Below are 57,671 nucleotides of genomic sequence, written 5' to 3'. Positions count from 1 at the left end.
CTATATTTTGCACTAATTCTTTTGCTTTTTTTATGGTCATTGGAACTCTCGTTATCCATTTTAAATGTTGGATTAGTTGGAGATTTTCTTGACCATATAAAGCACTATCACAAACCATGATACTATCAAACTTTATTTGCTTTTTGAATTCTACTAAAACTTTTCCAAATACAGCTTTATCAGATTCATTTCCATCTCCTACTCTCACAAATAATGGAATATCTCCATCTTGGCTTGTTATTAAATCCAAGACACATTGTTTTAAGTCTGGTCTATGATCCCGAGAATAGTAACTGCTCACCGCAACAAAAAAGTCTTATTGAAAAGCACTACAAACAACATCAGTTGAGTCAACAAAAATATAAGCCCTGTGATTTAGCGTAAAATTTAAGCTAATTTGTTACGGCTATTTTAATGACTAACATTCCCAGAATCAAGTCCTTTAAAAACCTCAAATAAAAACAACAATATGAGAAAAAAAAAAGAATAGTAAGATAGTTTTTTGTTAGCGGAGATTATCCGCTAACCCTGTTTATTTTTGTACAGAGAGATAGGGCGATCAAGAAAAATCTATCCCCCATCGGCTCCGGAGCCTTTTACATCTCTAATCCTGGGGGACTCCGACCAGCTAATGAAAATAATTCGCATAATTGGACAATGGCATTTTGCCCCTGTAATCTCATGGTCTCTAAAAAACTGAACATTTGGGTGACTAACTCTGCACCCCAGTCGCTTCTTGCTCCCCCACTTACTTTGCGGTGAATGACAATGGGACGTAAAGCTCTCTCAGCATCATTATTATCTGGTTTGACTTCAGGATAAGTTAGAAAGGTGAACCACTCTTCCCAATGACGTTTGAGACGGTTAATCAATCTTTGTGCATCATAAGGCCATCCTTTTTTGGGAGTTGCTTTAAAAATCTTTTGCAGTGAGTTCTCGACTTCTGTTCTTTTGGAGCCTAAGTCTTCAAGGGTTAAATTTCGAGCATGATAATGACGATAATGGATACGGGCGGTTGCTAAAACTTGCTGTACATCGGCAGCAAATTCTCGATTCGCTTGAAAACGACTGGTTTTAAGGGACTCTAACTCTCGTTCTAAATGTGCCAGACATTTCTGTTTGGCCATCGCACTTTGTCTAAAGTAGGCACTATAGCAGTCACTGGTGAGGATGCCCTTAAAATCTGCTCCTAACAATTTCTCGACTTCTGCGGAGCTTCTAGTGGGAGCCAACATCAGCACACAGACCTCATTTGATGTGGCTACCCAAACCCAATACTTGATGCCATCGATGCAATAACTGGTTTCGTCAACACATCGGATTCCTGGCTGCTGGATGTACTTTAACCACTGTTGGGTCAAGGGTTCTAAACTTTCTTGAAACCATTTGTGCATTTTGGCAAGGCTCCCTTGAGAAATGGGAATGCCAAAGACATACTCTATAAAATGTTCCTGTTTACGCCATGTAAGATTACCCCCATAGCCAAGCCAGCCCACGATGCTACTTAATCGCGCCCCATAACGGAATCCTTCTTTAACTCCCAATGGAACAGGACTGTAATCTGACCATCCACAACTAGGACATTTATAGAATCCGCGACGATATTCCCTGATTTCTATGGGTTGGTCTACTACTTCAGCCACTTGCTGGACTTTTTCGGGAACTACTTCATCTCGTTCCACTGAACCCCCACAAACAGGACAGTTTTCTAGTTCTAAAGTGACTATCTTATCGGGCTGACCAAAACCATTACGGGTCTTCCCTGGGTGGTCATATTTTGGTCCGCGTTTAAATCCTTTTTTGCGTTTCTTTTTGTCAGAAGGCTTTTTTAGTTGGTCTGATGATGGGGGGACTGAACTGTTTTTTGAGTTACGGTTTTTTAGCTTATCTCTCTCTTCTTTCAATTTTTCAATTTCTTGCTGTTGTGTAGAGATTTGTTGTTGTTGCTGGTCAATCAGTCTTTGTTGAAGAGATAACTGTTGTTGTGCCTTGACTAGCCACTCAATCATGAAGACATTGTTCGCCAACTGTTCATCGGCGATAGCTCTAAGGTAATTTCCGAGAAAGCTTTTCCCATAGGGGGTAATCGCTTGGACTAAAGGCTTTCAAGAAATAAAAGGAACAAAGAGTTAGCGGATCTTGGTACACAACTTTAAAATTTCATAATTGGCTTGTCTGAAAAAACAGAAGAAATAGATTAAAATGAAGAGGTAAAAAGATTAGAGAGAGTAAATTGAAGCTAAAACAGACAAATCATCCCTTAACCCCGTCGATGGTCGATGATTTACGTTTAGCAGCCTCAAAAATGACGGGAGCAGAGCGTCGTTCATTTCAAGCTGAAATGTGTCTCAAGTATTGTGGAGGAAGTGCCAGACAAACCGAAATCGTGTTTGGTTGGGGGAGAAAAAATGTTCAACTTGGATTACATGAAAAACGAACTGGGATAGTGTGTTTAGGATTACAATCAGTCAATAGTGGATGTAAAAAATGGGAGGAAAGATACCCAATAGTTGCCCAATCATTGAAAGAAATAGCCGAAGCTCACGCACAACAAAACCCCACATTTAATAACCCCATTGCCTATACAAGATTAACGGCGGCTGAAGCCATTAAACAATTAAGAAATCTAGGATATAATGGAGAGGAGGTTCCTGCTGCTTCGACAATGGCAGATATTTTAAATCGTTTGGGCTATCGATTAAGAAAAGTGGTAAAAGCTAAACCTAAAAAAAATCTCGGAGACGGACGCTATCTTCGAGAATATAGAGAAAAAAGATAGAAAAAAAGACCCTTCTGTGAAACGTTTAAGTATGGATTGTAAAGCAACTGTGGAAATAGGAGAATATTCACGTGGCGGACAAACTAGAGGTTATAATCAAGCTCAAGATCATGATATGGGAACTAAAGAAAAATACGTTCCTTGTGGGATTGTAGATGAAGATACAGGGTAACTTTATGTAACTTTTGGAAGTTCTTATAAAACGAGTGATTTCATGGTAGATAACTTGGAGCAATGGTGGACAAGTCTGAGTATAACTGAAAAGCAGCAACTAGAGAACATCCAAATTAAAGTTGATAATGGACCAAAAAATAGTGGAATAAGAAGGCAATTTTTGAAGAGAATGGTAGAGTTTGCCGACCAAACTAAGAAATCTATTCAATTACTATATTTTCCTCCTTATCACAGTAAATATAATCCCATAGAAAGATGTTGGGGAATTTTAGAGAGGCATTGGAACGGAACACTTCTGAGAAATGCTCAAACGATGTTAGCTTGGGTAAAAACTATGACATGGAAAGGCTTAAATCCGATAGTTAAGTTAAGTAAAAAAGTTTATCAAAAAGGCATTTCTTTAACGAAAAAAGAGATGAAGGAAATTGAGAAACGTTTAGAACGTAATCCTCACTTACCTAAATGGGACATTTTGATTAGACCCAGTTAGTCTAAAAAGTTAATAAGAGTGTAAAATTAAGTGAATTTCCTTTTTAAAAATAGTCAAAGCTAATTTAAAAGTTAGCGTATTTCTTTCTTTTAGATAGGGAGGTTTTTGTTCGCGGAAAGTATCCGCGAACAACTTTTTATTTTTCCCTTTTCGCTTATTTGAGATGTTCTACAAACAGATTCTGAGAATGGGTGGGGAACTTTTTCTTGGAAATCACCTTAAATCAGGTAATAAAGTTAAAGCTAAAAGCTTCAGAAGTTACTGTTAAAGTCACATTACGCAAAGCTCTTAGCCATACGCAAAGTAACCCAAGACAACCAAGGCAAAAAAACTGCTGGCGTTGATGGGAAAAAGGCATTACGCCCCAACCAAAGATTAAAGTTAGCCAAAGAACTAGCTTTAAAAGGTTACAAAGCAAAGGCACTCAGACGGGTTTGGATTCCCAAACCTGGAAGAGAAGAAAAACGTGGTCTGGGAATTCCCACCATGAAAGATAGAGTAATGCAAGCCTTGGTTAAATCAGCCTTAGAGCCATATTGGGAAGCCCAATTTGAGGGAACATCTTACGGTTTTCGTCCAGGCAGAAGCGCACAAGACGCTATACAAAGGATATACACGGTAATCAATTCAAAAGCCAAATATGCTCTAGATGCCGATATATCCAAATGTTTTGATAAGATTAACCATGACCACCTACTGTCCAAATTAGATTGTCCTAATAACGTCAAAATAGTCATTAAACAATGGCTAAAATGCGGTGTTATGGACAAGGGTATATTTGAGGAAACCGATTCAGGAACTCCCCAAGGCGGTGTAATAAGCCCTTTATTGGCTAATATTGCACTACACGGATTGATTAATGATATAAGAAACCAATTTCCTGCAAATAAAAAGAGGAAAGATGGTAGCTACAAAACAGGATACCAACCTGCAATCATCCGTTATGCCGATGATTTCGTAGTTCTCCATGAGGACTACGACGTTATTCTAAAATGTAAAAATCTAATTGCACAATGGTTGAAACAAGTCGGACTGGAACTAAAACCAGAAAAGACTTCCATCAGACATACTCTAAAAAGTATTGAACACGACGGAAAAACCATGACCCTGGTTTCGATTTTCTTGGATTCAACATAAAGTCCTACCCCGTAGGGAAATACCACTCTGGGAAAACACCCCATCGTGAGATACTTGGATTCAAAACTATAATCAAACCAAGCAAAAAGAAAATACTAGCTCACCATGAGGCGATCAAAAAGGTCATAAATGCCAACAAGAATGCCCCACAAGCAGCATTAATTGCAAAATTAAACCCCATAATAAGAGGATGGTGTAATTATTACCGAACTGTATGCAGTAAGGAAACGTTCGACACCGAAGACCACATATTATGGAATATGCTGAGAGCCTGGACAGTCAGCAGGAAAAAGAATAGGACCCCACTGATTGAAGCCCTCAGAAAATATTTCTCATACGGAAGACGCGGAAAATGGACATTTCAAACAAATGGAATGGTCCTTTACTACCACGCCGAAACGGAAATAAAAAGACATCAATTGGTTAGGGCCGAAGTCTCACCATATGACGGAAACTGGACATACTGGAGCAAAAGACGGGGAATATACACTGGAACACCAATGAGAGTGTCAAAACTCTTAAAGAAACAAAAAGGTATCTGCCCTATCTGCAAGCAACACTTTACACCCGATGACTTGATAGAAGTTGACCACATAATCCCAAAATCGAAAGGTGGAAAGGACAGGTACGACAATCTACAAGCTCTACATCGTCACTGTCATGATGCTAAAAGCAAAAATGACTATCTCTATGATTGGTTAGATAATGGCTATGAATGGAAAGACGACGTTTTAACAGTACCCACGACAAGGGACTAATTGCCGAGAGCCGTGTGAGGTGAAAGTCTCACGCACGGTTCGGAATGGGAGTCGTGGTAGGTGACTACCACTTCGACCCCTAATAAGCTCGCAAACGCCATTGAGATGGGAACACAGTCTTTTAGACTGAACTTGTTCAAGGTAAATTTTGCGTTACAGTAAAAATATAAGCTAGTCGTTAGCAAAATTTTTCACGACTAACTTGAAAAAAGTATCAATCTTTGATTTATTATCACTCACCTATGACCAACGCAACTGTAACCAATAACCCTTTATTGATCGGAAAAGGATTACCGACCTTTGATAAAATTACTCCTGATCATATTATTCCTGCAATGACTGAATTATTGCAAGAATTGGAAACTAAATTAAATGATTTAGAAACCACTGTTAAACCTACCTGGGAAGGTTTAGTGGAACCTCTAACAAAAATAGAAGAAAAATTTAGTTGGAGTTGGGGTATTGTTGGACATTTAATGGGGGTTCAAAATAGTCCTGAACTTCGTGAAGCTTACGAAACTGCACAACCTAAAGTTATTCAATTTATTAATAAGTTAGGTCAAAGTAAGCCCATTTATGAAGCCTTTAAATCCCTTCAAGCAAGCGAGTCATGGAATAGTTTAGAAAATGCTCAAAAGCGGATTGTTGAAACAGCTATCAAAGAAGCAGAATTATCGGGGGTTGCTTTAACAGGAGAAACCCGTGATAAATTCAACAAAATTAAATTAGAATTAGCGGAATTATCTACCAAATTTTCTAACCATGTTTTAGATGCAACTAAAGCCTTTAAACTGAAACTAACTACAGAGAAAGAAGTAGAAGGTTTACCCGCAAGTTTACTCAGTTTAGCAGCACAAACTGCCCGTGCAGAAGGAGAAGATAACGTTACCCCAGAAACAGGACCTTGGCTAATTACTTTAGATTATCCTAGTTATGTTCCCTTTATGAAATATAGTAGCCAACGGGACTTAAGAGAGAAGGTTTATAAAGCATTTATCTCCCGTGCATCTAGTGGAGAATTAGACAATAAACCGTTAATTGAGCGTATTTTAGAACTGCGGAAACAACAAGCAGAAATTCTCGGTTATAACACCTATGCTGAGGTTAGTTTAGCTAGAAAAATGGCTCCTAATGTTGAAGCTGTAGAAGGGTTATTAGAAGAGTTAAGAACCGTAAGTTATGACGCTGCACTAAAAGACTTAGAAACATTAAAAGCCTTTGCCAAAACCGATGATTTACAGCCTTGGGACGTGAGTTATTGGGCAGAAAAACAACGAGAAACCTTATTTAACTTTACTGCTGAAGAACTACGCCCTTATTTTCCTTTACCCCAAGTATTAGATGGGTTATTTACTTTAGCAAAAAGAATCTTTGGGGTAACTATAACTGCTGCTGATGGACAAGCACCAATATGGCAAGAAGATGTAAGATATTTTCAGGTTAATAATGAAGCAGGAGAAGCGATCTCAAACTTCTATTTAGACCCCTATAGTCGCCCCGCAGAGAAGCGTGGAGGGGCTTGGATGAATGATTGTATTGGACGGGCAAAAATTAAGCTAGAAGAGCAATTTATAACCCGTTTACCTGTTGCTTATTTAATCTGTAATCAAACTCCTCCCGTGGATGGAAAACCAAGTTTAATGACCTTTGATGAAGTAACAACTTTATTTCATGAATTCGGTCATGGACTACAACATATGTTGACAAAAGTAGATTATCCTGGGGCTGCTGGAATTAATAATGTAGAGTGGGATGCGGTGGAATTACCCAGCCAGTTTATGGAGAATTGGTGTTATGATCGCATCACCTTATTTAACATGGCAAAGCATTATGAAACAGGAGAAACCTTACCAGAACATTACTACGATAAGTTAGTTTCTGCTCGTAATTATATGAGTGGCTCAGCCATGTTAAGACAACTACATTTTAGTTTTTTGGATCTGGAATTACACCATCGTTATCAACCAAATGGTAATGAAACTCATGCAGAAGTTCGTAACCGTATTGCTGAGAAAACAACGGTGATCAAACCGTTACCCGAAGACGCATTTTTGTGTGCCTTTGGGCATATTTTTGCCGGGGGTTATGCAGCAGGTTACTACAGTTACAAATGGGCAGAAGTATTAAGTGCTGATGCCTTTTCTGCCTTTGAAGAAGTGGGTTTAAACGATGAAAAAGCCGTTTCAAGCACAGGAAAACGATTCAGAGATACCGTGTTAGCATTAGGAGGTAGTTTAGACCCAATGGAAGTATTTAAAGCCTTTCGAGGAAGGGAACCACAAACAGAACCTTTATTAAGACATAGTGGTTTATTAGGCGCAATTTAGAATTTAGAGTTGACTTTTGGTTAAACTCTTTGCTTAGTTGCGGTTTGAGGAATTTTTACCTTTTATAGAGACGTTACCTAAAACGTCTCTATAGTAGATTAGAACCATGATTATTGTTTTATTTGACTCATTACTTCCTTGGTTTTTTCTAAAGCTTCTGTATTACCTTGTTTAGCAAAAAGTTGTGATGCTTTTTCTAAATCTTCCATTGCTTTTTCTGGATTTCCTAATTCTGAATAAGAAGCGGCACGGTTAAAGTAAAGTTGAGGAAGATTAGGATCAGTTTCTATTACCTTATTATAATCTTCAATAGCTCCTTGATTATCCCCCAATATAGAAAGTACAACCGCTCGATTCAAATAAGCTGGTATATAATCAGGATTTAAGCTAATGGTTTTATTATAATCTTTAACGGCTAGTTCTGGTTTTCCCTCTCTTTGATAAAGGAAACCCCTATTATAATAAGGGCGTGATAGTTCAGGATCTAACTTAATAGCTTGATTATAATTTTTCATCGCTTCTTCTGGTTGCTTTAAAAGAAAATAAGCATTACCTCTATTACTATAAGCGTCGGAGTTTTGAGGATTAGCTTCTATAGCTTGATTATAGTCTTCTAATGCTGCTTTTAAGTCACCTTTTTTGACTTTTTCTAATGCTTGTTGATATAATACTTCTGATTTTTTTATGTCACCTTCCGCCACATCTGAAGTTGAAGGAACGGCACAAGCTGTCATACTTATCAGAATAACTGCTAAGCTTAAACGGGACATGATGGATTTAATTTTCTTCATGACAAAGATGTTAATTTATTTAACGGGATATTGATAGAGATTATATTTTAGCTAAAGAGATTCCTCGTACCTCGGAATGACATGATTAACTTAATAATTTTAGCTAAAGAGATTCCTCGTACCTCGGAATGACATGATTAACTTAATAATTGTAGTTAAAGAGATTCCTTATTGCTCGGAATGACATTATACAAATACAAAAAATTAAGATATTTTTTCACCCATCCAAATACGAGGATCAATCATGGCAACAGCAATAAAAAAGCAAGCCATTCCTATTGGTCTAGTGGGGGGAACATGAGCTAAACCAAACAAGAAACCAGAAGCAATCAAGAGTACAACTGAGAACAGGGATGCACCGGCACGTTTTAAAGCGATCACTGCTGCTATAATTCCTATTAACCAACCACCCCCTCCTAACACAGAAATAAGGGAGAAGGTACTACCTCCAAAAATGGGATCAAACAACAATAAATTAAATTGTTTTTCGGCAAAGATTTGGATATTCTTGGATAAGTCTTTGGCACTACGAATAAGTACACCTCCAGCAATACCCATAATGGAATCAAGAGCGGTATAAAAGATGAGAAAAAAAGCAATACCGATCCGACTAATCATGACGGGTAATCCTTTGAGATTATTAACTAATAAAAGAACGGCGATTCCTAATAATCCAAACAAAGGAAGTTGTAATAAATGAAGGGTAATCCACCAATCGACTTTAGGGACAACGGACTGAAAAGGGGTTTTATTCATCATCCCAATGGGGTGAGTAATTTCCAACAGACCAAGAACAAAAGGAGTTCCTAAAATAATTAATCGTTGTATCAGAATAGATCGGTTTGATAAATGTACATCCTTCATTTTAGATTTCACTCACTGATCAGCCTCTCTAGTGCAGCTTAGCAAAAATAATCCACCAGTCACTTATGACCTTTAAAGCCCTTAAATTTCCAAACGAACGGCTTAGCAAAATGTTGATTAAAGTAATCAATAAAATTGAGAATTTTTTGGGATAGTTCTTCAGTTGAACGGACAGTAATTCTTTTGAGTAAACGCCTGACTAAGATCGAAAAGCAACACTCAATTTGATTAAGCCACGATGTATGTTTGGGAATATAAACAAAGCGAATTCGATGAGATTCATCTGATAAAAAATCTGCTCTGCTGTCCATAGATTGCAAAATCCCCTCCTTTCCTTTTCTCCCCAAATCAATAGTAATTCCACAGCTTTCTGCTACTAATTTGACTAAGCTTTCCGATTTATGAGTGTTGAGTTTATCTACAATAAAAATCCATTCTGCTTTTTCATCAATCTTAATCGTTCTCTGGATATGTTCAGAAAAATCTTGTTCTGTTCTTGTCGATCCAATAGAGGGACTAACAACTTTTCCTCTTGCCACATCCCAGTTCGCAATCAAGCTTAAAGTTCCGTGTCTTTCATATTCAAATTCGATTTTTTCTACTTGTTTAGGCTTGATTCTTTTGTTCGGAAATAATCTCTCAAGAGCTTGAATCCCTGTCATTTCATCTGTACTAATTAAATGAATTCCTTGTTCTAACAAAGTTTTAGCTTCTTGATGAAGTTCACAGATATATTTGACTTGCTTTTTAAATTTTAAGGGATCATCAATTTTGGCATTTAACCAGTAACGAACGAGATGTGGTTGTAATGTCGCTTCTTTTTAAAAAACGCCCCACACTACGGGGGGAAATCTTTTCGACAATTCCTCTTTTTATGGCTTCATCCGCCAACTCTGAAGGTGTCCAATGGCTCACTGGTCTGTCTGATTTTTCACATTCTTCACAAGCGATCGCTACAATCTGGACTACTTGTTCGACCGTAAAGGATTTTGTTGTTCCAGGTCTTGGGCGATCGCTTAAAATTCCTTTGATCAAGACCATTAATGCTTTCTCCGTTACCTGTTGTTCTTCGGCGGCACTCAGTTTTTCTCTCTCCTCAAACCATCGCGATCGCCACTGACGCACTTGTACTCGGTCTAATTCTAATCTTCGACTAATCGAACTATTGCTCTCTCCTGATGCTGCGGCTAAGATTAGCTTGGCTCGTCTAACAAGGCGATAGGGGTTTGTTGTCCCTCTCACTATTTGTTGGAGTACTGTTTTCTGTAGGTTGGAGAGGTTAATTGGCAATGCTTTTATCATGGACATCAACTTCGAGATTCTTCCGTTAGTTTCATTGAAACACATTGTCGTGGCTGGTCACGAAAGTTTCTGTAAAAATCTGGTGGATTACTTTCGCCAAGCTGCACTAGGAGTCCTCACGCACACAGTTTCAGCTTTAGCTACATGAATCGGCAGCAGAAACCCCGCATAAAACGCATACGGAAGAGTCAATAATAGTCTTGGAAAAATTCTCATTGTTTTATATTTAGGAGTGATCACAGAAGTACCAATTCTTATTATATGGGTTTTTATATCAATAGCGAAAATCAATATAATCTAAGCCTTAGTAAAGCGTTAAAGAATAATATTGAGCTAAATATCAATTAAGAATTCATTAAAACCAAATAACTGATTAACTTCTAGCTTAATTCTGTAACAATTTGCTTGTCAACTAAACTATTTTGTGTTAATAAATCCTCGACTGTTACCCTCAAAAATCGTTGTTCATCCACCCAAAATTGTAACTTAATTCTATCACTTCCAGGCATTCCTAAAGGCTCTAATTTAGCTAAAGTTCTCGCCCCATCTCGATCATTTAAAGGTTGCACATTACTTTGAGCATTTGCTAGGGAACGAGTTACTAATCTATCCCCATCAAAATACACTTCTGTTCCCCCAGTTTCTGACCCTAATTCCCCTATAATTAACTCAATACTGGGTTGATTTTCGATGGATGCACCTAACTTAATTTCTATAGGTTCATTCATGGGGTAAGATTGCCCTAATTTAATGATAGAATGCCAACTATGGCAGTTTTTACGACGGTTCCAGTATCTGATACCATAACTATGATATAAGAAGTCCTTGACCTCAAATCCTTGGGCTAATTTTAAGGCACCTTCTGCAATAGCAGAAAAAGGACGATCGCATTTAATCTTTGATTCATCAAAGTATTGTTTTACCCAAGTTTGTACAGCAGGAATTTGTACTGTTCCTCCTACTAATAAGATACCATCAATATCTCTTTTTTCGATACCATTGCGTCTTGCTTGTTGTAAAACCTGTGTCATCAAATCATCTAATTTATCAAAAAATTGTTCTTCTTTTAAGATACTTTCAAAACCGTCTCTATCTAACCCTAACTCGTAACTATCTAGGGTTTCATCGTTAAAGTAAACCTCGTTGGCTTTATTTTGGGAAGATAACTTGATTTTTAATTTTTCTGCTAATCTTAATGTTAAGGAAGAAATAGGAATATTTTGAGTCTTGGAAAAGTAATTAATCAACCAATTATCAATGTCTGAGCCTCCTAAGTTAGATCCTACTTTAGCTAAAACACGAGCAATTTTAGGCTTTTGACTTGTACTTTCACCAAATAAATTTTGACCCCATTTTAAAATAAATCCTTGATTTTTTTGTAAGTTTTCTGTTTCTAATTTCACCAAGGATAAATCAACAGTTCCCCCACCAAAATCTAAAACTAATAATAATTCTTCTCCTGTGGTTCCGTACCCTAAAGCTGCGGCAGTGGGTTCATCTAATAGTCTGATTTGTTCGATATTCCATCCTTGGCAAACATTACCTAACCAATGACGATAGGTTTCAAAACTATCCACGGGAACTGTCAAAACTAAGGAATTTATGTCATTTGCCGACTCACTTTTTAATTCTTGAATAACAGTATTTAAGAACCATTCTCCTACTTTTTCAAAAGTTACATTAGTTTCATCTAACTCTGGTAAAAATCCTTGAATATTTGTTCCAATACCTCGCTTAAACTGTTTGAAAAATCGTGGATCATTGGCTAAATCTAAACCACGATCTCGAACAGTTTGACCAACTAAAACATCTGTTTTACTGGCATTTTCAACATAGATTAGACTGGGAATTAAAGGGGGTTTATTGTTCACTTGCTGAGAACAACCTGGAAGTTTAATAATTTCCGGTTGTTGTGTCACTGGGTTGACACGAGTGATCACTGTATTGCTGGTACCAAAGTCAAGGGCGTAAGACACTTTCCGTTTAAAAGAGATTCAGTAAATAATTGCTAATTCTCTTAAAATAGCAAACACCCTCAGCCCATGACAAGGTATGGTTAAAAAAGTTATTAATTAACCTAAATTTTTTTCAAAACATTTTTTAAACAAGGACAGTTATCAAAGTGAAAAAGAGGCATAGACTCTTAATAAAGACGACTCAAAACATAGTCAACTATATCAGTTAGGGACTGAGAATAAGGAGAAGGTTTGAGACAAGCTAACTGTTTAAGGGCCAGTTGTCCATGATAAGCAGCTAATTCTTGCGATCGCTCAATACCTTGGCTTTCACTGATGATAGATAAAGCCTTGTCTATGTCCCCTTCTTCACTAAACTCCCGTTGGATTAAGGTTTCTAGATAAGGGGTTTCCTCCATAGCAAATAAAGCAGGGGCGGTAATGTTCCCACTGATTAAGTCTGAACCGGAGGGCTTGCCTAATACCTCTGTAGGTGAGGTAAAATCGAGGATATCATCCACAATTTGAAAGGCTAATCCTAAATATTTGCCATAGTTATACAGACTATCTATGACTTCAGCAGAAGCATCGCTTAAAATGGCAGCAGATTTAGAACTATTAGCCATTAAAGACGCTGTTTTGTAATAGCTTTTGTCTAAATAAGCCTCTAAAGTCAAACTGGTGTCAAAGCGATTAATCCCTTGAAAAATTTCTCCCTCAGCAAAATCACGAATGACTTCCGAGAGTAACTTAACCACTTGTAAGTTATCAAGATTCGCTAAATACCAAGAAGATTGAGCAAAGAGAAAGTCTCCTGCCAACACAGCGATACGATTATCAAACAAACTGTTAACCGTTGGTACATTGCGCCGTAAAGCTGCCTCATCCACCACATCGTCATGGACTAAACTGGCAGTGTGAATCATTTCGGTGATTTCTGCCAGTCTGCGATGACGAGAGGTAATCTCAAGGTCGAGCATGGTAGCCCGTGAAACTAATAAAACAATGGCCGGACGAATGCGTTTACCACCAGCATCAAACAAGTGTTCAGCCGCCGCTCCAAGGATAGGATGACGCGCCCCCACTAAGCGTTTGAGGTTGTCTGTCAACAGGTGTAAATCGTTTTCTACAGGGGTAAAGAAAGAGGTTGTTGAGATCATGCAGTTAGTTAAACCTGGTTTTTCAGTTACGAAAGTTTACATATTCTTGTATTTATTTTAAGCTAACCTTTCCAGACAATGAAACTTAATTGGCCATTTTCTCGAAAAAAACTGGTTAAACCCCCCTAGAATCCTCAAAAAAATTATCCATTTTGCAATTCTTATGTTAAGTTAGTAGTAAGGGTTTTGAGAATTTACCCCTCTGTTCTCGAAAGCTTATAGATAGGTTAACGTTCTGAAGCGAATTTGAACCAGAGGAAGTAGTTAGTCCAATGGGCTGACAGCTTAAGCAATTACCTTGAAGAGTTACCACTCTAAAAGAAGAACTGGGAATTAGCAGTCATCGACCTGCCACTGAGCAGAGTCAGGGCTTGTAATAGTTCCTTAAAGGTTAAAAATGGTAACAGCAAGTTCATCTGAGACTTTGGCTGTTACTTGTCAGATCAAGGCAGTAGAAGCCATAACTACTGTCAGTTTGGGTTACCAGATTAGAATCTTAACCCGTTGATGATAACACGATGTCCACCATTACCATAATAACTCGAAGACAAGAAGATGCCTGTGACCACACTTTTCCTAGCCGCTCTATATTTATTAATGATTTACGGATTGTTGACCCTCGCTAAACTCACTGGTAAGTGTTTATCACAACCTCCGCGTGATTTGGGATAAAACAATTGTTTGCATTCAAAGATGATAACAATTTAATAGTACAAAGATAAAGGATTGGTAGCTGTGTGAGGAGATTAAGAGCAAACAACCAATCCTTTTATCTATTCAAGCATTTCCACTTGTTCCCAAGCTACAGTGGGGGTGAAACCCATGGGCAATGACACTGACTCAACGGAGGGACAATAACCTAACCATTGTTTAGACAGTTGGGAAAACGTACTAGAGCAACCACTGACAGCAAAGCGAGTAGGCAAAGCAGGAGCAGTTTTGCTCAGGCCCATCAACTCTAATTCTTTTTTAGCCGCCTGTACAACATAACTAGCAGGATCAACCAGTTTTACAGTGGTTGGGATAATAGTTTTAATGACAGGTTCTAAATGGCGGTAATGGGTACAACCATAAACGAGGGTATCAATATTATGGGCCAATAAAGGGGTAAGATATTCTCGGGCAACTTCCTTCGTATGGACATCCCAGAGGCGATTTTGTTCGATTAGGGGGACAAAGGGAGGACATCCCACTTGCCAGACTTGAGCATTAGGGTTAATTTCTTGAATGGCTTGACGGTATGCCTGACTTTTAGCCGTTGCTGGGGTAGAAATCACCCCGATGCGTTGACCTTGTTTAACAGCCGCTTTGGCCCCGGGTAAAATAACCCCTAGAATGGGGAGATCGAACTCTTGACGAACCGCTTCGACGGCTAAAGCGGAACTGGTATTACAAGCCATGATGACCATTTTTACTCTTTGTTGGGTCATCCAGGCCAAAATTTCTCGAACAAACTCGAGGATTTCCCTAGCAGAGCGATCGCCGTAGGGAAGTCGTGCCGTATCAGCAAAATATAGGATGGATTCTTGGGGCAACTGTCGGTAAAGTTCCCGTAAAACAGTCAATCCTCCCACACCACTATCAAACACACCAATAGGACTGTTTTGAATCTCTCTCATGTCGTGATTAAGTCAATAAAGAAAAAGTTAACAATTGAAACACGGATATTTAGGTGAGTAACTATATTGTAGAGACAGAAACCGATTTAGAGTCTTTTTTGCCGTATATAATCTAAGATTCCCAAAGCGATCGCCCTAGCCATTTGACTGCGATAAGCCGGATCACGCAGTCTAGCGTTATCCACACTCCCCGTCACAAAGCCAACTTCCACCAGCGCAGAGGGCATTCTTGAGGTTCTCAGAACGTAGAAACGAGCCCTTTTCACCCCCCGATCCCTGGCTACTGTAACGTTTCGTAAAATACTGCGATGGATGGCATCGGCCAACTGTCGGTTTCCGGCATAAAAAGTTTCCATACCACTAACATTAGATCGGCCACCCCCCACCGCATTAGCGTGGATACTGACAAAAATATTAGCCCGGGCCCTGTTAGCCATAGCAGTACGACCTTGAAGACTAATAAAATAGTCGGCGTTGCGAGTCATCATCACCTCAACCCCTTGCTGTTTAAGAAGCTGACTCACCTCCAGAGAAATAGGGAGAATGACATCAACTTCCCTCAGTCCCCCTAAACCCACCGCTCCTGGGTCTTTGCCCCCATGGCCTGGATCAATCACAACCAGTACCCGTCCTCTAGGGGTTTGGCTGCCAGGGGGCAAGGATGGGGTTGGAGAGGGATTATTAGAGGGAGGAGGAACCGTGATCGGGGTGGGATTTCTGGGATCTCTGGGGTTTCTTGGTGGCGGGGTGGTAGCCCGCAAAGAAATTACCTCTAAGGATAAGGTTTGGTCATTGCGTTGACGTAAACCCCCCAAACGTACCCCCAAGGAAGGTCGCACTTGAATCACCACAGTATCCCGTATTCTCCTGNCTGACCTTCAATTGATAAATGGGGCTATCGCTACCCAGTTGAGGACCCCTGGACGGGTTCGGCCAGTTGAGCATTAGGAATACGAATTTCAAAGATACCCGTGCGGCGATAGATGGTTCCCTGCCCCCGAATTGGTCCATCAGCCCGAATCAACAGTTGATTATTGCTGGTTAATTCGATGGCAGAAATGGTGGGATTTTCATTTTTGGCTGGGCTAACCGTCACTTCAGGGGAAGGTTCAGGAGGGGTCAAATTTTCTACCTTAGGTATGCCCCCTTGGGGTAATAAAACCAGCCCACCCAAACGGGAATAATAAGCTTGCCATCCTGGACTGTCTTTAGCCACTCTTAGGGTGAGAATGCCCTGAGAGGGTTGGGGTTGTTCAAACTTAATATCACTAACCCCGTATTTATTGACAGCGAGGGTTCGGTCGATTAGGGCTTTAGGAAAAGATGTCCCAGGTAGGGTAAATTGAATGGTTTTAGCCTCTTCTTCCTGGCGATCCTCCACCCTAATATCTCGATTTTGCCCTTGTTTATCCAAACGAATGAATAAACCATTACGGGTAACTTGAAAATTATTCTCGTCTTGGAAAGAAGACGGAGAAGTATTAAGAGGCAGTTGGGGTGCCGGAGTCGGACGGTTGGGAGGGGGAGTTGGTCTCGTCGGGGGAGAATTCCTGATCGGTTGTGGATCGGGTAATTCTACAGTCCACTGAGTGGGAGACAAACCTCGAACCTTAACTTGAGCAGGATCGACAGTATATCCAGGGGCTAACTCGATCACTAGACGAGTTGTTTGGGAATTAAATTGACCCACACGAACACTTCTAATGTTTCCTCCAATGGTTTGATCCACTGTGGAACGGTTTAAGGTTATGCCTGGTAAGTCGAGAACGATACGAGTTGGGTTAGGTATCAACTGGGCCCGAGGTTGAACTCGGGAATCTGTGGTAAAAATTAGGCGATTTTGATTGTTTTCGTATCGCCAAAAGAGAAGTCTGCCGGCTTGTGCTGGCAGGGCAAATAAAAGCGTGCTGAGGATAGTTAATAGTAGCCAGTGAAATCTCACAATAATTGCTCCTATGGAGAATAACGGTTCTAACCCTGAATACAGAGTAATAGGAACCGCCTTACTCATCAACTCAATGAGACGAAAAACTAGGGTTAAGGTTTCGAGTCACTTCTAGCAGGAGGAAGATTGATAATAGTTGATCTGATGAATTTCCCCCCGTCTCCCCGTCCCCCCATCACCCCATCACCCCATCACCCCATCACCCCATCCCCCCGTCTCCACGTCAAACTCCAAGAACAAGTTTTTTGCAAAAATGGGATGCTCCCTATTTTTGTGGATCGAGTGTTCCTGCCAAATTTTTATAGAAGTGTTATGCTAGATAACAATTTTTAAATTTAACTTTCTCTAAATTTTTAGCCACTAAATTTACTCACTCTTGAAAATAACCATAATTAAACCTTCATGCTGTCAACAGATACTGAAAGAATTATCATTTTTCGTAATTATTTAATTCTCATGGGAACCCTAGCCATGTTAATAACAGGGTTAGGTGGTATGTTTGAAAATCCTGATCGATTGGGGCAAAAGGATCGCTTAGAAAACTACGGTCGTTTTGTCAGTGGCGTTGTGGTTAACCAAGCACAAAAAATTGGACGATAAATCATTTAATTCCATGCAGTTTACTCATAGTATTTGAGATTCGGCTTAGATAAGTGCTACTTAACAATAAAAACTTGTTTTTCTAAGGTTTTCTGCACCTCTTGACCTAAAGATTTAGCCATAGGTTCCATATCTTTTAAACTTCCTAAAGCTTCCATGGGAATTTTTATAGACACAGCAACCCAAGGAACTCTTTCATCTCTTAATTGTGCTTTTTGATCAACCAAAAACCATTGAGGAAGCAATGTATTACGAATAATATTAGCGGTAACACTAATAGTAATAGCTGATGTTAGTAAAGTAATCACCCGTCTTTTATTCTGTAAGTTACCTGTCCAATCTAATAACAAAAGTGTTACATATAAACTGGTAAAAAGCATTTTTAAACCAGCACAATAGGGAGCAACTTCCACAGGAATATCATTTACATAAAGGTAAATCTCGTCAACTCTTGTACTCACCCCCAATAGTTGGAGTAAAACCCAAGCTACCCAGGCAATAAATTTTTGTAATGGCAAGGTATAAGGGGTTATGAGATAAGGAACAGAATTCGGTGTTCCCAGAAAAATTAATAGCCAAGGAAACCAATTCAATTTTAAACCAGGTATCCCTTTTAACCAAACCATAATACCAGCAATTACAATGGGGAAAGAAAGAGAAACTAATTCTCTAGTCCCTGTGATATAAAATTGCTAATCCTAAAGCAAGCAAAAAGCCCCCCAGAGGATGAATTGTGTTACCTAGTTTTTGCCATTTGCCACAATTTCTGCGAAAAATAATATAAGCAGCATAGGGAAAGCCAATGATGGCATGACTAAAATATTCGTGCTCAATATTAATACTTTTATTTAACCAACCATCGTACCAGAACAAGAGTACGGGAGCATAAATAATTGCCAGAAAAGTAATAATTAAAACATTACCTAAATTTCGTTCGAGAAACGGGGATATTTTTGATGTTGTTTGCATATTTAATCATCCATTAAGATTAAATATAAACTACTTAAATTAAAGATATTTGTTCAACTACCCAAGCAATATCTTCTGATTTAATACCAGGATACATGGGTAAAGACAAAATTTGTTCACATAACATTTCTGCTTGGGGAAAATCTCCTAACTGATAACCTAAGCTTTTGTAAGCAGGTTGTAGGTGACAAGGAATGGGGTAATGAATGCCTGTTTGGATGCCTTTTTCCTTGAGAAAGTCTTGAACCTGTTCACGAGTCATAGAAGAGGCTTCATTAATACGGACAACATATAAATGATAAACGTGACCTTCTTGAGCGAGATTCGTCATCGGGACTACTTTATTATCTCTTCCTGATTTTAACCCCTGATCATAAATTTGTGCTGCTTGATTTCTCAATTGATTCCATTGAGATAAATGAGGTAGTTTAACTTGTAAAATGGCTGCTTGTAAGCTATCTAAACGGCTATTTTTGCCCACTTCTGTATGATAATATTTTTTCGGTGCGCCATAATTACGTAAGGTTTGAACCCGTTGGGCGACTTCTTGATCAGATGTAATCAACATTCCTCCGTTGCCAAAGGCCCCTAAATTTTTACTGGGATAAAAGCTAAAAGCAGCAGCCATACCAACGGAGCCAGCCATATAACCTTCTCGTTGGGCTAAATGTGCTTGTGCTGCATCCTCAAAGATAATGAGATTGTGGGCCTGGGCAAAGTCTAATAAGGCTTTTGGGGACACCATTTGACCGTATAAATGGACGGGTAGAATGGCTCTGGTTTTGGGTGTAATGGCTTTGGCCGCTAAGTTTAAGTCAATTAAAGCTGTATGGCGATCGCAGTCCACTAAAATAGGGGTTGCCCCTGCTTGAATTACTCCTATCACCGTCGCAATAAAGGTATTAGCTGGCACTAACACTTCATCCCCTTCTATGATACCACAAGCTTGTAGTCCTAGAGCGATCGCATCGGTTCCAGAGGCGACTCCCACACCATAATTGACACCACTAGCTTGAGCAAATTCCGCTTCAAATTCTTTTAAGCTTTTTCCTAAGATAAAATCCCCCCGTTGCACAACAGCGGCCATTGCTTGTTCAATTTCTGCCTGTATGGGTTGGTGTTGCAGGGTTAAGTCGACAAAGGGGACGGTGTGAGAAGATACAATTATTGATAGTGTGTATGATTAAAATTTAATGCTTAATTGTATCTTAGGTTATCGGATTTTGACCTCTTTTCGAGAAAATTATCGTAATTCATGAGGACAGATCAAGTCATTACTCAATCTGTCCTCAAATTTTTATCTTCAATGTCGGGGTGAAGACCCCCGTTACACGGATGCGCTTCGGTGGGATGAAACCCCGACCAACAAACAAAAGGAGAGTGCGTCCATACTTCCCCTATTGACATTTTGCGCTCTTTAGCCTAGCATAATGACATAGTTGTTTGAGGTCGAAAACAATGATTGTCTTAGAGATGAAAGCAGTAATTAAACCCTACCAAGCTAATGCCATTGACGATGCTATTAGGACGGTACAGTTCATCCGAAATAAAGCATTAAGACTTTGGATGGATGCTAGTCGAGAAGACAAGATAGATAAATATGCTCTCAACAAATACTGTCGTATTCTAGCTAAAGAATATAAATTTGCTGATGAATTAAACTCAACAGCAAGACAAGCATCATCGGAAAGAGCTTGGTCAGCTATCTCTCGTTTCTATGACAATTGCAAGAAAGGGATAAAAGGAAAAAAAGGCTATCCTAAATTTCAAAAAAATAACCGTTCTGTTGAGTACAAACAATCAGGATGGAAGCTATCTGAAGATAAGAAAAAGATAACTTTTACTGACAAAAAAGGTATTGGAACAGTTAAATTAAAAAGAACTAGGGACTTAAACTTTTACCCCATTGACCAAATTAAACGGGTTAGATTAGTGCGTCGTGCTGACGGATACTATGTTCAATTCTGCATTAGGGTTGATATTCGAGACTATGCTAAACCTTTGGAACCAACTAAACATTGTACAGGTATTGACGTAGGGCTTAAGGTTTTTTTTGCTGATAGTGATGGTAAAACTATAGAAATTCCCCAATACTATCGTAAAGCAGAAAAACGTCTAAACCGTCTTAATCGACGTAAATCTAAAAAGTTTATAAGAGGGAAAAAGCAATCAAACAACTATCAAAAAGCTAGAAAAAGATATGCTCTAAAACATTTAAGAGTAAGTAGGCAACGTAAAGGTTTTGTCGAGAGAGAGGCATTGCGCGTAATCCAATCTAACGATTTGGTGGCCTATGAAGACTTAAACGTTAAAGGGATGGTTAAAAATCAACGTCTAGCTAAATCAATTAACGATGCTGCATGGGCAACTTTTCGTCAATGGTTAGAGTATTTTGGCTTTAAATATGGAAAGGTAACTATTGCTGTTCCACCTCATAATACATCCCAAAATTGTTCTAATTGTGGGGAAAAAGTCCAGAAAACTCTATCAACAAGAACCCATATATGTTCACATTGTGGATATATTGAAGATAGAGATATCAATGCAGCAATTAATATCTTGAAAAAAGGATTAAGTACGCTAGGGCATAGCGGATCTAAAGCTTGGGGAGATTTGCCCTCTAGCTTGGTTGGAGAAATCCTGCCAGGTTACGGCGAGTCTGTGAACCAAGAATCTCCCGTTACAGCGTCAGCTTAACGGGAGAGTGTCAACCTGATGTCATCGACAATTTTTTAGACTAAAACAATATCGTTATGGATACTGAAAGAGCCTCCACTAACAAGTTCTAAATTAGCAAATTTTTGTCCATTAAAGGATAAAGATCCACTGTCAGTATCAAAACTAAATTGATCCAGAGAACCTACGCCAAAACCAGCTTTAGAGACTTGAATTTTATCCCTAAAGGAATGGGAAAGATGTCCCTGGAAGTGTCTGATAGTATCAACCCCGTCTGCAAGGGAATTGAAAATATAGGTATCAGACCCGAAACCACCGATTAGGGTATCATCTCCTGTACCTCCCATCAGAGCATCATGACCCCAACCACCGTTCAAAACATCATTTCCAGAACCTCCCACAAGGGTATCACGACCCCAACCACCATATAATCTATCATCTCCAGAACCACCATCAAGGGTGTCATGATCCCAACCACCATATAATCTATCATCTCCAGAACCACCATACAGGCTATCATTTCCAGAAACACCATATAATCTATCATTTCCAGAACCACCATACAGGCTATCATTTTTTCTGCCTCCAGATAAGATATCATTTCCATCCTTTCCATACATTCTCCATTTTCTAAGTCGATTTTTAGCTGTTCTGTTAGCGTTAAAGCGATCGTTCCCATTAGTTTCATTGTAAGTTGGCATTCCTAGTTCCTATTCATAAATTTTTGTCAGTTCCAAAGTACCTAGATATTTGGTAAAGATCATCATATTTATTACCTAATAATTCTCAAAAAAAATCTTATGTTTTCTAGGTTTTCACTGAAATTATTAGCTAAGATTATTTTTATCAACTTAAACTACAGATATGGAATTTGTAGGGTTGAACGGCCATTGAAACCTATTTGAGAATATTAGTATTCACTATTGTCGATTTTTAGGATCAAAAGCATCTCGTAAACCATCCCCAATATAGTTGATACTTAAAACGGTTAAAAAGATTGCTAAACCAGGAAAAAAGGCGGTATGAGGGGCAGTATCTAGATAATCTTTTGCTTGAAATAACATTTGTCCCCAAGTGGGAACGTCTGGGGGAAAACCTAACCCTAAAAAGCTTAAGGTTGATTCCGTAATAATGGCATTACCCACCCCTAAAGTGGCTGCAACTATAATTAGACTAACAACATTAGGCAGCAAATGAATTAAAATAATACGTTGGGAATTTGCCCCTAAAGTAATAGCGGCTTTCACAAATTCCATTTCTTTTAATTTTAAAATATTCCCTCTTATCAATCTAGCCACAGACATCCAATTTAATCCACCAATAACGATAATAACTAAGATAAATATTCCCAATTCTGGTCCGGCTATCTGTTTAATCGGTTCCCTAAATAAATAGACAACTAATAATAATAAAGGTAACTGGGGCAAGGCTAAAAACAAATCCGTTAACCTCATTAATAAATTGTCGATAACTCCGCCATAAAATCCGGCGATCGCACCAATAGTTGTACCTAAAAAAATAGCCACAAACATAGCTAAAATTCCCACTGTCAGGGAAATTCTACCCCCAAATAAAACCCTTGCTAAAATATCTTGTCCCAGAGAGTTTGTCCCGAAGGGATGGTCAAAACTGGGTAAAGCACTCATTTTAGAAAAATCAATTTTATCAATAGGAACCTGATAAATAAACGACCCCAACATCACGGAGAAAAAAATGATAGTTAAAATAATTAAACCAAAAATAGCTAAGGGGTTACGACGAAATTTATGCCAGATATAATGTTTTTTTACTTCTGCTTGCATTACTGCCATTTTTGTGTTAGTAACATTACTTAATTGAATTAAAACTGAAAGATAACAGTGATATCACTTCCCCATTCAAGATCTAATTCTTCTTGGGCATTCCCACCATTCATAGCAATTTCTACCCAGCCGTGACTACCGATTAATGTTATCATTTCTCGGGGGGCAACATCGCTATAAGTTAAACCGGATTTGATCACCTTATCATCGACTTTAATCGACCAATTTTTATCTCTTACCAGAAGTGACGAAATATTAGTAATTAAGTTGCCAAAATGATCAATATATTGAATTGATCCTTCTATTTTTTTTTGTGTAACCTGGGGAAATTCTAAAGGAAAAGCCACTAAACTATTAATAGGAATACTCTCTCCTAAAGCTTCTAAAGCAACGCCAGAGGCCAAATAAGCGGCAACTGGGGCAAAAATATCTCGGCCATGAAAAGTTAAACTGGGATCAGGAATACGCCAATAGTCAGTATTAGTTAAAGATACCGCTTTGAGGGCGGTATCTTCAGCCAAAATACCGCTAAATAAACCATTATCAGGGCCGACTAAATATCCTTGGGAACATTTAATGGCCACACTGCGCCTTTTGCTGCCAACTCCCGGATCTACCACAGCGAGAAATACTGTATCCCTGGGAAAATAAGGATAGGCATTCATCAAACAAAACCTTGCTGCCCAAATTTGTTGGGGTGCAATTTTATGGGTAAGATCGATAATGGGGATATTAGGATTAATGGTGGCCATAACCCCCTTCATAATGCCAACATAGCTATCTTCTAAACCAAAGTCTGTTAAAACTGCGATGGCTTTTGTTTTTGATGGTTTTGTCATGGAGATCAAGGTAGTAAATATTTCTTATTACTGTTAATTGATGACTGATGACTGGTGACTGGTGACTGTTTTAAGACTGGGGTAAAATTCTTCCAATGGTCAAATTTTCGGGAACAAAAGTTGTTTTTGCTACTCTTTGAATATCAGCAGTGGTGACAGCATCAATGGCCTGTACTTGTTCAAATAAATTACGCCAACTGCCCGTTTTAACTTCGTATCCCACTAATGCTTTACCCATGCCTAAATTGGAATCTAGAGAGCGCAACAAACCTGCACGTAATTGATTTTTAACCTGTTGTAATTCCTGTTCAGAAACTGGTTCTGTTTTCAATTTTTCAATCTCTAAAGATAAGGCTTCATCTACCTCTTCTATGGATGCTTTAGGAGAAGTTTGTGCATAAAATAACATCAAGTTAGGGTATTTATCCGAAGGAAAACCATTAAATCCCTGGGCCCCCAAAGCCACTTGTTTTTCCTCGACTAAAGACTTATATAACCGGGAAGTTCTACCGGAACTTAATAGGGTAGAAATCACTTGATAAATGGCATTATCAGGATGACTTAAAGCCGGAACATGATAACCTTCTAAATACCAAGGTTGAGAAGCTAATTTTAAGGTAACTTCTCTGGTTTCTGTTTGCTTTGGTTCTATTTTTGTCAGTTGGGGAGGTTCTGGTTTTTCTGTATAACGACCAAAATAAACTTTGGCAAACTGTTCAACTTGTTCAGGATTAACATCACCTACAATAGCAATGGTTAAGTTATTAGGACCATAATAAATGTCAAAAAAGTCTCGGATATCTTCACGGGTTAAGTTACGAATATCTTCGTTATAACCAATGGTAGGACGTTTATAAGGATGTTCTGTAAAAGCAGTTCCTAAAAAGGCTTCTACCATCTTACCAATGGGGTTATTTTCTGTGCGTAACCGTCGTTCTTCTAAAATAATATTTTGTTCTTTATAAAACTCTCGAAAAACAGGATCTAAAAATCTTTCTGATTCTAGAGACATCCATAATTCTAATTTATTTGATGGAAAACTATAAAAGTAAACGGTTGAATCTGGGCTAGTTTGTGCATTAATATTAACTCCTCCTGCTGTTTCTACAATACGTCCAAAAGCATTTTGTTGGACATGACTAGCTGCTTCGGCTTGTAATTTTTCAAAGGTGGCTGCTAGTTTTTGTATTTCTTCTTCATTCCCTGTTTCTCTTGCGCTTTTTAATTCCATAGAAATTTGATCTAAGCGACTTAAAAGTTCTTTTTCTTCTTCATAGTTATTTGTGCCAATTTTTGTGGTTCCTTTAAAGGCTAAATGTTCTAAAAAGTGAGCAACTCCTGTTTTTCCATCTGGTTCATCAGTTCCACCAACATCGGCATAAGTTACAAAAGAAACCACAGGGGCATCATGATTTTCTTTGATAATAAATTTCATGCCATTATCTAAAGTAAATTCTGTGATTTTTTCGATAGCACGATTCAAATAAGGAGTGATAGAAGAAGACTGATCAGAAGATGGGGTTTGTGCCAAAGCTGGAACATTTCCCCACAGCAATAATAAAAGACACACAAGACTCATAGCGGAACGAATGAAAACAGAGAATTTAAACAATTTCATGATCATAGAGATAACTAAAAGATTAATAGACTCTTTTATAGCATATCAAAATTAGAACCTAAATTAGTATAAGTTCTAGTTACTTAATAACCTGAGTTCGACAGAAGTAAATTTATAGATAAGTGGCCAAAATCAGTAATCTCAAACCCTGATAATGTCCTTGTCAAAAGCACAACTCAGAACTCCGAACTCAGAACTCCGAACTCACGTTAATAGGTTTGCCGAGTAGGAAATTCATAATAAATATTACCACGGGTGCTATGACGATTACCTTTTAGTTCTTTGAGTTTTTTGTTTAAATAGTCTTGGGCTTCATCGGAGGGAAGTTCTGTAGCTTGCATGAAGGTTAATATACTAATTCTTCCCTGACGTTGTTCTAATAACTTATAAAAAATAGTTTCAGGGTTTTTTCTCAAAGATTTTAAGTAAAAATAAATAGAAACCGCATAAATAAAGGACAAGAATAGACCAAGAATATGTAATAATAATTTATTTAAAATAGACTCGATAAAAATAAACTCAAACAGAATAAAAAAGATTAAAGTGTTCCAAAAGATATAAGCTTCTTTAACTGGTTCTCTTTGGGTTTTTACTTTTAACTTAGCAATTACAATAATATAAACAATGACGGTTATGGCAAAATAGAAGATCCATTTCATCGATCATACCCACGCTGCTCATCATCCCTATTGTATCTTTTTACTGGTCACCTGAGTTCGATATAAGAAAATTTATAGACAACTTGTCAACGTCAGAAGTCTTAAACCTGATTATCTCATGGAAAAAACTCCGAACTCCGAACTCCGAACTCAGTGTGATCAGTCTTAACTATTCCCAGTGAATTTGCGATCGCTGATCACACACCACTTGATAAACCTTCTCCGTTTGTTTAGCCAACTGTGGCCAACCAAAACGTAGGGCCAACTCTTGATAGGCTCTCTCTACTAACTGTTGGCCGTAGTCAGGGTTTCTTAATATTTCCAAGATTCCCCAAGCGAGAGAGTCAGGGTTATTCACCTCAGTAACAATACCGGTTTGTTGATGATGCACAACTTCTGGTAAACCTCCTGTACTCGATACCACCACAGGGACACGAGCAGCAAAACTTTCTAGGGCAACAATGCCAAAGGGTTCGTATAAACTGGGAAACACGGCACAGTCGGCAATGGTTTGAAAGCGATCTAAATCTTCATCGGACATAAAACCTGTAAAACAACAACGATCAGCAATACCCAAATGAGCCGCTTCTCCTTGTAAATGCTGGGTATCTCCCCCACCAATAATAACTATTTTGGCATTTCTATCTAGCTCTGATAACACTTTGGCCGCTGCTTGTAAGAGAAGGGAAACCCCCTTTTCACGGGTCATTCTGCCCACATAATAGATGATTTTTTCGTGATCTAAGGCAAATTTACGACGAAAGAACAGATAATCAAAAGTGGGATCTTGAAGCTTTTTCTCGGCTCTAATGCCGTTATAAATAACATCAATCTTATCCAAGGGGGTTTCAAAAACCCGTTGTAACTCGTGACGCATATAATCACTACAAACGATCACCCGCCAGGCATCATAGATCAAGTTTCTCTCTTTGCTAGAGATGTAGCGTTGGATATCATTATGAATACCGTTATAACGACCATATTCTGTGGCGTGAATGGTGGCAATAAGGGGAATTTTAAATAAATGTTTCAGGGCGATGGCAGCATCCCCTACTAACCAGTCATGGGCGTGAATTAAATCAAATGGCCCCTTATCTTGGATTAGTTGTCCCCCATGATGACCCATGCTATCATTCATGTGGACAATCCACTGAAAAAAGTCGTTGGCTTCTTGCACAGGCACACGATAAACCCAAACCCCGTCTATGTTTTCCTCGGAGGGACTATCACCAAACTCTACCGTAATTAAATGAATTTCGTGGCCTATTTCCGCAATTTCTGGATATAATTCCGCAACATGACGGGCAATGCCTCCCACAATACGGGGGGGAAATTCCCAAGTCAATACCAAAACTCTCATAAGTGCGCGCTCCACAACTATGCAGGGAAGCTAAACTAGCTTAGGATGGTTAGGAGAATTTCACCAAAACTCCTGGTTCCTTTTGTATCGGTAATACTCCTATAATGTCACTTTTAGCACAGTATTGTAAATCCTCATCACCGTTCAAGCGTAACAATCTTTGACCGTGAGTCGAATGTTTGAACATCTCTAAAAGATTATCTTGCCATTGAGTGTATAAAGCGATCGCTGCAATCACTTCATCGTTACTCACTTCTACGGTTTGACTAGAATTATTGGTTAAAGCGTGGGCTATGGCTCCAGCGCAAACGGTATCTTCCAGGGAATAACCCCCTTCCCATCCCGATCCCACTAACCAAAGGGTTTCTGGTTGAGTTTTGAGGATATAGTCCACGGCTGTTTGTCTATTGATCATCGCTGCGGTGATCACAGTTGGGGCCTTTTCTACCCGTTGTAGGGCCCGAGTCCCATTGGTGGTGGTTAAAAAGAAACGCTTATTACCTACGGTTTCTGGGGTACAGTCCAAAGGAGAGTTACCCAGATCAAACCCTTCCACTTTTGTGCCACCCCTCTCTCCTGCTCGAATGCGTTTCTCCGGCAGCCATTGCTCACTAACAGTCATTAATTTATCAATATCACTGAAAGTCTGTACTGCTTCTGCACCAGCTTCTAAAACAGTGGCAATGGTGGTGGTGGCTCGCAAAACATCGATCACCACCGCACAGTCGGGTAAATGGTCTGTGGGGGTTAGTTCAGGGGTATGATAGACAAATAGCTTCACGTTTATTTTTAGCGCAAGTTGATTATGGGCAATGATTTCTATCTTATCTGGGTCATGGCCCCCTGGCAAAATTATTTATCAATGGATAATGGATAATTAATTTTTTTGTGCTAAGATACCTCTCTTTAAGGAGAAATAAGGGTTTTAAATGGGTATGTCTAGAATTTAGATAGTATTCTTCTCTTCATTCTATATTTTCCTCATATATTACCCATTATCCATTATCCATTATCCATTACATGACTTGTTCTACTTCGCCAATTTCGGGTATCATCTCTCTTAAGCGTCTTTCAATTCCCATTCTCAGGGTCATAGTTGAGCTAGGACAAGAGCCACAAGCTCCCTGTAGCCGTAGTTTAACCACAGGGCCTTCTATGTCCACTAATTCAACGTTACCACCGTCTGCCATTAAATAGGGGCGCATTTCATCCAGGACGGTTTCTACATTATCGGGGTTCAACACCAATGTTTCTGACATGATCTACCTTTATTTAGATTCTTGTAAACGACGTTACCTTTATCCTACCTCGAAGTTTTCTAATTATCTATTAAACTTCGCTGTTAACGTCGGGGTTTTAGTCAATGGTTAATTTTTCATTACTCAATGGTCAAAAATATCTTTATAATACATTAAGTCTAATTCTACAAAAAGGGGAATAACTTTCATACACTTTTGAGCAATTTCCCATCTTTCTTCCCTTTTTAACATGGTTATTAGTTGTTCTCTTAGTTGAATTAAATATCTAACATCGTTGGCTGCATAACTTAATTGTGCTTCTGATAAGTTCTGACTATTTCCCCAGTCAGAACTTTGGGAACTTTTATCTAGTTCGACTCCTTCTAATTCTTGTACTAATGATTTTAAACCATGAGATCCTGTATAGGTTCTTGCTAATTTACTAGCTACTTTTGTACAAAAAATTGGGTCGGTTTCAACAGAGAAATTATACTTAAATTGACCTACATCAAACCGTGCATAATGAAATATTTTGACAATATTTTTATTTTCTAATAATTGTTTTAGATTGGGTGCTTCTGTTTGTCCTCTTTCAATACGAATGGCTGTGACATAACCACTCGGATCACATAATTGCACTAAACAGAGTCGATCTCTTTGGGGAACTAATCCCATAGTTTCTGTATCAATTGCCAGGGCATCGGCCTTTAAATAACGTTCGAGGGTTTCTGAGGAAAGATCGCGATCGCAAACTTGAAAATTGTTACTTTTTTCTGAAGAGTCAGTCATTATTATCAAGGTCAAGTTGTTCGTTTTTAACTTACCTTACTTTGGTTAGTATACTCATAAAAAACACAATTTCTTAATTATATAAACCTATCTATTTGATTATTTTTTGAATTAAACTATGGTATTTACAAGTGAATTATACAGTCTAGAAGACTGTGTTACTATTAGTACCTAAAATAACTGAGAACTTAAGCTATCGTCCTAACTCATGAAGTTCATTAATAACTGTAGCGCATTTTTGGGTAACAGTTTCTAGAGCTTGACGTTTATTGGACTCAGGGGGCTGAATGACTTCCCCAATACGAATAGTTAAGGGGACGGGACGGGGAATGGGTGAACCTTTTTTGAGTATTTTTTCTGTTCCCCATAAAGACACGGGTAAGAGGGGAACTTGTGCCTTAGCTGCGATCATTGCCGCCCCTAGTTTGGGATCATCTATCCCACCATCAATGGTACGGGTTCCTTGTAAAAAAATGCCCACTAACCAACCATCTTTCAAAGCAGTTAAAGCGGAACGAATGGCGCTGCGATCGCCGGCTCCTCGTTTGACGGGATAAGCTCCATATAAGCGTATGCCTTCTTTGAGCAAAGGTACTTTAAATAACTCTTCTTTGGCCATAAAAGCCACGGGACGACCGATACAAGATGCTAATAAGGGTGGATCAAAATAACTGGCATGATTACTTACTACCACTAAAGGATACTTTTTAGGTACATTTTCCTGACCATAAACCCGTCCCCGAAAATAACCGTAGCACATGGGGACAATAATAGACCCTTTGAAGAGATAGTATAAGATTAGACTAGAGAGGGGTTCTCTTTCTTTGAATTCCCTATTTTCCATGATTTTTGACAAAACTGCTGGATTGCTCTTTTAGAATATCATTGAATTCTCACACTTATGAATAAACTTTAACTACTTTAACGGACGAGAATGTAAATAAGTCTTAATTTTTATTTAAAATTTACCCAAAGTTTTCCTAAACCCGATAAACTCAGTCTCAGAGATTATTGAAGGAGAAATCTTTAAGGATATTATGGCATATTATTGGTTCAAATCTTTTCATTTAATTGGTGTTGTGGTTTGGTTTGCCGGATTATTCTATTTAGTCCGTTTATTTGTTTATCATGCTGAGGCTTCAGAGAAAAAAGAACCGGAGCAAAGCATCCTTAAAGCACAATATGAAATTATGGAGAAACGTCTTTATAATATTATTACTAATCCAGGAATGATGGTCACTGTTACCATGGCCATTGGCTTAGTTTCTACAGAACCTGAAGTTTTAAAATCAGGATGGTTACATATAAAATTAACATTTGTTGCCCTATTATTAGGATATCATTTGTACTGCAAAAAAATTATGAAGCAGTTAGCAAGTGGGGAATGTCAATGGACAGGACAACAATTTAGAGCTTTAAATGAAGCTCCAACAGTTTTGTTAGTTGTTATCGTTTTATTAGCTATCTTTAAGAATAATCTACCTTTAGATTTAACTACTTGGCTAATTGTTGCCTTAGTGATTGCTATGGCTGCATCGATTCAATTATATGCTAAAAAAAGACGACTTGCTCAAGAAAAATTAAGTTCATCTATTGATTAATTAGATTAGTAGGGGCTTAATAATATTAAGTCCCTACTAATACCATTTTCATCAACTTAGACTACATAAGTTAATATTGTAGGGGTTAACGGCCGTTAACCCCTACTTTAGGAAATTGGTATAATAATTTACATTCTTTCCAAGACAGAAATACCCAATAAAGATAATCCTAGTTTTAGGGTTTTTGCTGTTAAATCACATAACAATAAACGAGATGTTTTTGTGGGTTCTTCCGATTTTAAAACGGGACAATTTTCGTAAAAACGGTTAAACTTTTTACTAAGTTCATATAGATAGTCACAAAGACGATTAGGAAGTAAGGTTTTTTCTACTTCTTTGATAGTTTCGCTAAGTTGTAATAAATATTTTCCTAATTCCATCTCTGTGTCTTCTTTAAGGATAATTTGAATATTTTCTCCTAAGTTTTCATAGTCAATATTGCCCTCTCTACTAATACTTTGGATTCTAGCATAAGCATACAACATATAAGGGGCTGTGTTGCCTTGTAATGCTAACATCTTATCGTAACTAAATATATAATCACTGCTCCGATTTTGACTTAAATCAGCATATTTTACAGCACTAATTCCTACAGTTTGAGCTACATTATTAATGAAGTCTTCTGATTCTTTTCTTTCCTCTGATTGTAAGCGATTTTCTAAATCTTTTCGTGCATAATTAATCGCTTCATTTAATAAGTCTTTCAGTTTAATGGTTTCTCCTGAACGAGTTTTTAATTTTTTTCCGTCTTCTCCTTTAACCAACCCAAAAGGAACATGAGTTACTTCTACTGTATCTGGCAAAAAATTGGCTTTGTTAGCAACTTGAAAAACTTGGGCAAAGTGATTAGATTGTCCGGCATCTGTAACATAAATAATCCGTTTAGCTTGATCTTCTTTAATACGGTATCTTAAGGCAGCTAAATCTGTGGTTGCATAGTTATAACCACCATCAGATTTTTGGACAATTAAAGGTAAAGGATCACCTGATTTATTAGTAAATCCTTCTAAGAAAACACATTGCGCTCCTTGATCTTTTTTCAAGATTCCTTCTGCATCTAAAGCGGTGATAACATCGTCTAAATAAGGATTATAAAAAGATTCTCCTCTTTCTGTTAATTTTACATCTAAACGGTCATAAATTTGTTGAAATTCTCGACGAGATTGATCACAAAGTAACTCCCAAGCTTGACTACTTTCTTGCTCTCCTGATTGCAATTTTACCACTGCTTCTCTAGCTCGTTGTTGAAATTCTGTATCTTCATCAAACCGTTTTTTGGCTTGCTTATAAAAGTTGACTAAATCCCCAATTTCCAACGCATCTGCTTGGGTTAAAGCATCGGGATAAACCTCTTTTAAGTAAGTAATTAACATTCCAAACTGTGTCCCCCAGTCCCCCACATGATTCAGTCTTAAAACGTCATAGCCTAAAAATTCTAAGGTACGGGCAATACAATCACCAATAATAGTAGAACGCAAATGACCAACGTGCATTTCTTTGGCAATATTAGGACTAGAAAAATCAACAATAACTTGAGTAGAATCGGGGATTTTTTCAATTCCTAAACCTTGCTCTTGATATAGGGATTTCAGTTTGTTTTCTAGATAGTTGGGTTTCAACTTTAAATTAATAAAACCAGGGCCGCCAATAGTGGGGGTTTCACAAATAGTATCTACAGCTAAGTTACTAATAATAGTTTGAGCAATTTCTCTAGGATTTTTTCCTAATTTCTTAGCTAAAGGAAGGGCTATATTTGCCTGATAATCTCCATGTCTGAGATCCCTAGCAGTTGTTACTTGGGGATCAATTGCTTGAAAATCTTCACCAAAGGACGTTACTAAAGCTTCTTGAAACTTCTTGGTTAGTTGCTCATTAATAGAAGTCATAATACCTACAAATAGCTGAGAAAGATTTAACTTATTTTTTTAGCTTATTTAGCTTATCATAGTCAATAGGGTAAAATTTATAAAATTATCACATCGTAACACAGTCTTATAGACTGTACAAAAAGGACTTGTGCTAAGCTTATTCCAGTTTTAATCACCATCATCTGACTATTGCTATAGTAGATAAGGCAACTGTTGCTGATAAAGTCAAGATTTCATAATGCGATCGCTCTCAACTTTTCATACATTCATAGTTCATAAGATAGTATGATAAGTGTATGAACAAAAAACAGCGCAAGATTTATGATACTCTCTTTAAAGAACCCATGAGAGATGATATTCTCTGGCATGATGTAATAACATTAATTAAAGCTATAGGAGGAAGCGCAACACAAGAGGATAATTTAGGTTTTAGATTTGAGCTTAAGACACTCTCCCTAAATATTTATACACCCCATCCTCAAAAAGAATTAAAAAGATATCAAGTTAAAGCTATTCGTGAATTTTTATTTAAGGCAAGGATTAACCCATGAAATACAAAGAATATAAAGCAGTTATTGAATATGATGAAGACGATCGCTTATTTTTTGGTCGAGTGGTAAACATAAGAGATATAATCGTTTTTGATGGTCTTTCTGTTGATGAATTAGAGCAAGCTTTTCAAGCGGTTATTGAGCAATATATAGCTCATTGTCAAGCTGCCAATAAATCCCCCGAAATACCAACTTCTAATATATCCTCATCCAATTTTTAATTAATTAGGAATTTATCTGATGATGTTAAGTCAAAAAACAAAAATAAATATCTTAAAAAGTCCAACTAAAGAAGACTGGATAGAACAAGCAATTAATAACTTAGATACGATTTTATTAGATCATTCCCATTGTGAAAGAAAGGCAGCAAGTGTGGCCTTGAATTTGATGTTTCGCTACTCATCTAATGCAATGCTAGTGAGAAAATTAACAGCGATCACCAAAGAAGAATTAGAACATTTTGAACAGGTTAACCAGTGGTTATATAAAAAAAATATTCCCCTCGGCCCCTTATCTTCTCCTCCCTATGGGGCTAAATTAAAATCAACAATTAGGACCAAAGAACCTCAAAGATTATTAGATTCTTTATTAATTGCAGCCTTAATAGAAGGAAGATCCCACGAAAGATTAGGACTGTTAGGAACCCATTGTCCTGATCAAGAGTTAGCCAAATTTTATCGTAGTTTAATGGCATCAGAAGCGAGACATTATGGTATTTATTGGGTATTAGCAGACACTTATTTTGAGCGAGAAATTGTCCAAAAAAGATTAGAAGAATTATCAATTATCGAAAGTGAAATTTTAGCAACATTACACCCAGAGCCAAGAATTCATAGTTAATCAATCCTATAATCAAAGGGATGGCTAAAAACTTTGTTAAAGTTGTCTTATATTCTTGAAAAATCAGGCAAAGATTAATTATAATTGTACGTTGGGAACACCGTAAGCCAAAACGAAAGGATTGAATAACAGTGACTGATACCAACCTAGATTTTTTAGCCCAGACCGATCCAACCCTTGCTGCTATGATACAAGGGGAATTACAACGGCAACGGGAACATTTAGAATTAATCGCCAGTGAAAATTTCACCTCTGCGGCCGTCTTAGCTGCTCAAGGTTCGGTGTTAACCAACAAATATGCAGAAGGATTACCCAAGAAACGCTACTATGGTGGTTGTGAATGGGTTGATCAAGCAGAGCAATTAGCCATCGATCGCGTCAAAGAATTATTTGGAGCAGCACACGCGAATGTACAACCCCATTCAGGGGCCCAAGCCAATTTTGCTGTTTTCTTGACCCTCCTCAAACCGGGGGATAAGATTATGGGCATGGATCTCTCCCACGGTGGCCATTTAACCCACGGCTCCCCTGTCAACGTTTCGGGGAAATGGTTTGAAGTATGCCATTATGGGGTGAGTGCTGAGACAGAAAGATTAGACTACGACGCTATTTTAGAACTAGCTAAGAAAGAAAAACCCAAATTATTGATTTGTGGGTTCTCTGCTTATCCCAGAATTATTGAGTTTGATAAGTTTCGGGCCATCGCCGATGAAGTGGGAGCCTATCTCATGGCAGATATCGCTCACATCGCCGGTTTAGTGGCCAGTGGTCATCATCCTAACCCTTTACCCTATTGTGATGTGGTAACCACCACTACACACAAAACCTTACGGGGTCCCAGAGGTGGTTTAATTATGACCAATGACCCTGAGTTGGGCAAAAAGTTTGATAAGTCCGTTTTTCCTGGCACTCAAGGGGGTCCATTGGAACAGGTAATTGCAGCTAAAGCAGTGGCCTTTGGAGAAGCCCTTAAGCCTGAGTTTAAGGTGTATTCTGGAGAGGTAATTGCGAATGCTCAATCCCTAGCTAATCAATTGACCCAACGAGGCTTTAAGCTGGTTTCTGGTGGCACGGATAACCATTTGATGTTAGTGGATCTGCGCTGCATTGACATGACTGGAAAGGAAGCAGATAAGTTAGTGAGTGAAATCAATATTACAGCTAATAAGAATACGGTTCCTTTCGATCCAGAGTCTCCCTTTGTCACCAGTGGTCTCCGGTTGGGATCTCCTGCCATGACTACCAGAGGGTTAGGGGTAGATGATTTTGCCGAAATTGGTAACATTATTGCTGATTGTTTACTCAATCGTAACGATGAAGGGGTTAAGCAAGATTGTTTAAACCGAGTCAAGGCTTTATGCGATCGCTTTCCTCTCTATCCTCATCTCAACATTCCTGTCCCCGTTTTAGCCTAGATCAATTAAAAAGCCCCAACTAACCTATAGGTTAGTTGGGGCTTCTGAAATATCCGTCTTTCTAGCTGATAGTTCGCCTCAACATACGAGATGATAAATTATTTCTTAATGCTTCAAAATATAACGACAAAGGAAACTGATAATATTCTAGGAATAACCAAAATAAACAACTGAAATGACAGAAAAAAGTAAACCCTACCCAAAACCAAGGAAACCAAGCCAGAGAACTATCAGGTAACACTGGGAATAAATAAGCCCCAGCCGCAACCAGTAATGTCGGCAAGCTGACAAAACCCAAAGCCAAGAAACCATAACTCCATTGAAACAGTTTAAAAGAACGAGCATTTTTCCAGCGTTTACCGGTCCAATGCCAAGTTAAAGGCAGTTGACTATCAACAATGGTAATGGCTTGTTTATCCAAGTTAGCCGTAAAAATATGACCACAAAAATTACAGGAAAAAGCCTCCATCAAGGGTAATGTAGAGATTTCCCCATGATGACAGACGGGACAGCAATAAGCACTATAATGGTTCAATACAGTTGATGAAGGACGGGAGTGTAACATAGACAAAAATACAAATAAACTTAGGCAAGATTAGGGGGAATATTCTTGGTTTTAGGTGGGTTTAACTTCAAACGACGTAATTGTTGCTGAATAATATTTTGCAGTTTGGGACGAGCAATTTCTATTTGCTGCTGTTTGTCTCCAGGAAATTCTCGAAAAATAAGACTATCAATGGATTCTACCGAAAAAAGCTGAAACAGTAAATGAGTTACAGGAACAGAAATAATGCGAATTTCGGGGTTAATAATTCCTTGAAATGTTTCCGCATCTTTTTTAGTAGAAAAGGCATAAATAACCCGTTTTTCTTCTTTGGGGTTTTTTCTGTTACTTAAGGTTGTCACTAACCAGGAACGATTTTGTCCGTGTAAAACATAATATTTCTCGTGTTGGAGCTGACTCGCAAAAAATTTTAAGGTTGGAGCAACGGCCTTTTCCATCACAGGAATAGGTACACCATGTTCAGGAGCTTCATTAATGAGAATTTCTAATTGTTCGTCTAAATACATGACATTTTCCACGATTGTAAACCTTAATCTTCAGTAAATAGAAGAATCTATTCTGGTTCCCCATGACCTCTAGAAACATTTTCAGCGATCGCTTTGAGAATAAGATTAACCATGTCGGGAATTTTCACTAATTCCTGAGCTAAGGTAGTTTGTTCTTCAGGGCTGAGACTCTCAATCACTTTCAGAATATCAATTACACTTGACTCTGATGTTAACCCATCTTTGAGACCATCTGCCTCTAAGTCCATGTTTTCTTTATCAAATGATAAATGAGACTCTTCATTGAAAGCTAGATGAGTGGTTGAGGATGAAAAATCTGTCTCATATAATACAGATTCCTCTCCCTGGAGATCCTCTATGATCAGGGTTTCAAACAATATAGGTTCTTCTGACTCAGATTGAGGGAAACCTAAAGAGTCTTCTTAAACCTCTGCTTCAGAAATATCTAATTCTGAGAGTAAAGACATTAAAGGATCTGCTGTTTGGTTAGAGTCCCCTAACAATGGCTGGGGTAAATTTAGGGCTTCTTCCCAGGGAAGTTTTGTCTTAGTTGCTTGCTCGCTTTTTTGATCAAGATTCACTTTGCGACAGGCCATGGTGGGAGGAAGTCCCCTTAAATGCCAACGATACATCTGGGCTAAATTATTTTCATCTCCTTGCCATTGTAGAGCAATCAAATCCCTAATTTCCAATGGAATCAAAGTCCTTAATTCTGAGAGAGATTTATGTGTCCATTCGTCTTCTTCCTCTGTGAGTTTGCCATAATCTTCCTCTGTGGCCTGTTCTCCCTTTTCAATTAAACTCAACATAGCAGGGTATCGTAAGGGGGATTGGGACGATAAAGAAGATGCCTTTTTTTCTCTACCCAAGGCATCTTTCATACAACGTTTAACGGCTGATAACGCCGGGCGGTTTTGTTCTGGGGATATCCATTCTAAGGAAATTTTTTCAAACGTTCTGATGGACTTAATCGCTACACGATACAATTTTTTTAACCTTTCTTCTGTGACGGGGGTTAAGCCATTGACTTGATTGAACACCCGATCACTATCTCCTTTGATAGCTAGTGCAGCTTAGCAAAAATAATCCACCAGTCACTTATGATCTTTAAAGCCCTTAAATTTCCCAACGAACGGCTTAGCAAAATGTTGATTAAAGTAATCAATAAAATTGAGAATTTTTTGGGATAGTTCTTCAGTTGAACGGACAGTAATTCTTTTGAGTAAACGCCGGACTAAGATCGAAAACCAACACTCAATTTGATTAAGCCACGATGTATGTTTGGGAATATAAACAAAGCGAATTCGATGAGATTCATCTGATAAAAAATCTGCTCTGCTGTCCATAGATTGCAAAATCCCCTCCTTTCCTTTTCTCCCCAAATCAATAGTAATTCCACAGCTTTCTGCTACTAATTTGACTAAGCTTTCCGATTTATGAGTGTTGAGTTGATCTACAATAAAAATCCATTCTGCTTTTTCATCAAACTTAATCATTCTCTGGATATGTTCAGAAAAATCTTGTTCTGTTCTTGTCGGTCCAATAGAGGGACTAACAACTTTTCCTCTTGCCACATCCCAGTTCGCAATCAAGCTTAAAGTTCCGTGTCTTTCATATTCAAATTCGATTTTTTCTACTTGTTTAGGCTTGATTCTTTTGTTCGGAAATAATCTCTCAAGAGCTTGAATTCCTGTCATTTCATCTGTACTAATTAAATGAATTCCTTGTTCTAACAAAGTTTTAGCTTCTTGATGAAGTTCACAGATATATTTGACTTGCTTTTTAAATTTTAAGGGATCATCAATTTTGGCATTTAACCAGTAACGAACGAGATGTGGTTGTAATGTCGCTTCTTTTTAAAAAACGCCCCACACTACGGGGGGAAATCTTTTCGACAATTCCTCTTTTTATGGCTTCATCCGCCAACTCTGAAGGTGTCCAATGGCTCACTGGTCTGTCTGATTTTTCACATTCTTCACAAGCGATCGCTACAATCTGGACTACTTGTTCGACCGTAAAGGATTTTGTTGTTCCAGGTCTTGGGCGATCGCTTAAAATTCCTTTGATCAAGACCATTAATGCTTTCTCCGTTACCTGTTGTTCTTCGGCGGCACTCAGTTTTTCTCTCTCCTCAAACCATCGCGATCGCCACTGACGCACTTGTACTCGGTCTAATTCTAATCTTCGACTAATCGAACTATTGCTCTCTCCTGATGCTGCGGCTAAGATTAGCTTGGCTCGTCTAACAAGGCGATAGGGGTTTGTTGTCCCTCTCACTATTTGTTGGAGTACTGTTTTCTGTAGGTTGGAGAGGTTAATTGGCAATGCTTTTATCATGGACATCAACTTCGAGATTCTTCCGTTAGTTTCATTGAAACACATTGTCGTGGCTAGTCACGAAAGTTTCTGTAAAAATCTGGTGGATTACTTTCGCCAAGCTGCACTAGAGTCTTTAATCGTAATTGGTTTGCTTTTTTTAAACCAATAATTAGGGCGGTATATTCTGCCTCGTCTTTATGATTAACAGATACTAATTGACTAACGGTGTATCTTCTACCATTGGGCATCAACAGAACAGCGGCCGCGACTCCTTGCAGTAAAGTCCCTTGAAATTCCCCAGCGAATAGCATGATTGGTATGTCTTTAGCAATGATAAGTTTTTGGGGATTAGTCGACATTTTCATTCTATATAACTATTGCAAATCTAGATCATGGAGGAATCGGGCAAATTGCAAAACTCACTACCCGCATTTCTCACAAACTGATCAGTAATCAGCTAGAGGTTAGATGTGGCTTATTTTTCAAGCGATCGCTTAAAATGGCACACTGTTATTTTTTACTCGTCCCTCAAATCAAGGTTAAACTCAGACTACATAATGGTTTGAAGTTTAGCGATCGCAGAATTTGTGAGAAATGCGGGACTATTCTTACGTGACTTAATCTATTCTATCCCTTAGGAATGCTCTCGGGTATTGTTAGGTACAAAAGTGATTGATCTGAGGCAAACAGCAGATTTACCCCATGATTCTAAGAAAGGCTATAATTAGGTACGGGCCCAAAGTCTTAGATGAAGATAATCATTATATTCTTGTTGACAATCCCATGAATACGACTGGGTGGGACTTATTGGCAGCAAACTCTCATAAAACTTAGACACAGCAAGCAATTTATATCCCTTTTCTATATCATCAATAAGAGTGTTTACCTTTCCTTACTTCTAGTAGGGGAATTTACAAGGTATTCAGTTAAAGTCCTACACTAATTAGGATTATTTTAGCATTAATTTGTTACATTTCCATATTGATCAACTTGAGGCGGTTGAATTCCATAGTTCTCAGTAGGTTGGTTCTGATTGGGTGTATTGGGGAAATTAGGATTAGAATTTACCGTTGGATAAGTGTTAGGTGATTGAACAGAAGGGGGGTAAGCCGGAACAGGTGCAGGAGCGCTCCCATTACCATAAGGTTGGCTATAAGGTGATTTCCAAGAAAAAGTTTCCCACCCATTCTCAGAATCTGTTTGTAGAACATCTCAAATAAGCGAAAAGGGAAAAATAAAAAGTTGTTCGCGGATACTTTCCGCGAACAAAAACCTCCCTATCTAAAAGAAAGAAATACGCTAACTTTTAAATTAGCTTTGACTATTTTTAAAAAGGAAATTCACTTAATTTTACACTCTTATTAACTTTTTAGACTAACTGGGTCTAATCAAAATATCCCATTTAGGTAAGTGAGGATTACGTTCTAAACGTTTCTCAATTTCCTTCATCTCTTTTTTCGTTAAAGAAATGCCTTTTTGATAAACTTTTTTACTTAACTTAACTATCGGATTTAAGCCTTTCCATGTCATAGTTTTTACCCAAGCTAACATCGTTTGAGCATTTCTCAGAAGTGTTCCTTTCCAATGCCTCTCTAAAATTCCCCAACATCTTTCTATGGGATTATATTTACTGTGATAAGGAGGAAAATATAGTAATTGAATAGATTTCTTAGTTTGGTCGGCAAACTCTACCATTCTCTTCAAAAATTGCCTTCTTATTCCACTATTTTCTGCTCCATTATCAACTTTAATTTGGATGTTCTCTAGTTGCTGCTTTTCAGTTATACTCAGACTTGTCCACCATTGCTCCAAGTTATCTACCATGAAATCACTCGTTTTATAAGAACTTCCAAAAGTTACATAAAGTTGCCCTGTATCTTCATCTACAATCCCACAAGGAACGTATTTTTCTTTAGTTCCCATATCATGATCTTGAGCTTGATTATAACCTCTGGTTTGTCCGCCACGTGAATATTCTCCTATTTCCACAGTTGCTTTACAATCCATACTTAAACGTTTCACAGAAGGGTCTTTTTTTCTATCTTTTTTCTCTATATTCTCGAAGATAGCGTCCGTCTCCGAGATTTTTTTTTAGGTTTAGCTTTTACCACTTTTCTTGATCGATAGCCCAAACGATTTAAAATATCTGCCATTGTCGAAGCAGCAGGAACCTCCTCTCCATTATATCCTAGATTTCTTAATTGTTTAATGGCTTCAGCCGCCGTTAATCTTGTATAGGCAATGGGGTTATTAAATGTGGGGTTTTGTTGTGCGTGAGCTTCGGCTATTTCTTTCAATGATTGGGCAACTATTGGGTATCTTTCCTCCCATTTTTTACATCCACTATTGACTGATTGTAATCCTAAACACACTATCCCAGTTCGTTTTTCATGTAATCCAAGTTGAACATTTTTTCTCCCCCAACCAAACACGATTTCGGTTTGTCTGGCACTTCCTCCACAATACTTGAGACACATTTCAGCTTGAAATGAACGACGCTCTGCTCCCGTCATTTTTGAGGCTGCTAAACGTAAATCATCGACCATCGACGGGGTTAAGGGATGATTTGTCTGTTTTAGCTTCAATTTACTCTCTCTAATCTTTTTACCTCTTCATTTTAATCTATTTCTTCTGTTTTTTCAGACAAGCCAATTATGAAATTTTAAAGTTGTGTACCAAGATCTGCTAACTCTCTGTTCCTTTTATTTCTTGAAAGCCTTTAGTCCAAGCGATTACCCCCTATGGGAAAAGCTTTCTCGGAAATCACCCAACCAGAAGATAGAGAATATTTAAGAGTATTAGGAATGTTAATTTATGAGTATGAAGAAAATTCTGAACCTATTCCAAAATTAGAAGGGGTTGAGTTACTTAAAGCTTTAATAGAAGAAGATAATCTATCTCCTCAATATTTTTTAGAGATATTTGATAGTGAGAAAGTTGTTTTAGATGTGTTACAAGGTAAACGAAAAATAACACTTTCAGAAGCCAAAAAATTGATGAATTTTGGAAGTTTATTGATTTAATGATTTTATTGAATATGGATAACTTTACGAAATTATACTCATGAGCAACTAACAAATTTAGAAATTTTTATGTAATTACACCAATTTACTTAAACTAGAGTGATTGAGATATACTAATATGTATGAAATTATGAAGATATTAAAAATAAGAATAATAAATCTTAGTAGGGCGATGCACTGCCCACCTTATAATTAATAATTAAGATGCTTCAATATAATCACAATAAGTTGTTGGTTCAGGAATAGGTAAACCTTCTTCTCTTAACCCATCTAAATGAAAATCAATTGCTTCTTTCATATTTTTTTCTATTTCCTCTATGGTATTTCCTGTGGTAATACAACCAGGTAAATCAGGCACATAAGCTGAATAATTACCTTTAGCTTTTTCAATAATAATAGCATAACGCATAGTTTTAACCTCCTTAGTTTGTATCTAAATTTAACTGTGCTTGTTTCAAGATATTTTTTAATGTTCCAATAGCAATATCGTCTGATAGCTTACCTGGAATAGTTACTAATCCAGATTTACTAGGATGTTTAAATTGACGATGACTTCCTCTTGTTCTTACTAAATACCATCCATCATTTTCAATTAGTTTAATAACCTCTCTAATTTTCATATTTAATAATGTGTATGTTTTTTAGGTTTGTCGATTTTGAGAAATAGAAAAATTTTTAAACTACCTCAACCTCAACATTAGGAACCTCCTCATCTTTCTTTTCCTTATCAAACAGCAAATTATTATCTTTACAATTAATAAAAACAGTATCCCCAGAAGCAAAGGTCGTTTCTAATATTTTGGTAGCAATGGGATTTTCTAATTCCCGTTGAATCGCCCGTTTTAAAGGTCTTGCGCCATATACAGGATCATAACCAGAATTGACAATATAATCAAGGGCAGCATCGCTCAATTCTATGCCAATACCTTGATCTTCTAATAACTTTTCAATACGTTTAAGTTGCAGGGTAACAATACTTCTTAATTGCTGTTTCTTGAGGGTATGGAAGATAATTAAATCATCAATACGGTTCAAAAATTCAGGACGAAAATGCTTCCGTAATGCTTGTAAAACTTTCTTACGCATGGCTTCATAATTGTCATCATCTCCTGCTAAATTTAAAATGTATTCGCTACCAATATTACTGGTCATAACGATGATAGCGTTACAGAAATCCACGACACGACCCTGAGAATCGGTAATGCGTCCATCGTCAAGCACTTGTAATAAAATGTTAAAAACGTCTATATGTGCCTTTTCTACTTCATCTAAAAGGACAACAGAATAGGGACGACGGCGAACCGCTTCTGATAGTTGACCCCCTTGATCGTAACCTATATATCCAGGAGGCGCACCAACTAACCGAGAAATGGAGTTTTTTTCCATATATTCGGACATATCAATACGAATCATGGCATCTTGGGAGTCAAAGAGAAATGCAGCTAACGCTCTCGCTAATTCAGTCTTTCCTACCCCCGTTGGTCCCATGAATAAAAAGGAACCAATGGGACGAGAAGGGTCTTTCATTCCGGCCCTAGCGCGACGAATGGCTGCTGCAACGGCTGAAACTGCCTCTTCTTGACCGATTACTTGCTGATGTAAATGGCCTTCCAAGTCTAATAATTTTTGTCTTTCTGAACCCAATAAACGGTTAACAGGAATACCAGACCATCCTGCTACTATTTCGGCAATATCGGAATCAGTAACTTGTTCTCTTAATAGGGTTTCTCCTTGGGCTTGAATATCAATTAATTGGGTTTCTTTTGCTTCTAATTGTCGTTGTAAACCTTCCAATTCACCATACTTTAACTGAGCAGCTTTGTTAAGATCATAATCCCTTTCTGCCTGTTCAATTTGATGACGTAATTGCTCTTCTTGTTCTTTAAGAGAATTGATTTCTTCTAGCATCTGTTTTTCAGATTGCCATTGACTACCTAATTTTTCATGTATTTGTTCTAATTCTTTAATTTCTTGTTGAATTTTTTCTAATCTTTCTTTGGAGGATTTGTCTACAACTAACATTCCTCTTTCTTCTTCACCTTCTAAGGATAATTTTTCCATTTGTAGCTGCATCAAACGTCTATCTACGTCTTCTAATTCCACTGGTTTAGAAGTGATTTCCATCTTTAATTTTGCAGCAGCTTCGTCTACTAAATCAATGGCTTTATCGGGGAGGAATCTATCAGTAATATAACGGTTTGATAAGGTGGCTGCAGCAACTAAAGCAGAGTCGGTTATTTTCACCCCGTGATGCACTTCGTAACGTTCTTTGAGTCCCCGTAAAATAGAGATGGTGTCATCCACGGAGGGTTGTTTAACATAGACCTGCTGAAAACGCCTTTCTAGGGCAGGATCTTTCTCAACGTGCTTACGGTACTCATCCAGGGTGGTTGCACCGATACAGCGCAATTCTCCCCGTGCTAACATGGGTTTTAAGAGGTTCCCTGCATCCATAGAACTGCCTTCCCGTGAACCGGTTCCTACGACGTTGTGCAGTTCGTCGATAAAGAGAATAATATGACCATCGGAGTTGGTTACTTCTCGCATCACGGCCTGTAAACGTTCCTCGAACTGTCCCCGTAATTTTGCCCCTGCTACTAAGCTACCCATATCTAGGGAGATTAATTGCCTATTTTTGAGAGATTCTGGCACATCTCCGTTAATTATTCTTTGTGCTAAACCTTCGGCGATCGCAGTTTTCCCCACACCGGGTTCTCCAATTAAAACGGGATTATTCTTGGAACGACGGGATAAAACTTGAATTACTCGGCGTATCTCTTCATCTCTACCAATGACTGGATCTAACTTACCTTCTCTTGCCGCTTCGGTGAGATCCTGACCATATTTTTCTAAGGCTTCGTAACGATCTTCTTGATCTTTTTCGGTGACTTTTTGACTGCCTCTTACTGATTTTATGGCCTGTTCTAAGTCTTGAGGATCAAGGTTAAAGCTGCGTAAACATTTTCGTCCAATACGTTCATCTTCTGCAAAACCAACCCATAAATGTTCCACCGAAATGTATTTATCATCCCAACTCTGACGGGATGCTTCGGCGCGATCGGTCATAATATCTAAGCCTCGGCCTAAGTATAGCTGCTCGACGGTGGCAAATTTAGCTTGTCGGTTGGTAAAGGTTTCCACTTGTTGCTGCAACCGAGGGACATCAATTTCAGCCCGTTCTAAAATGCGCAAAGTTAAGCCTTTTTCCTGTTCTAGAAGGGCTAAAACCAGGTGTTCAACTTCTAAGTTTTGATTTTTGAAGCGTCGGGCGACTTCTTGGGATTTTACGATCGCATCCCAGGCTTGTTCGGTAAACTGATCGGGGTCGGTAGGTTGCATTAGTGGCTAAATTTATCCCTCAATATAATAGCAATTTATAAGCATAGTATATCAATGTTGGTCGTGAACAGTTATCAGTGAACAGTTATCAGTGAACGGTTATCAGTGAACAGTTAACAGTTATCAGTTAACAGTTCAAATATTTCATCTAATTATTGATTGTATTATCTAATATTCCTTTTAACGGGTTTTTCGCTTCATAGTCAAGGGTTTTTACTCTCCAGTAAACTGTCCCACCTATTCCTAAGATAGTTAACCAAAATAGCAAGATTTGTATCCCTCCCAAAAATAACAAATCAATAAGAGTATAATGAACAAAATAAATAACAGATATAAAAGGATAACACAGAATAATTAACAGAAACAAAGGTTTCAAGGATTGTATAGTTCTCCCAATAATTTTCTCAATAATCCCAGAAATAATAACCACAATAATCATACTAATAATCATACTAATAATCATACTCACCCCAGTTATCCCCCCAATAACCACAAGAATAACCCAAATAATCGCACAAATAATCCAACCAATAATCTCAATTAATTTATCACTATTTTTTTTACTCTTTTAATTAATGTAAATTTAAAACCATACTTACCAAAATCCAACCAAAACAAAACAAGTGTAATAAAGCTGTAAATAACTGATATACGAATAAAAATATTAACATTAAGCCTAACAAAACTATACATTCCAATAATAGCTAGAAAAGAAATAAGTAAGAGAATAGGTAATTGCTCACCGCAATAAAGAATCTGTCTTGACAACATAAAGGTAAAATCGGGGATTTTTATGTATAGTGGGGGTTATGACCACAAATGCTACCATTGATTCAAAGCTAGTTAGAGCTATCGCCGATGAACAGTTGGCGAACAATGTCTTCATGATTGAGTGGCTAGTCAAGGCACAACAACAGTTATCTCTTCAACAAAGACTGATTGACCAGCAACAACAACAAATCTCTACACAACAGCAAGAAATTGAAAAATTGAAAGAAGAGAGAGATAAGCTAAAAAACCGTAACTCAAAAAACAGTTCAGTCCCCCCATCATCAGACCAACTAAAAAAGCCTTCTGACAAAAAGAAACGCAAAAAAGGATTTAAACGCGGACCAAAATATGACCACCCAGGGAAGACCCGTAATGGTTTTGGTCAGCCCGATAAGATAGTCACTTTAGAACTAGAAAACTGTCCTGTTTGTGGGGGTTCAGTGGAACGAGATGAAGTAGTTCCCGAAAAAGTCCAGCAAGTGGCTGAAGTAGTAGACCAACCCATAGAAATCAGGGAATATCGTCGCGGATTCTATAAATGTCCTAGTTGTGGATGGTCAGATTACAGTCCTGTTCCATTGGGAGTTAAAGAAGGATTCAGTTATGGGGCGCGATTAAGTAGCATCGTGGGCTGGCTTGGCTATGGGGGTAATCTTACATGGCGTAAACAGGAACATTTTATAGAGTATGTCTTTGGCATTCCCATTTCTCAAGGGAGCCTTGCCAAAATGCACAAATGGTTTCAAGAAAGTTTAGAACCCTTGACCCAACAGTGGTTAAAGTACATCCAGCAGCCAGGAATCCGATGTGTTGACGAAACCAGTTATTGCATCGATGGCATCAAGTATTGGGTTTGGGTAGCCACATCAAATGAGGTCTGTGTGTTGATGTTGGCTCCCACTAGAAGCTCCGCAGAAGTCGAGAAATTGTTAGGAGCAGATTTTAAGGGCATCCTCACCAGTGACTGCTATAGTGCCTACTTTAGACAAAGTGCGATGGCCAAACAGAAATGTCTGGCACATTTAGAACGAGAGTTAGAGTCCCTTAAAACCAGTCGTTTTCAAGCGAATCGAGAATTTGCTGCCGATGTACAGCAAGTTTTAGCAACCGCCCGTATCCATTATCGTCATTATCATGCTCGAAATTTAACCCTTGAAGACTTAGGCTCCAAAAGAACAGAAGTCGAGAACTCACTGCAAAAGATTTTTAAAGCAACTCCCAAAAAAGGATGGCCTTATGATGCACAAAGATTGATTAACCGTCTCAAACGTCATTGGGAAGAGTGGTTCACCTTTCTAACTTATCCTGAAGTCAAACCAGATAATAATGATGCTGAGAGAGCTTTACGTCCCATTGTCATTCATCGCAAAGTAAGTGGGGGAGCAAGAAGCGACTGGGGTGCAGAGTTAGTCACCCAAATGTTCAGTTTTTTAGAGACCATGAGATTACAGGGGCAAAATGCCATTGTCCAATTATGCGAATTATTTTCATTAGCTGGTCGGAGTCCCCCAGGATTAGAGATGTAAAAGGCTCCGGAGCCGATGGGGGATAGATTTTTCTTGATCGCCCTATCTCTCTGCACAAAAATACACAGGGTTAGCGGATAATCTCCGCTAATAAAAAACTATCTTACTATTCTTTTTTTTTCTCATATTGTTGTTTTTATTTGAGGTTTTTAAAAGACTTGATTCTGGGAATGTTAGTCATTTAAATAGCCGTAATAAATTAGCTTAAATTTTACGCTAAATCACAGGGCTTATATTTTTGTTGACTCAACTGATGTTGTTTGTAGTGCTTTTCAATAAGACTTTTTTGTTGCGGTGAGCAGTTACCATATTTCTGCTATTTCTAGATTTTTTTTGTATTCTCTCCCATTGGAACGAACCTGATAAAGTTGGCAACAGGATGCTAATTTATCCCTCTGGTTAAGATTTTTATTGTTTAACATAATTGAACTTCTAACTAAAATAATAAAAAAAAAGAAAAGGATTAAGGCGACAATTAAACCCTCAATCCACGACATAAAAAATACTAAAAGTCTGATTATTTACCTTACCAAGCTAATAAATTTCCTAAGTAATTTTGCCTGATTTGAGTATCATTTACATAACGAGTGGTTTGGTTTTGTTGATAGATGCCATAACGATAAGCTTCTGATTGAATCACAACGGAACAATCTTGCTGCCGGATTAAATCAACTGATTGAGATTGCCAACCTGTATTAGCTCCAGATACTTGACTATTGCTCTGTTGAGACTCAGTAATTATTTTATCATTAACTGTTGCTCGATTATCATATCCAGCACCTTGTCTTTGGTTACGAACTTCATAAATATTACAATGTTTATTAGGATCAAAAGTACCAACAAATGACTGATATTCTTGTGCCATTATAGGTAAATAACTACTTAAAGAAACTAGAAAACTCAGAGACATGAAATATGAACGAATCAAAAACATAAATTAGGATCCTCACTAACAAGATAAAAGACGTACTTAGAGACAATATTTAGGTAGCTATCTAGGATTTTAGTCATATTAAATCCTAGATTTTTGGTTATTTAATCTTTCTTTAAAAAGACAACCCAGACCCAATAGTATTATTTATAAATGTAGAGTCGTGTGCTGGACTATAAATATCAACAGGAACGCCAATTTGTGTCCTAATAACTGGACTATTAATCCCATAAGGTAAGGGTTGACTACCCCCCACAAGATGAGAACTATTGCGGCCTTGTTTAACTGTTCCAGAACCTGTATAAACTTGGCTAGAAGTATTAGTTGTTGCATTTCCCCAACAATTTCCCATGGTTTGCATTTCTACATTATTGTTTTGTTGTACCGGTATAGATGCTCCTCTAATAGCAAGTTGTAAAGAAACATCTGTCATGGCGCAACCTGCATGGGCAGTTTGACCATTTAGGGGGATTGACATCAGTAAAGTTGCCAACAGTAGAAAGAAATTTGAGGTTATTTTCATGTTCTTGATTTCCAATAAGTAAAATGAAAGAAAAAGCAGGGAATTATAATATGTTTATTAGTTATCCCTGCCGATTTAATTAGAATCCGAAAGGACTCTGTTGACTTTGATTATTTAACTGAAATCCAGAATTATCCACTGAATTAAAACCTCCGATTGCAGCACCAGTTTGGCCACTTCCTATTTCAGAAATACCAACATTATTACCAAATCCAAAACCACTATTTTGTCGTTGAGTATTAAATTGCCCCATGGTATTTGTGACATTGTTTCTGAAACCTTCTCCTACCGCAGTTTGAGAACCATACATAGTGGAAGAAGCAGCATTATTTCCAGGACTCAAAAAGCCATTTTGCCCTTGAAAAGAACCTTGACGCATGGTATTATTAAGGCGGTTACCAGAGCAAATGCCGACCCCTGTTTGCTCAGCAAGCTGTTGATTGATAGCGGTATTATCAGCTTTGACGGCAGTAGAAAGAGTTATTAAAGAAGACAAAACAATACCCGAATTTCTCACAAAATCTGCGATCGCCAAACACAGAAGCCTTACAGGAAGTGGGTTTGAACAGAGCGATCGCAGATTTCCCCAACCAACAGTCTGTTGTCAGATTTTAAGTTAAAATCAACCCGAATTAGACAAAGATGAAAAGATAAATCAATCACTCATTTTTCCAAAAAAATTATTAATAAAATCTCTAATAGTACTAGATTGTTAGAATAAAATATGCTATAATTTAATTATTAAAGCAATTTACCTTAAACTGATTTAATGAGTCCCAGTCATCCCCGAACCCCTCGTCAAGTAATCAACTTTAGTAAACAGAAAGGAAAAGAAATAATCGCTAATTTTGATGGGGGACTAATCACTTCAGATGCGGGGATTGTCTGGATAGCTGAGTTGGATAAAAAACTGGGAATTACGGAGAAGTTTGGTAACTGTTTTCAAGATCATCGTCATCAATCTTATGTAGATCATTCCGTTCATGAGTTATTAGCACAAAGGCTTTATGGAATTATTTTAGGCTATGAAGATGTCAATGATCATGATAAATTACGTCACGATCCTGCCCTTAAGATCGCTTTAGAAAAGCTTAATGAACTTGAAGATAAAAAGGGATGGTTAGCTGGAAAAAGTACAATTAATAGATTGGAATATTGTCCTGAGACTATTCTCGACCAAAAAACGAGTCGTTATCATAAAATAGAACCCAACTTTGAAGCCATTGAAAAATCTTTTGTCGAATTTTTTTTTAGAGTCTTATAAAAAACCTCCCTTAAGTATTATATTAGATATGGATGTCACGGATGACCAAGTACATGGTAATCAAGAAGGGGCATTTTTTAATAGTTATTATCACGGAGTATGTTATGCTCCTTTATATATTTTCTGTGGGCATCATTTATTAGTTGCTAAACTTCGTTCATCTAATGTAGATCCAGCCGATGGAGCCTTAGACGAATTACAAAGAATTATCGGACTAATTAGAGAAAAATGGTCAGAGACTCATATCCTAGTTAGGGGTGATAGTGCCTATGCCCGTGAAGAAATCTTCTATTTTTGTGAAAATCAGCCTTTAGTTGATTATGTTATAGCTATGGGAACAAATGGCGTTCTTAAGTTACGAGCGGATGATGTAATTGAAAAAGCCAAACATGAATATGAAAAAAAACTAGCTCCAATAACTGAATTAATGGATAGTTTATTTCAGAAAAAAGAAGATTTAGAAGAAGTTAAAAAATTAGTACCAATTTCTACTTGGTATCGCTCTATTCGTTATAAAACAGAAAAGTCATGGAGTTGTCAAAGAAGAGTAGTGACAAAAGTTTGTTATGGAAGTAATGGCTTAAAAATGCGCCAGGTGGTGACATCTTTGCCCGCTTCAAAAAGTCCACCCTCAAAACTTTATACAAAAAAATACTGTCCGAGAGGCGAGATGGAAAATCGGATTAAAGAACAACAATTAGACTTGTTAGCTGATAGAACTTCAACTCAAACATTTCAAAGTAATCAACTAAGATTATGGATACATTCCTGGGCTTATGTTCTCATAAATGCTTTTCGTCAACACTGTTTAAAAAAAATTTCATTGGCTAAAGCAACTGTGGGAAGAATACGTCTAAATCTTCTTAAGTTGGGAGCCAGAATAAAGATTAGTTGTAGAAGAATTATTATCGCTATAGCTGGTGCTTGTCCTTATCAAGATATTTTATCTATTGCTAACAAAAGAATTAAAACTATTCCTAATACTGGATAAGTAGAATAAGTTGTTTTTTGAAAAAGATATCTATCATAAGTTGTTGACTGACTGATACTTTCATTTAGTCTTATTTATCGTGGAGAAAATCAAAAGTTAATATAATTATTCCCTCTTAAACTCAATTTTTGGATAATCAAAGTCAATTTTTTTATTCATCTATATTCAAAATTTCTATTAGTCCTAAAAATTATCATTTTTCATCTCTGGATTGGGCTTTCAAATTAATTTGTGAAAAATCCGGGTATAGTATTCACTGCAGTTGGCATGGCACTTTGTAAGATAAAAACTTGTAAATCTAAGGGAGGTAATTGAATAATCATACCGACAGATAAAGCAATTAAAGGAGCTAACACTAATCTAAAATTAAGAGAGATTAGTTCAAAGTTAGTAACTTTAAAACTTGTGTTAACCAATTCCATTCCCAGGATAATTAAAGCTACGGGAATAGCTGCTCTACCTAGCAAATGTAAAGCTTCTCCTAAATTAAAAGGGAGAGTTATTCGTAGTAACCTTAAACTTAGCCCTGCTAACATTGCCCAGATCAAAGGTGATTTTAAAGTAACTTTAAAACTATTTTTAAAACTGGTTCCTGCTAGGATAGCTGGTGCAATACCAAATAATAAAATACTGGAACCAATCATATAAATAATCGCTCTTTCTAACCCCTCTGCCCCTAAAGAAAAATCAACCAAAGGTAATCCCATATTACCATTATTGGGATGTAGGCTAGTCGCAATTAAACTTTTGCGTGTAATACTAGGAAATTTAAGTATATAGCTAGTTAGATAAACCAGTAAAAAAAGAATAAAAGCAACAATAAATACTCCCAATAATAATCGGGTTGCATTTTGTACTGAAATAGTGGTTGTATATAAACTGTCAGCTACTAATGCAGGGGCTAATATATAAACACTTAATTGGGATAGGGTTTTTTTATGAAGTGTTAAAGTTTTGCCAGCAATAACCCCAATCATAATAATAAAGGCAACAGGAATAATAGCAGGTAATAAAACAGTCATTCAACTTTTAACTTAGTGTTTTTGGGGATTATACTAAATCTCGTTCTCAAACCTATCTTATCTTCTAGAAGAGAAGATGCAGAGGGTAGCTTTGCTAGAGGCAGGAGGGTTTTCAAGTGTAAGCTATGCAATTTAAAAGGGGGGTATAACATGAGGATTTTGTATTATAACAAATCCTCATGTTATATGAACTATAATTATATCCAAATACTTAACAAGCTAAAAATGAAAAAATTTTTAATGGTTTCTGTTGTGACTTTAACTAGTTTAGTTATGAATCCTGCCTTATCCTGTAAAGCTTTAGCAATTTCTATTGCTGCTACTGCTACTGGTTCTATTAGTCCTCCTACAACTTCTAGGACTGAATTAATTAATGGGGATTTTTCAATTACTGTTAATTCACGAAATCCCGCTTTGAGATTACTTGGTGATGGGGTAACTGAAATAACTCATTGGACGTTTGATTTTACCAATGATCCAAATCTTTCTCAGTTTCCTAATGGAGGAACTTTAAACAAAGCTTTATTAATGCTAACTCTTAGCCCCAGAAATACATTAATTACTACGGACAGTACAGGAATTCCTGGAGTAAAACAACTTAAGATTTCTGATTCATCTGGTGTTCCCTCCATAGGAACTACAGGAACAATAACGTTTGATTTACTTGATTTTGGATTTACTTCTGCTGATATTCTTGGTGCCTTTAATAATCCCGATACCAATGTAATTCCTTGGTTTTATCAAAATGATGCAATTATATCTTTTGCAAAACTTGAGTTATATGCTGTTCCAGAACCTTTGACTATTCTCGGAGCAGGGACAGCCATAGCTTTTGGAACAGGATTCAAACGTAAGTTGGCAAAAGTTAAGAAAAAATAGAATTTAATCAAATCGATAAAGTAAGAAGGTGGGCAAGTCAAGAATCTGTCTAAAATAATAACAAACTTAACATCCTTGCCCACCCTACAAAAGAAAAGTTCTATCTAAGAGAAACTAAATTTCATCCCATCCCGTTAAACCAGAAGACATGACATAACTGGTAACAGTTGCTTCAAAGAAATTAGCTTTAGTATGTGCCGCTTTTTTGGTATCAGAAAACCTTTCTAAGTGGGTGTAAGGACTCTTACTGTATTTTGGTTCAGGATAAAGAGGCTCTAAGCCAATAGATCGTAACCTAATATTAGCCAAATACTTAGTATATTTTTCTGTACTCGACTCAGTAATACCCAGGATATTGTTACCCACAATATGATTAGTCCAGCGACATTCATAATTAACCGCCATATCGAACATTTCATAAATTTGTTCAACGGAATGAGGAAAAACTTTCCTCGCTTCTGGAATTAATTTTTGATACAGTCTGACATGACTTAACTCATCGCGGTTAATCATCTTAAAAATGTCGGCAGAGCCTGGCATTAGCATCCGAGAGGCCAAATTATAGAAGTAAATAAATCCATTATAAAAATAGAGTCCTTCCAATAAAAAATCAGCCATCAATGCAATAAAATAGTTCTCAGTAGTTGCATCATCAATGTACTTTTGATACAACTTAGCAATGAACTCACAGCGATCTCTTAAAAGTTTATCAGTACGCCAAAATTCATAAACTTGAGTTCTTCTCTCAGGGGGAATAATTGTTTCAATGAGATATTGATAACTTTGGTTGTGCATTCCTTCTTGAGATATTTGTTCTGCCATACAAAGACTAATCTCTGGGGCAGTAATGCTAGTTTTTAGATGAGGAATATTACAAGTTTGAACGGAATCTAAAAAGGTAAGATAAGACAAAATACCATCGTAAGCATACCGTTCATCATCGGTTAAATTCCCGTAATCTGTTACATCTTGAGTAATATCCAACCTTTGTGGAATCCAAAAATTTTCTCGCATTTGTTGATACAAACCAACAGCCCATGTGTAACGAACATCATTATTAGGGGTCGAAGTGATAGTCACCTGTCACAACTCCCATTCAAAACCGTACATGAAACTTTCGCTTCATACGGCTCCTAGTTTAATCAGCCTTTGTCATAGGTACAGTCATTACATCATTTCTCCGAGTTTACATATACTTTCTCTTTCTTAAAAAGTTCTGTAACTCTTGTTAATGTTTCTGGGTAATTTATTTTTCTATTGCTCCAATATGTCCAGTTCCCGTCATAGGGTGAGGCATCGCTTTCTACTATTACATGACGTTTCATTTCAATTTTGTCATGTTTAAGTAAGCAATATTCTCCATCCTGAAATGTCCATTTACCATGTATTCCATCTGAAAAATATTTACTTAATTTTTGTTTGTTAGCTTTGCCTGTTCTGTTCACTGTCCAAGCCCTAAGTTTACACCATAGTAAGTGATCAATCTTACTGAAAATTTTTCCAGAACATACTACCCGGTTATAATTACACCATCCTCTTATTATGGGGTTTAATTCCATAATAAGTCGGGATTGAGGGGCTTTTTTATATTTATCTACTGTGTCCCTCAATTTTTTATAGTGGTTTTTTATTGATTTTTCTGATGGTTTGATGATTGTCTTAAATCCGAATTTTTTACCCGAATAATAATGTCTTCCAGAATGGTGTTTTTCCACTGGATATTGTCTGATATTGAATCCAAGAAAGTCAAATCCAGGTTCTACTTTTTGATCGTTTATCTCTATTTCATTCAGACTATGACATATTTTGGTTTTTTCTGTTTCGATTTCTAAACCTAATTTTTTCAAACACTTTCTAATCAATATTTTGCATTGTTTTATAACTTCATAATCTCTATGAAAAATAACAAAGTTATGGGCATATCTTATGATGGTTGGTTGGAAGTTATTTATGGCTTTCCCTTCTCTCGTTATTGAGTTGGGAAAATTATCTCTAACTTCTTTCATCATTCCATGTAATGCAATATTTGCTAGTAACGGACTTATAACATCTTTTTGTGATGTTGTACTTTCCGTTTCTGCAAATACACCGTTGTCCATTACACCTGATTTTAACCATTGTTTGATGATTTTTTTGATGTTTGAAGGACAATCCACTTTGGATAGTAGGTAATCATGGTTAATCTTGTCAAACCATTCGGCTATATCAGCATCTAGTACATACTTGGGTTTGTTCCCAATTACTTGTAAGATTCTACCTATAGCATCATGGACACTTCTGCCTGGACGAAAACCATAAGATGTTTCCTCAAATTGGGCTTCCCAATATGGCTCTAAGGCTAATTTAACCAGGGCTTGCATTGCTCTATCTTTGATGGCGCAAATTTCTGCCCCCTTGACATCTCTCCTACCGCCTTTAGTAAGGGAGGTTAGGGAAGATTCTTTGGTGACTTGGCGTATGGCTAAGAGCTTTGCATAGTAGGACTTGAATAACAGTTTTTGAAGCTTTCTTGCTAATACTTTGTTACCCGATTTAACTGCTTGAAATATTCGCTTTTGTAACTTAAACACCTTTCTTTGGACTTTTGCCCAATTGATTGTGTTCCATGAATTCGTAGTCTTGGTTATACTCGCTTTTTCCATTTTTATTACTAATGACAACTATTTCTTCTGATTAAACCGCAGTACGTCGGCATATCCACATTCATTACAAATGGGCATTAGCTTCTTACTGCATCTCACCCCCATGTCCCTTGCGGTAATAGTTTGTTCCTACTCATCTGATTCGACCTTTCCATGAGAGCAGACATGGGGTTTACTCGTTCCGTTAATTAGGGTGTTATTGGTTTTAGGTTCCATCTATCCCCCAGGTTACTTTTAGGAATCTCTGTGGATGACCAATTTATTTCTCCACTTTTCACCTTGTTCTTTTGAACGCAGCGTATCAAACACACTTTTCGCTGCTTCTTGATATTGAGGGATTCTCGATGATTCACTTTCGTTAACCATTTCCAATTGACTTGCATTGTTCTCATTCTGTGTGTTGAGAATGTTTCTTGCTTTCATCCCCGCTTCACTTTAGATTTTACTAATTTCTAATGTGGGAGAAGTGTCGTCATTCTTTGAATTTTTTTCATTGATTCCGAATGTGGCTCCTTTAGCCAACTAATTAACAGTTATTAGGTCTTCTAGGTATATATGCTGTTCAGTTGTCCCTACTGGGCTGACTCGGTGATTGCTACATCAGTCTATTAACTTTTGTGAATTTCCCTTGCATTCCTAGTTTTTTTAGGTGTACCTGTTTTATCTTTTGGGTTTTTCTGAGAATCTCCCACAAACTAGATTTAGTTTTTTTCAGGTCACCATAACCTAACAAGCAACGAAGTATCCCTTGAGAAAGGCATACTTCGTTGCTTAACGAGTCACACTAATTGCATCAAGTTTGTGGTATTACCAAACCAGATGGAACGATTTTCAATGGCATCGTCTCCTTCCGGGTTAAAGATGGGATTGATGGGCATTTCCGTTTGATTCGTGACAATCATTTATGACTTAATAATTAAGGTACACCGATCAATTATAGTGGATTTTTCTTTTATGATTAATCCCGCATTTCTCACAAATTCTGCGATCGCTAAACTTCAAACCATTATGTAGTCTGAGTTTAACCTTGATTTGAGGGGCGAGTAAAAAATAACAGTGTGCCATTTTAAGCGATCGCTTGAAAAATAAGCCACATCTAACCTCTAGCTGATTACTGATCAGTTTGTGAGAAATGCGGGTAATGTACCAAGAGGACTGCCCAAAGGCCCCAAAAACGTATATGCTAGAAAAAAACAAACTTTACGAAACGTTACAAATTGCAATTTGTAAACAATAACTATGCA

The 57,671-nt window shown here is 37.6% G+C and carries 52 protein-coding genes and 7 pseudogenes (2 of these 59 only partly in view); 16 read left to right on the top strand and 43 right to left on the bottom strand.

What is annotated here, in order from left to right:
- Both CWATDRAFT_RS08715 and CWATDRAFT_RS08710 read right to left on the bottom strand, forming a co-directional pair.
- Window positions 1–292: pseudogene (locus CWATDRAFT_RS08715) on the bottom strand (IS1634-like element ISCwa1 family transposase) (its annotated part extends 839 nt beyond the left edge of the window); the annotation flags it as partial.
- Between the two features lie 304 nt (window positions 293–596).
- Window positions 597–2,087: an IS66-like element ISCwa4 family transposase gene (locus CWATDRAFT_RS08710; RefSeq protein ID WP_081450932.1), complete on the bottom strand. Its 1,491-nt coding sequence runs from the start codon at window positions 2,085–2,087 to the stop codon at window positions 597–599.
- Between the two features lie 185 nt (window positions 2,088–2,272).
- Between CWATDRAFT_RS08710 and CWATDRAFT_RS41695 the strand changes: the two are divergent.
- The 3 genes and pseudogenes from CWATDRAFT_RS41695 (at window position 2,273) to CWATDRAFT_RS08685 (ending at window position 7,665) form a co-directional block, all read left to right on the top strand.
- A pseudogene (locus CWATDRAFT_RS41695) lies at window positions 2,273–3,443 on the top strand (ISAzo13 family transposase).
- A 217-nt stretch (window positions 3,444–3,660) separates the two neighbouring features.
- Window positions 3,661–5,338: pseudogene (ltrA, locus tag CWATDRAFT_RS08690) on the top strand (group II intron reverse transcriptase/maturase); the annotation flags it as partial.
- Between the two features lie 242 nt (window positions 5,339–5,580).
- Window positions 5,581–7,665: a M3 family metallopeptidase gene (locus CWATDRAFT_RS08685; protein ID WP_007304660.1), complete on the top strand. Its 2,085-nt coding sequence runs from the start codon at window positions 5,581–5,583 to the stop codon at window positions 7,663–7,665.
- A 110-nt stretch (window positions 7,666–7,775) separates the two neighbouring features.
- Here CWATDRAFT_RS08685 and CWATDRAFT_RS08680 read toward each other — a convergent pair whose 3' ends face one another.
- The 8 genes and pseudogenes from CWATDRAFT_RS08680 to CWATDRAFT_RS08645 form a co-directional block, all read right to left on the bottom strand.
- Window positions 7,776–8,456: a tetratricopeptide repeat protein gene (locus CWATDRAFT_RS08680; protein WP_007304659.1), complete on the bottom strand. Its 681-nt coding sequence runs from the start codon at window positions 8,454–8,456 to the stop codon at window positions 7,776–7,778.
- Between the two features lie 204 nt (window positions 8,457–8,660).
- A complete protein-coding gene (locus CWATDRAFT_RS08675) occupies window positions 8,661–9,320 on the bottom strand; it encodes a hypothetical protein (protein WP_007304658.1) in 660 nt (219 codons plus the stop codon).
- Between the two features lie 59 nt (window positions 9,321–9,379).
- Window positions 9,380–10,021 carry a transposase gene (locus tag CWATDRAFT_RS08670; RefSeq protein ID WP_007304657.1) on the bottom strand — a complete coding sequence of 214 codons (642 nt, stop codon included), beginning with the start codon at window positions 10,019–10,021 and terminating at the stop codon, window positions 9,380–9,382.
- 64 nt (window positions 10,022–10,085) lie between these two features.
- Window positions 10,086–10,667 (bottom strand): helix-turn-helix domain-containing protein, encoded by a 582-nt coding sequence (locus CWATDRAFT_RS08665; RefSeq protein WP_007303150.1) that lies wholly within the window; start codon window positions 10,665–10,667, stop codon window positions 10,086–10,088.
- A 335-nt stretch (window positions 10,668–11,002) separates the two neighbouring features.
- Window positions 11,003–12,598 (bottom strand): Hsp70 family protein, encoded by a 1,596-nt coding sequence (locus tag CWATDRAFT_RS08660; protein WP_007304656.1) that lies wholly within the window; start codon window positions 12,596–12,598, stop codon window positions 11,003–11,005.
- Between the two features lie 167 nt (window positions 12,599–12,765).
- Complete coding sequence (gene sds, locus CWATDRAFT_RS08655; RefSeq protein WP_007304655.1) at window positions 12,766–13,737, bottom strand: solanesyl diphosphate synthase; 972 nt, start codon at window positions 13,735–13,737, stop codon at window positions 12,766–12,768.
- A 773-nt stretch (window positions 13,738–14,510) separates the two neighbouring features.
- Window positions 14,511–15,356 (bottom strand): glutamate racemase, encoded by an 846-nt coding sequence (murI, locus tag CWATDRAFT_RS08650; RefSeq protein ID WP_007304654.1) that lies wholly within the window; start codon window positions 15,354–15,356, stop codon window positions 14,511–14,513.
- 86 nt (window positions 15,357–15,442) lie between these two features.
- Window positions 15,443–17,298 (bottom strand): annotated as a pseudogene (locus CWATDRAFT_RS08645) (N-acetylmuramoyl-L-alanine amidase).
- A gap of 147 nt (window positions 17,299–17,445) precedes the next feature.
- Between CWATDRAFT_RS08645 and CWATDRAFT_RS39565 the strand changes: the two are divergent.
- A complete protein-coding gene (locus CWATDRAFT_RS39565) occupies window positions 17,446–17,634 on the top strand; it encodes a hypothetical protein (RefSeq protein ID WP_042711335.1) in 189 nt (62 codons plus the stop codon).
- 69 nt (window positions 17,635–17,703) lie between these two features.
- Complete coding sequence (locus tag CWATDRAFT_RS08635) at window positions 17,704–17,901, top strand: hypothetical protein (protein WP_007310031.1); 198 nt, start codon at window positions 17,704–17,706, stop codon at window positions 17,899–17,901.
- A 56-nt stretch (window positions 17,902–17,957) separates the two neighbouring features.
- On the opposite strand, the gene CWATDRAFT_RS41690 is transcribed toward CWATDRAFT_RS08635, so the two are convergent.
- From CWATDRAFT_RS41690 to CWATDRAFT_RS08625, 3 genes are read right to left on the bottom strand one after another with little or no spacing between them, the layout of a single operon-like run.
- A complete protein-coding gene (locus tag CWATDRAFT_RS41690) occupies window positions 17,958–18,527 on the bottom strand; it encodes a cyanoexosortase B system-associated protein (RefSeq protein WP_007304651.1) in 570 nt (189 codons plus the stop codon).
- A gap of 43 nt (window positions 18,528–18,570) precedes the next feature.
- Complete coding sequence (locus tag CWATDRAFT_RS41685) at window positions 18,571–18,870, bottom strand: archaeosortase/exosortase family protein (protein WP_007304650.1); 300 nt, start codon at window positions 18,868–18,870, stop codon at window positions 18,571–18,573.
- A 34-nt stretch (window positions 18,871–18,904) separates the two neighbouring features.
- Window positions 18,905–20,038: a DegT/DnrJ/EryC1/StrS family aminotransferase gene (locus CWATDRAFT_RS08625; RefSeq protein ID WP_042711334.1), complete on the bottom strand. Its 1,134-nt coding sequence runs from the start codon at window positions 20,036–20,038 to the stop codon at window positions 18,905–18,907.
- Window positions 20,039–20,328: 290 nt separating this feature from the next.
- Here CWATDRAFT_RS08625 and CWATDRAFT_RS08620 point away from each other — a divergent pair, with 290 nt between their 5' ends.
- Entirely contained in the window at window positions 20,329–21,567 is a 1,239-nt protein-coding gene (locus tag CWATDRAFT_RS08620) for an RNA-guided endonuclease InsQ/TnpB family protein (protein WP_007304648.1), read from the top strand.
- A gap of 35 nt (window positions 21,568–21,602) precedes the next feature.
- Here CWATDRAFT_RS08620 and CWATDRAFT_RS08615 read toward each other — a convergent pair whose 3' ends face one another.
- The 10 genes from CWATDRAFT_RS08615 to CWATDRAFT_RS08570 form a co-directional block, all read right to left on the bottom strand.
- Window positions 21,603–22,247 carry a calcium-binding protein gene (locus CWATDRAFT_RS08615; protein WP_007304647.1) on the bottom strand — a complete coding sequence of 215 codons (645 nt, stop codon included), beginning with the start codon at window positions 22,245–22,247 and terminating at the stop codon, window positions 21,603–21,605.
- Between the two features lie 219 nt (window positions 22,248–22,466).
- Window positions 22,467–23,348, bottom strand: a complete 882-nt coding sequence (locus tag CWATDRAFT_RS08610; RefSeq protein ID WP_007310025.1) for an ABC transporter permease — start codon at window positions 23,346–23,348, stop codon at window positions 22,467–22,469.
- Window positions 23,349–23,386: 38 nt separating this feature from the next.
- Window positions 23,387–24,187, bottom strand: coding sequence for an SAM hydrolase/SAM-dependent halogenase family protein (locus tag CWATDRAFT_RS08605; RefSeq protein ID WP_007304645.1), 801 nt, complete (start codon window positions 24,185–24,187; stop codon window positions 23,387–23,389).
- A 70-nt stretch (window positions 24,188–24,257) separates the two neighbouring features.
- A complete protein-coding gene (locus CWATDRAFT_RS08600; RefSeq protein WP_007304644.1) occupies window positions 24,258–25,811 on the bottom strand; it encodes a M16 family metallopeptidase in 1,554 nt (517 codons plus the stop codon).
- Between the two features lie 203 nt (window positions 25,812–26,014).
- The gene (locus CWATDRAFT_RS08595; protein ID WP_007304643.1) at window positions 26,015–26,464 is read right to left on the bottom strand and encodes a hypothetical protein; all 450 of its coding nucleotides are present in this window, start codon (window positions 26,462–26,464) and stop codon (window positions 26,015–26,017) included.
- A 169-nt stretch (window positions 26,465–26,633) separates the two neighbouring features.
- A complete protein-coding gene (locus CWATDRAFT_RS08590; protein WP_007304642.1) occupies window positions 26,634–27,824 on the bottom strand; it encodes a glycosyltransferase family 4 protein in 1,191 nt (396 codons plus the stop codon).
- 49 nt (window positions 27,825–27,873) lie between these two features.
- The gene (locus tag CWATDRAFT_RS08585; RefSeq protein WP_035825624.1) at window positions 27,874–28,605 is read right to left on the bottom strand and encodes a 2-phosphosulfolactate phosphatase family protein; all 732 of its coding nucleotides are present in this window, start codon (window positions 28,603–28,605) and stop codon (window positions 27,874–27,876) included.
- Window positions 28,606–28,840: 235 nt separating this feature from the next.
- On the bottom strand, window positions 28,841–29,083 hold the full coding sequence (locus tag CWATDRAFT_RS08580) for a NifU family protein (protein ID WP_007304640.1): 243 nt from the start codon (window positions 29,081–29,083) through the stop codon (window positions 28,841–28,843).
- A gap of 123 nt (window positions 29,084–29,206) precedes the next feature.
- Window positions 29,207–29,851: a ribonuclease D gene (locus tag CWATDRAFT_RS08575; RefSeq protein ID WP_007304639.1), complete on the bottom strand. Its 645-nt coding sequence runs from the start codon at window positions 29,849–29,851 to the stop codon at window positions 29,207–29,209.
- 193 nt (window positions 29,852–30,044) lie between these two features.
- A complete protein-coding gene (locus CWATDRAFT_RS08570) occupies window positions 30,045–30,695 on the bottom strand; it encodes a lysophospholipid acyltransferase family protein (protein ID WP_007304638.1) in 651 nt (216 codons plus the stop codon).
- Between the two features lie 193 nt (window positions 30,696–30,888).
- On the opposite strand from CWATDRAFT_RS08570, the gene hemJ reads away from it, so the two are divergent.
- On the top strand, window positions 30,889–31,452 hold the full coding sequence (hemJ, locus tag CWATDRAFT_RS08565; protein WP_007304637.1) for a protoporphyrinogen oxidase HemJ: 564 nt from the start codon (window positions 30,889–30,891) through the stop codon (window positions 31,450–31,452).
- Window positions 31,453–31,580: 128 nt separating this feature from the next.
- Here hemJ and argS read toward each other — a convergent pair whose 3' ends face one another.
- Window positions 31,581–33,338: an arginine--tRNA ligase gene (gene argS / locus CWATDRAFT_RS08560; RefSeq protein WP_007304636.1), complete on the bottom strand. Its 1,758-nt coding sequence runs from the start codon at window positions 33,336–33,338 to the stop codon at window positions 31,581–31,583.
- A gap of 326 nt (window positions 33,339–33,664) precedes the next feature.
- Here argS and CWATDRAFT_RS08555 point away from each other — a divergent pair, with 326 nt between their 5' ends.
- From CWATDRAFT_RS08555 to glyA, 4 genes are all read left to right on the top strand, one after another.
- Window positions 33,665–33,871, top strand: a complete 207-nt coding sequence (locus tag CWATDRAFT_RS08555; protein WP_232287042.1) for a hexulose-6-phosphate isomerase — start codon at window positions 33,665–33,667, stop codon at window positions 33,869–33,871.
- Window positions 33,868–34,092: a hypothetical protein gene (locus CWATDRAFT_RS08550; protein WP_007304634.1), complete on the top strand. Its 225-nt coding sequence runs from the start codon at window positions 33,868–33,870 to the stop codon at window positions 34,090–34,092. The genes CWATDRAFT_RS08555 and CWATDRAFT_RS08550 overlap by 4 nt, the downstream gene beginning before the upstream one ends.
- Window positions 34,093–34,111: 19 nt before the next feature.
- A complete protein-coding gene (locus tag CWATDRAFT_RS08545) occupies window positions 34,112–34,711 on the top strand; it encodes a MiaE family protein (RefSeq protein WP_007304633.1) in 600 nt (199 codons plus the stop codon).
- Window positions 34,712–34,842: 131 nt separating this feature from the next.
- Window positions 34,843–36,126: a serine hydroxymethyltransferase gene (glyA, locus tag CWATDRAFT_RS08540; RefSeq protein WP_007304632.1), complete on the top strand. Its 1,284-nt coding sequence runs from the start codon at window positions 34,843–34,845 to the stop codon at window positions 36,124–36,126.
- A gap of 61 nt (window positions 36,127–36,187) precedes the next feature.
- Here the strand turns inward: glyA and CWATDRAFT_RS08535 are convergent, their stop codons facing one another.
- The 8 genes and pseudogenes from CWATDRAFT_RS08535 to CWATDRAFT_RS39545 form a co-directional block, all read right to left on the bottom strand.
- Window positions 36,188–36,691 (bottom strand): hypothetical protein, encoded by a 504-nt coding sequence (locus CWATDRAFT_RS08535; protein ID WP_007304631.1) that lies wholly within the window; start codon window positions 36,689–36,691, stop codon window positions 36,188–36,190.
- 20 nt (window positions 36,692–36,711) lie between these two features.
- Complete coding sequence (locus CWATDRAFT_RS38385; RefSeq protein ID WP_007310016.1) at window positions 36,712–37,197, bottom strand: hypothetical protein; 486 nt, start codon at window positions 37,195–37,197, stop codon at window positions 36,712–36,714.
- Window positions 37,198–37,244: 47 nt separating this feature from the next.
- On the bottom strand, window positions 37,245–37,574 hold the full coding sequence (locus tag CWATDRAFT_RS39555) for a hypothetical protein (protein WP_007304629.1): 330 nt from the start codon (window positions 37,572–37,574) through the stop codon (window positions 37,245–37,247).
- A gap of 45 nt (window positions 37,575–37,619) precedes the next feature.
- A complete protein-coding gene (locus CWATDRAFT_RS39550; RefSeq protein ID WP_007304628.1) occupies window positions 37,620–38,237 on the bottom strand; it encodes a reverse transcriptase-like protein in 618 nt (205 codons plus the stop codon).
- A 54-nt stretch (window positions 38,238–38,291) separates the two neighbouring features.
- Window positions 38,292–38,933, bottom strand: coding sequence for a transposase (locus CWATDRAFT_RS08520; RefSeq protein WP_007304627.1), 642 nt, complete (start codon window positions 38,931–38,933; stop codon window positions 38,292–38,294).
- 64 nt (window positions 38,934–38,997) lie between these two features.
- Window positions 38,998–39,579, bottom strand: coding sequence for a helix-turn-helix domain-containing protein (locus CWATDRAFT_RS08515; protein ID WP_007303150.1), 582 nt, complete (start codon window positions 39,577–39,579; stop codon window positions 38,998–39,000).
- 8 nt (window positions 39,580–39,587) lie between these two features.
- A complete protein-coding gene (locus tag CWATDRAFT_RS08510; protein WP_007304626.1) occupies window positions 39,588–39,881 on the bottom strand; it encodes a reverse transcriptase-like protein in 294 nt (97 codons plus the stop codon).
- Between the two features lie 1,009 nt (window positions 39,882–40,890).
- Window positions 40,891–41,993, bottom strand: a pseudogene (locus CWATDRAFT_RS39545) (ISAzo13 family transposase).
- Between the two features lie 264 nt (window positions 41,994–42,257).
- On the opposite strand from CWATDRAFT_RS39545, the gene CWATDRAFT_RS08495 reads away from it, so the two are divergent.
- The gene (locus CWATDRAFT_RS08495) at window positions 42,258–42,539 is read left to right on the top strand and encodes a hypothetical protein (RefSeq protein WP_007304623.1); all 282 of its coding nucleotides are present in this window, start codon (window positions 42,258–42,260) and stop codon (window positions 42,537–42,539) included.
- 199 nt (window positions 42,540–42,738) lie between these two features.
- Here CWATDRAFT_RS08495 and CWATDRAFT_RS08490 read toward each other — a convergent pair whose 3' ends face one another.
- From CWATDRAFT_RS08490 to CWATDRAFT_RS08475, 4 genes are all read right to left on the bottom strand, one after another.
- Window positions 42,739–42,948 carry a type II toxin-antitoxin system HicB family antitoxin gene (locus CWATDRAFT_RS08490; protein WP_007304622.1) on the bottom strand — a complete coding sequence of 70 codons (210 nt, stop codon included), beginning with the start codon at window positions 42,946–42,948 and terminating at the stop codon, window positions 42,739–42,741.
- 13 nt (window positions 42,949–42,961) lie between these two features.
- A complete protein-coding gene (locus CWATDRAFT_RS08485; protein ID WP_007304621.1) occupies window positions 42,962–43,159 on the bottom strand; it encodes a type II toxin-antitoxin system HicA family toxin in 198 nt (65 codons plus the stop codon).
- Window positions 43,160–43,214: 55 nt separating this feature from the next.
- Window positions 43,215–45,878, bottom strand: a complete 2,664-nt coding sequence (gene clpB / locus CWATDRAFT_RS08480) for an ATP-dependent chaperone ClpB (RefSeq protein WP_007304620.1) — start codon at window positions 45,876–45,878, stop codon at window positions 43,215–43,217.
- 148 nt (window positions 45,879–46,026) lie between these two features.
- A complete protein-coding gene (locus tag CWATDRAFT_RS08475) occupies window positions 46,027–46,341 on the bottom strand; it encodes a hypothetical protein (RefSeq protein ID WP_157134057.1) in 315 nt (104 codons plus the stop codon).
- A 337-nt stretch (window positions 46,342–46,678) separates the two neighbouring features.
- On the opposite strand from CWATDRAFT_RS08475, the gene CWATDRAFT_RS08470 reads away from it, so the two are divergent.
- Complete coding sequence (locus tag CWATDRAFT_RS08470) at window positions 46,679–48,175, top strand: IS66-like element ISCwa4 family transposase (protein ID WP_007304618.1); 1,497 nt, start codon at window positions 46,679–46,681, stop codon at window positions 48,173–48,175.
- Window positions 48,176–48,701: 526 nt separating this feature from the next.
- Here CWATDRAFT_RS08470 and CWATDRAFT_RS08460 read toward each other — a convergent pair.
- The 3 genes from CWATDRAFT_RS08460 to CWATDRAFT_RS08450 all read right to left on the bottom strand — a co-directional run bounded on the left by CWATDRAFT_RS08460 (window position 48,702) and on the right by CWATDRAFT_RS08450 (window position 50,146).
- Window positions 48,702–49,109, bottom strand: a complete 408-nt coding sequence (locus tag CWATDRAFT_RS08460; protein WP_007304617.1) for a hypothetical protein — start codon at window positions 49,107–49,109, stop codon at window positions 48,702–48,704.
- Between the two features lie 112 nt (window positions 49,110–49,221).
- Complete coding sequence (locus CWATDRAFT_RS08455; RefSeq protein WP_007311632.1) at window positions 49,222–49,584, bottom strand: hypothetical protein; 363 nt, start codon at window positions 49,582–49,584, stop codon at window positions 49,222–49,224.
- A 124-nt stretch (window positions 49,585–49,708) separates the two neighbouring features.
- Window positions 49,709–50,146, bottom strand: coding sequence for a hypothetical protein (locus CWATDRAFT_RS08450; RefSeq protein WP_232287041.1), 438 nt, complete (start codon window positions 50,144–50,146; stop codon window positions 49,709–49,711).
- A gap of 252 nt (window positions 50,147–50,398) precedes the next feature.
- On the opposite strand from CWATDRAFT_RS08450, the pseudogene CWATDRAFT_RS35610 reads away from it, so the two are divergent.
- A pseudogene (locus CWATDRAFT_RS35610) lies at window positions 50,399–51,884 on the top strand (IS1380-like element ISCwa5 family transposase).
- 224 nt (window positions 51,885–52,108) lie between these two features.
- Here CWATDRAFT_RS35610 and CWATDRAFT_RS08435 read toward each other — a convergent pair.
- Window positions 52,109–52,906 carry an AEC family transporter gene (locus CWATDRAFT_RS08435; RefSeq protein WP_007304612.1) on the bottom strand — a complete coding sequence of 266 codons (798 nt, stop codon included), beginning with the start codon at window positions 52,904–52,906 and terminating at the stop codon, window positions 52,109–52,111.
- Window positions 52,907–53,056: 150 nt separating this feature from the next.
- On the opposite strand from CWATDRAFT_RS08435, the gene CWATDRAFT_RS08430 reads away from it, so the two are divergent.
- Window positions 53,057–53,785 carry a PEP-CTERM sorting domain-containing protein gene (locus CWATDRAFT_RS08430; RefSeq protein WP_007304611.1) on the top strand — a complete coding sequence of 243 codons (729 nt, stop codon included), beginning with the start codon at window positions 53,057–53,059 and terminating at the stop codon, window positions 53,783–53,785.
- A 114-nt stretch (window positions 53,786–53,899) separates the two neighbouring features.
- On the opposite strand, the gene CWATDRAFT_RS08425 is transcribed toward CWATDRAFT_RS08430, so the two are convergent.
- The 3 genes and pseudogenes from CWATDRAFT_RS08425 to CWATDRAFT_RS38370 all read right to left on the bottom strand — a co-directional run.
- Window positions 53,900–54,865, bottom strand: coding sequence for a ribonucleotide-diphosphate reductase subunit beta (locus tag CWATDRAFT_RS08425; protein WP_007304610.1), 966 nt, complete (start codon window positions 54,863–54,865; stop codon window positions 53,900–53,902).
- Window positions 54,866–54,957: 92 nt separating this feature from the next.
- Window positions 54,958–56,427, bottom strand: coding sequence for a reverse transcriptase domain-containing protein (locus tag CWATDRAFT_RS08420; RefSeq protein WP_007304609.1), 1,470 nt, complete (start codon window positions 56,425–56,427; stop codon window positions 54,958–54,960).
- A gap of 785 nt (window positions 56,428–57,212) precedes the next feature.
- Window positions 57,213–57,329: pseudogene (locus CWATDRAFT_RS38370) on the bottom strand (ribonucleotide-diphosphate reductase subunit beta); the annotation flags it as partial.
- Between the two features lie 337 nt (window positions 57,330–57,666).
- Between CWATDRAFT_RS38370 and CWATDRAFT_RS08410 the strand changes: the two are divergent.
- Window positions 57,667–57,671, top strand: partial view of a 6-pyruvoyl trahydropterin synthase family protein gene (locus CWATDRAFT_RS08410; protein WP_007304607.1) — the beginning only. The gene runs 871 nt beyond the window's last position; the window shows 5 of its 876 coding nt (coding positions 1–5); the start codon lies at window positions 57,667–57,669; its stop codon lies beyond the right edge, outside the window.

The organism is Crocosphaera watsonii WH 8501 (assembly GCF_000167195.1).
In the GTDB taxonomy this organism is placed as follows: domain Bacteria; phylum Cyanobacteriota; class Cyanobacteriia; order Cyanobacteriales; family Microcystaceae; genus Crocosphaera; species Crocosphaera watsonii.
The sequence above is the reverse complement of the archived record's forward strand: the minus strand, read 5'-3'. Positions and strand labels throughout refer to the sequence as shown.

What these genes read in the sequence shown, in the direction of transcription:
- CWATDRAFT_RS08685 (WP_007304660.1), top strand. Translation starts at nt 5,581, where the DNA reads ATGACCAACGCAACTGTAACCAATAACCCTTTATTGATCGGAAAAGGA.
- CWATDRAFT_RS08680 (WP_007304659.1), bottom strand. Translation starts at nt 8,456, where the DNA reads ATGAAGAAAATTAAATCCATCATGTCCCGTTTAAGCTTAGCAGTTATT.
- CWATDRAFT_RS08675 (WP_007304658.1), bottom strand. Translation starts at nt 9,320, where the DNA reads ATGAAGGATGTACATTTATCAAACCGATCTATTCTGATACAACGATTA.
- CWATDRAFT_RS08665 (WP_007303150.1), bottom strand. Translation starts at nt 10,667, where the DNA reads ATGTGTTTCAATGAAACTAACGGAAGAATCTCGAAGTTGATGTCCATG.
- sds (WP_007304655.1), bottom strand. Translation starts at nt 13,737, where the DNA reads ATGATCTCAACAACCTCTTTCTTTACCCCTGTAGAAAACGATTTACAC.
- murI (WP_007304654.1), bottom strand. Translation starts at nt 15,356, where the DNA reads ATGAGAGAGATTCAAAACAGTCCTATTGGTGTGTTTGATAGTGGTGTG.
- CWATDRAFT_RS39565 (WP_042711335.1), top strand. Translation starts at nt 17,446, where the DNA reads ATGAATTTCCCCCCGTCTCCCCGTCCCCCCATCACCCCATCACCCCAT.
- CWATDRAFT_RS08635 (WP_007310031.1), top strand. Translation starts at nt 17,704, where the DNA reads ATGCTGTCAACAGATACTGAAAGAATTATCATTTTTCGTAATTATTTA.
- CWATDRAFT_RS41690 (WP_007304651.1), bottom strand. Translation starts at nt 18,527, where the DNA reads ATGGTTTGGTTAAAAGGGATACCTGGTTTAAAATTGAATTGGTTTCCT.
- CWATDRAFT_RS41685 (WP_007304650.1), bottom strand. Translation starts at nt 18,870, where the DNA reads ATGCAAACAACATCAAAAATATCCCCGTTTCTCGAACGAAATTTAGGT.
- CWATDRAFT_RS08620 (WP_007304648.1), top strand. Translation starts at nt 20,329, where the DNA reads ATGATTGTCTTAGAGATGAAAGCAGTAATTAAACCCTACCAAGCTAAT.
- CWATDRAFT_RS08615 (WP_007304647.1), bottom strand. Translation starts at nt 22,247, where the DNA reads ATGCCAACTTACAATGAAACTAATGGGAACGATCGCTTTAACGCTAAC.
- CWATDRAFT_RS08610 (WP_007310025.1), bottom strand. Translation starts at nt 23,348, where the DNA reads ATGCAAGCAGAAGTAAAAAAACATTATATCTGGCATAAATTTCGTCGT.
- CWATDRAFT_RS08605 (WP_007304645.1), bottom strand. Translation starts at nt 24,187, where the DNA reads ATGACAAAACCATCAAAAACAAAAGCCATCGCAGTTTTAACAGACTTT.
- CWATDRAFT_RS08600 (WP_007304644.1), bottom strand. Translation starts at nt 25,811, where the DNA reads ATGATCATGAAATTGTTTAAATTCTCTGTTTTCATTCGTTCCGCTATG.
- CWATDRAFT_RS08595 (WP_007304643.1), bottom strand. Translation starts at nt 26,464, where the DNA reads ATGAAATGGATCTTCTATTTTGCCATAACCGTCATTGTTTATATTATT.
- CWATDRAFT_RS08590 (WP_007304642.1), bottom strand. Translation starts at nt 27,824, where the DNA reads ATGAGAGTTTTGGTATTGACTTGGGAATTTCCCCCCCGTATTGTGGGA.
- CWATDRAFT_RS08580 (WP_007304640.1), bottom strand. Translation starts at nt 29,083, where the DNA reads ATGTCAGAAACATTGGTGTTGAACCCCGATAATGTAGAAACCGTCCTG.
- CWATDRAFT_RS08575 (WP_007304639.1), bottom strand. Translation starts at nt 29,851, where the DNA reads ATGACTGACTCTTCAGAAAAAAGTAACAATTTTCAAGTTTGCGATCGC.
- CWATDRAFT_RS08570 (WP_007304638.1), bottom strand. Translation starts at nt 30,695, where the DNA reads ATGGAAAATAGGGAATTCAAAGAAAGAGAACCCCTCTCTAGTCTAATC.
- hemJ (WP_007304637.1), top strand. Translation starts at nt 30,889, where the DNA reads ATGGCATATTATTGGTTCAAATCTTTTCATTTAATTGGTGTTGTGGTT.
- argS (WP_007304636.1), bottom strand. Translation starts at nt 33,338, where the DNA reads ATGACTTCTATTAATGAGCAACTAACCAAGAAGTTTCAAGAAGCTTTA.
- CWATDRAFT_RS08555 (WP_232287042.1), top strand. Translation starts at nt 33,665, where the DNA reads ATGAGAGATGATATTCTCTGGCATGATGTAATAACATTAATTAAAGCT.
- CWATDRAFT_RS08550 (WP_007304634.1), top strand. Translation starts at nt 33,868, where the DNA reads ATGAAATACAAAGAATATAAAGCAGTTATTGAATATGATGAAGACGAT.
- CWATDRAFT_RS08545 (WP_007304633.1), top strand. Translation starts at nt 34,112, where the DNA reads ATGATGTTAAGTCAAAAAACAAAAATAAATATCTTAAAAAGTCCAACT.
- CWATDRAFT_RS08535 (WP_007304631.1), bottom strand. Translation starts at nt 36,691, where the DNA reads ATGTTACACTCCCGTCCTTCATCAACTGTATTGAACCATTATAGTGCT.
- CWATDRAFT_RS38385 (WP_007310016.1), bottom strand. Translation starts at nt 37,197, where the DNA reads ATGTATTTAGACGAACAATTAGAAATTCTCATTAATGAAGCTCCTGAA.
- CWATDRAFT_RS08515 (WP_007303150.1), bottom strand. Translation starts at nt 39,579, where the DNA reads ATGTGTTTCAATGAAACTAACGGAAGAATCTCGAAGTTGATGTCCATG.
- CWATDRAFT_RS08510 (WP_007304626.1), bottom strand. Translation starts at nt 39,881, where the DNA reads ATGAAAATGTCGACTAATCCCCAAAAACTTATCATTGCTAAAGACATA.
- CWATDRAFT_RS08495 (WP_007304623.1), top strand. Translation starts at nt 42,258, where the DNA reads ATGGGAAAAGCTTTCTCGGAAATCACCCAACCAGAAGATAGAGAATAT.
- CWATDRAFT_RS08490 (WP_007304622.1), bottom strand. Translation starts at nt 42,948, where the DNA reads ATGCGTTATGCTATTATTATTGAAAAAGCTAAAGGTAATTATTCAGCT.
- CWATDRAFT_RS08485 (WP_007304621.1), bottom strand. Translation starts at nt 43,159, where the DNA reads ATGAAAATTAGAGAGGTTATTAAACTAATTGAAAATGATGGATGGTAT.
- clpB (WP_007304620.1), bottom strand. Translation starts at nt 45,878, where the DNA reads ATGCAACCTACCGACCCCGATCAGTTTACCGAACAAGCCTGGGATGCG.
- CWATDRAFT_RS08475 (WP_157134057.1), bottom strand. Translation starts at nt 46,341, where the DNA reads ATGATTATTAGTATGATTATTAGTATGATTATTGTGGTTATTATTTCT.
- CWATDRAFT_RS08460 (WP_007304617.1), bottom strand. Translation starts at nt 49,109, where the DNA reads ATGTTTTTGATTCGTTCATATTTCATGTCTCTGAGTTTTCTAGTTTCT.
- CWATDRAFT_RS08455 (WP_007311632.1), bottom strand. Translation starts at nt 49,584, where the DNA reads ATGTCAATCCCCCTAAATGGTCAAACTGCCCATGCAGGTTGCGCCATG.
- CWATDRAFT_RS08435 (WP_007304612.1), bottom strand. Translation starts at nt 52,906, where the DNA reads ATGACTGTTTTATTACCTGCTATTATTCCTGTTGCCTTTATTATTATG.
- CWATDRAFT_RS08430 (WP_007304611.1), top strand. Translation starts at nt 53,057, where the DNA reads ATGAGGATTTTGTATTATAACAAATCCTCATGTTATATGAACTATAAT.
- CWATDRAFT_RS08420 (WP_007304609.1), bottom strand. Translation starts at nt 56,427, where the DNA reads ATGGAAAAAGCGAGTATAACCAAGACTACGAATTCATGGAACACAATC.